This window comes from Microcoleus sp. A6-C6 (genome assembly GCF_036705955.1).
GTDB lineage: Bacteria > Cyanobacteriota > Cyanobacteriia > Cyanobacteriales > Microcoleaceae > Microcoleus.
The window spans coordinates 1-57,671 of record NZ_JAUBVR010000030.1 but is presented as its reverse complement, the minus strand read 5'-3'; the positions used below and the strand labels follow the sequence as shown (position 1 = coordinate 57,671).

Here is a 57,671-nt window from a genome sequence, read left to right as displayed (position 1 = left end):
GCCGCCGACTCCTTGGTTTGTGAGTTGGGCCAGCGGGCGCGATTTATTTCCAGTGCAAGAAACGCCGCCGTTGGAGTTGCGGTGGATACTGGTTAAACGCTTGTAGAGAGTAGTGCCTGTGTCAGATTGTAGCTGCTTGATGATTGATAAAATAACGCACTCGCTCCGCATCATACGACAAATTTTAGCTAGTAAGGTGCGTCAGATTGTAGCTTGTCGATTTTTGATAAAATCACGCACTCGCTCCGCACCCTACGGCAATTTTTCCTAATCTACCTAGTTTTATTTTTGGTTTTTCTTTAAATATGCTTTTGGCACTAAAGCATCTCTTTCAAACTTGATAAATCAAAATTTTTTGTGCCCTGATAGTCAAAATACTTGCCTTTTCTATCGACTAAAACTGTTTTAATTCCCAACTGCTCAGCTCCCTCAATATCATCTTCCATTGAGTCACCAACCATTAAAACTTGTGATGGTTCTATATTTAAATCATTCATAACAAATTCAAAAACTTTACAGCTAGGTTTGCAAAGGCCAATTTCTTCACTAATATAGATTTTCTTAATATATTGAGCTAGCTTTAAAGCCTTGATTTTATCCCTTTGCCCGTCCGAAGGTTCATTTGTAAGAATAGCAGTATTAATTTCTTTTTCTTCTAAAGTTTTTAGTAAGGGAATCACATCATCAAATAATGTTATTGCGTGATTAGCCTCTTTCATGTAAATAGAATTCAGTGCTGAAGAAAACGCTAAAGGATTTTGGTGAGCGCCTTGTATAACATCAGCATAGCGACGCAACCTATACTCGTCCCTTGAAATAACTCCATTAATAAATTGTCGGAACAACGTAGGTTCTATCAAGCTATAACTATTCCAGAATTGATTAACATCTATCCCAGATAATTCAATAACTCGATTAACAAGACTTATTGCGTTTTTTTTAGCTTTCTGATAATCACAAAGTGTATCATCTAGATCAAAAATGACGTATTTTATTATAGTCAATTATTTCTTCTACCCTAATTGTTCATCCCAAATTATACAAAGTCCAACACCAACTGTTCCCGATCGATATAGCTCGTAGTAGGGTGCGTCAGATCGTAGCTTGTCGATTTTTAATAAAATCACGCACTCTGACGCACCCTACGAGAATTTTTCGAGGTGAAAAATCTAATTCTCAATCTCAGAAGCCCGCAATTGTCCGCAGGCTGCATCGGCTTCTAAGCCGCGAGAATACCGCACACTAACTGCAATTTTCTTCTCCTTCAAAACCGTAACAAAATTGTTGATTCGATTGGGAGTTGGTCGCTGATATTCAGCTTCCTGAATCGGATTGTAAGGAATCAAATTGACGTGACACTGAAAACCTCGCAACTGACTTGCTAACTCGGCTGCGTGTTCTGGTAAGTCATTTACATTAGCTAACAGCACGTATTCAAAGCTTAATCTGCGTCCAGTCGATCGCACATACTCGCGGCATTCTGCCATTAACTCACCCAAAGGATAAGGGTGGGCGCTAGGAATCAACTCTTCGCGCAGTCTTTGATTGGAAGCGTGGAGGCTGACGGCGAGGGTAACTTGCAGTTGATGTTCGGCTAGTTGCGTGATGCGATTGCGGATTCCGACTGTGGAAATGGTGATGTTTCGCTGTCCAATTCCTACGTCTTGATTCAAACACTTGACAGCAGCTACGACGTTATCGAAATTCAGCAGCGGTTCGCCCATACCCATAAATACGATGTGGCTGACTCGGCGGCCGAAATCTTGCTGTACTGTCAAGACTTGATCGACAATTTCGTTTACTTCTAAATTGCGCTTGAAACCGCCTTTACCCGTAGCGCAAAAATCGCAGCCCATCGCGCAGCCAACTTGCGCCGAAACGCATACTGTCAGCCGTTTGTCGGTGGGAATGCCGACGGTTTCAATGATTTGACCGTCTGCTAATTTTAGGAGATACTTTACTGTGGCATCCGGTGCGACCGATCGCAAATGAATAGTCGATCGCCCGATCGGGATTTTAGCAACAGTCTCGCGCCACTGTTTCGAGAATACAGAAATATCGGAGAGCGATCGCGCCCCTTTCTCATAAATCCATTGGTACAACTGCTTTCCGCGATAAGCCGGTTGTCCCTGCTGCTGTACCCACTCCGTTAACTCAGCCAAACTCGCGCCCAGCAAAGGCGGAATTTTACCAGACTCAACAGCCAAAGCAGCAGTCTTGCGAGACTGATTCGCATCCCTGGAATTACCAGAAGAGTACACCTGAGAAACGGAAGTAGAAGGCATAGGTCATCAGAAAATTTACTGTCACTCTATATACTAAAACTTCTCGACCAAAACTGCCGAGAATCCTCCTCAAGGTACTTATGCAGAAGACCGGGCGGTTGAAACCGCGTCTATACAGACAAAACCCGATCTCAGAGGGGTTGAAGACCGGGCGGTTAAAATTGCGTTACTTTCTTCAGTCCCTCTGAGCTCGGACTTCGTTCGTGTAGACGCGGTTTCAACCGTACGTCCTCATTTGTGTAGACGCGGTTTCAACCGTACGTCCGATCTGTCCGCAACCAAGTTAAATTTTGGCAAAATTCCCGAAATATTGCATCTAAATGACCGCAGCCACCTAAAATAAACTCTGTAGTTTGTTAAAGGGTGTGCAAATTTGACAGCTTTCCAACACAATTAATGCAATTTCTATGGCGCTAAATATTCTCGCCCTACCCCTAGGGTTTCAATTTACATCCCCAGGCCCGATTATCTTTCAACTCGGCCCCGTAGCTATCCGTTGGTACGGGCTGTTGATAGCTTCTGCCGTCTTGATTGGAGTCAGTCTGTCTCAATATTTGGCCGAAAAGCGCCGCGTTAACCCAGAATTGTTGGGCGATTTAGCAATTTGGTTGGTTTTGGGTGCTATTCCCTGCGCTCGAATTTACTATGTGGCTTTTGAGTGGCAGCAATACGCCCAGAGGCCTGAAGATATTCTGGCGATTTGGAAAGGCGGAATTGCCATTCACGGGGCGATTTTGGGCGGCACGATTGCAGCTTTAATTTTTGCGAAAATCCAGCGAGTTTCTTTTTGGCAATTAGCAGATTTAGTAGCGCCTTCGGCAATTCTTGGTCAGGCGATTGGACGCTGGGGAAATTTCTTTAACTCCGAAGCTTTTGGCAGTCCTACGGATTTGCCTTGGAAACTCTATATTCCGCCAAACAGCCGCCCGATCGGCTACGCTAATTTTGAATACTTCCACCCCACATTTCTCTACGAATCTTTGTGGAATTTGACAGTATTTGGGTTGCTTCTAACTTTATTTTTCCGCGATTTGCAGGGCAAAATTCGCTTAAAAACTGGTGCTTTGTTTTTGGTTTACATCGCAGCTTACAGTTCCGGTCGAGTCTGGATTGAAGGGTTGCGAACTGATAGTTTGATGTTTGGGCCGCTGCGGACGGCGCAAATGGTAAGCTTGACTGGGATTGTTTTAGGATTGGGTGGGTTGGCTTGGCTTTATTTGCTCGATCGACCTTTGCCAGATGTGATATCAGCCACGGGCGATCGGGCAAATTCCACTCACAAATCCCCAGAGGATCAATAAAAAACCCCAGAGAGGTTAGTCTCTAGGGTTCAAACCAGGGTGCATCTACCATCCCTTACTTCCAGCCAAAATAGGTGCATCCGGAAGCGCCGGTAAATTTAGCAAACTTTTTTAGCAGCCATGAGTTTGACAGAGATTCCATCCCTAATTCCAGGGGTATACATTGTAGGTGCAGGCCCCGGAGACCCGGATTTGTTGACTGTTAAGGCTCAAAAACTACTGGCTGCGGCCGATGTCATATTATTTGCCGATTCTCTAGTCCCTGAGCAAATTTTGGAGGGAGTGCGCGCGGATGCTGAAGTGATCCAAACAGCGGATAAGACTCTCGAAGAGATTGTACCTTTGATGGTGGAGCGAGTGCGCGCCGGCAAAAGCGTCGTTCGTCTCCATTCCGGCGATCCCTGTCTCTACGGCGCAGTCGGTGAACAAATGCACGCTTTGGCTGAAGCGGGAATTGCTTTTGAGGTAATTCCGGGAATTAGTGCTTTCCAACTTGCGGCAGCTAAACTTAAAATTGAGTTGACAGTTCCGGGAGTTGTGCAGACAATTATTTTGACCAGAATTAGCGGCCGCACTGAAGTACCAACACGCGAAGAATTAGCGAGTTTAGCGGCTCATCAAGCGAGTTTGTGTCTGTATTTGAGCGCGCGCCATGTCGATCGAGCTCAAGCTCAGTTGATGGAACATTACCCATCGGATTTACCAGTGGCGATTTGTTATCGTTTGGGCTGGCCGGATGAAAAAATTGTCCTAGTTCCTCTTGACAAAATGGCGATCGCTACTCGCGAACGTAATTTGATCAGAACGACGATGTATGTGATTAGTCCGGCTTTGGGTAAAGAGGCCCAAGGGCGATCGCGCTTGTACCATCCAGAGCACGATCGGCTTTTCCGATCGAAGGAAGAAGGAAGAAGGAAGAAGGAAGAAGGAAGAAGGAAGAAGGAAGATTAATTCCCGATTACCAATTACCAATTACTAATTACCAATTACCCATTACCCATGAAAGATTTAACTCGCAGAGAATTTATGACTATCACCGCATTAACCGCCGGATTTGCCTTAGCAGTTCATCCGATTGCGGCTGCCGTTATCAATACGGATGCTGCTGGTTTAGTTGCAGGTGAGGTAAAAATTCCGGTAAAAGATGGCTCAATTCCAGCCTACAGAGCAATGCCCGCTACTGGGAGCAATTTTCCAGTAATTTTAGTAATTCAAGAAATCTTCGGAGTTCACGCCCACCTTCAAGATATTTGCCGCCGTTTTGCTAAATTGGGCTATTTAGCGATCGCCCCAGAAATGTTTGCCCGTCAAGGTGATGTTTCTAAAATCACCGACATTCAAGAAATTATTAGTACAGTTGTCTCCAAAGTTCCCGACGCTCAAGTTATGTCCGATTTAGATGCTACCGTAGAGTGGGCGCAAAAGTCAGGAAAGGGCAATATTGATAAGTTGGGAATTACCGGATTTTGCTGGGGAGGGCGAATTGTTTGGATGTATGCCGCCCACAACCCAAAAGTCAAAGCTGGCGTGGCTTGGTACGGGCGTTTGGTTGGCTCTTCTACGGCTTTGACTCCCAAACATCCGATAGACATTGCAGCAACTTTGAAAGTGCCTGTATTGGGGCTTTACGGCGACAAAGACGAGTCAATTCCCAACGATACCGTCGAGAAAATGCGGCAAGTTCTCAAAACAGGCAGCAGCGGTTACGAAATTGTGCTTTATGCAGATACGCCGCACGGTTTTAACGCTGACTATCGCCCCAGTTACCGGGAAAAAGAAGCTGAGGATGCTTGGAAACGGATGCAAGATTGGTTTAAGAAGCACGGAGTTGTTTGAGAGTTTTAAATGTTGAGTTGTGAGTTAAAATTTACTAGCTTCTCGCTTAAAAATGTTTAGTTAACGAACCGCGAAGACGCGAAAAGCGCGAAGTTAGAGAAAGAAGAGAAAAAGGTAATATTGCCGATCGCTCTTAAGACAGTTGGGTTTGTGAGCCGGACATTGGTAAACTGGGCTGTGTAGAATTATCGATCGACAGGTAAGCCCGTGTTAGACGAACAAGCTAAAAAGACCATCCTCCGCAAAATCCCTCACGGATTGTACATCTGCGGTGTCAAAGACGGGGAGGAAGTCAACGGTTTCACCGCTAGCTGGGTGATGCAATCTTCCTTTACCCCTCCCTTAGTCGTCAATTGCGTCAAGCAAGACTCCAAATCCCACGCCATGATCAAAGCCAGCGGTGTCTTTGCTTTGAGTTTTCTGGAAGAGGGACAAAAAGAGTTAGCCCAGAAATTCTTTAAGCCGCAGCGCCGCGTTGGCAATAAATTTGAGGATGTAGAATTTTATGCTGGGGCGGAAACTGGCTGTCCGATTATTTCGGACTCTCTGGGTTACATCGAGTGCAATGTTGTCGGTGCTGTGGAACACGGGGATCACACGGTTTATGTGGGAGAAGTTATCGGTGCAGGGGTTCACCGCGAGGGATCTCCGTTGCAGTTAGAAACCACTGGTTGGAATTACGGCGGTTAAAGACTTGGCAGTTGGCAACTGGCAGTTGGCAGTTGTCAGTTGTCAGTTGTCAGTTGTCAGTTGTTAAGAAAGGCGAGTTAAAATTAATAAAAAATCGGCGATAATTTTGTCGGCATTTTCTTCTGTCAAAATTGGTACGTGTACGAAAATACATTTGGTGCTAAGTTGAGAATCTGCAAGGTGTTTTAAAACCGCATAATATAGGGCTTCGCATACAAATTTTCCGGCTTCGTGACTGATTTCTGTGGTTGCTAAATCAGCGATTAATGATTCGAGATTGACTGCTGTTTTCAGCATATCTGTATCGCAGCAAGCGCAGGATTCTATGGTTAATTTTTGTCTGCTTTCTGCCATGCCGCAGCAGATAATGGTGTCGGGTTGGATTTGGTTGATTTGGGCGATCGCCAAATTGGGCGCTGACTGAAAATCTACGGGCAGTTTCCTCAAAAAAGTTAGGGAATCAGGCAAAGATTGAATTTGAGAAATCTTGGCTAATAAGTCGTCAGAAGAGTTGGATTTTTGATGGGGAAGCCAAGTATTAAATGATGTTAATAAAAATTTGGTAGTCATAAATGATTGGGAATTGGGAATTGGGCATTGGGCATTGGGCATTGGGCATTGGAAGTAACAAATAACCATTCGACCCTTCGACTACGCGAGCGGGGACAGCACTAATGACTAATGACTAATGACTAATGACTAATGACTAATTACTAATTACTAATTACTGATGACGTTTTGTGCAATAATACCGCTATCGATCATATAAGGCAAGTAAGTCAATGTCTGTCATCGCAGTAGTAGACTATGACATGGGCAATCTGCACTCGGTCTGTAAAGGCTTGGAAAATGTGGGTGCAGTGCCAAAAATTACGGATTCTCCGGCTATAATCGAGCAGGCGGATGCGGTGGTTTTGCCGGGAGTGGGTTCGTTTGACCCGGCAATGCAGAATTTACGATCGCGCAATTTGATAGAACCGATAAAAAGTGCGATCGCGTCGGGGAAACCTTTTTTAGGCATTTGTTTGGGTTTGCAAATTCTGTTTGAAAGTTCCGAAGAAGGCGTAGAACCGGGATTGGGCGTGATTGCGGGAAAAGTACGCAGGTTTCGCTCGGAACCGGGGTTGACAATTCCACACATGGGATGGAATCAATTGGAATTTGCTCAGCCGAATCTGCCACTATGGGAAGGTTTACCCTCTGAACCTTGGGTTTATTTCGTGCATTCTTATTATGTTGATCCGGTTGATTTGGAAGTGCGATCGGCAATGGTGACTCACGGTAGTCAAAATGTGACGGCGGCTATCGCTAAAGGCAATCTGATGGCTGTGCAATTTCACCCGGAAAAGTCTTCGACTACGGGATTGCAAATGCTGTCAAATTTTGTCAGTCTGGTGAGGGCAAAGGTAGCTGCTTAGGCGATTTGTGCAAAACCCGGTTTGTGGTATGAACCGGGTTTTTAGAGTTTTCAAGGATACCATGATCGAAAAAAAATGCAACTGTAAATCTGCTCCAAACCCATATCCAGTAATTCATCCATAATTCTAAATTTTGAAATAGTAAATCTACCTAATTCAACGTAAAATACGGATCGCTAAAAAGCTTGATGTCTTCTTCCGTCTTCCGTCTTCCGTCTTCCTTCTTCCGTCTTCCTTCTTCCTTCTTCCTTCTTCCTTCTTCCTTCTTCCTTCTTCCTTCTACTTATGAGTCTGAGAATTTGCGGCAACCGCCAAATCAAAACTCTGCCGGGACTGGCAACTCGCCCGACACTGGCGCGAGTCAGAGAGGCTTTATTTAATATTTGGCAGGGGACGATCGCAGATTGTAGATGGCTTGACATTTGTACCGGCAGTGGTTCGATGGGTGCAGAGGCTTTGTGTCGCCAAGCCGCAAGTGTTACTGGTATCGAACAGTCGGCGAAAGCTTGTGCAATTATCCGCGAAAACTGGGAAAAAATAGCAGATTCTTCTCAAGAAGTCCAAATATTGCGGGGAGACGCGATCGCAAAATTGACGGCACTAGCGGGACAGCAGTTCGATCGCATTTACTTCGATCCGCCCTACGCCAGCGACTTGTACGAACCTGTGTTAAATGCGATCGCCAGCCAAGAAATGTTAGCACCACACGGCGAAATCGCGATCGAACACAGCCCGGAGCGATCGACACAACCGATACCCGGCCTAGAAATTTGCCGCCAGAAAGTGTACGGCAATACAGCATTAACCTTCTATAGCCCAATACGGTTCCGATAAGAAGACGGGGCGGTTGAAACCGTACGTCTTATCTTCAGTCCGCGGAGGCGGACTTCGTTTGTGTAGACGCGGTTTCAACCGCCGTCTTATTGTCAACTGAACTGAGCAATCCCCGAAATAAATCGAGTTTACGCTGAAAATAAAGACTTTCAGTTGTAACATAAGTTGCAAAGTGTGAGTGTGAATATTCCTAAAGGAGTGAATATGGTTCAGACACCTTCGCGCCATCGTGGTAGCGAATTTCCGGCTGCTAACTCAGTACAGCCAGCCAAACGCGATAGTATTCTGTTGGGAAATAGCCTCTCCCTACCAAATACTAAACTCTTTGGCACAGACGGCATTCGCGGGAAAGTTGGAGAATTGCTGAATGCACCCCTAGCCCTGCAAGTTGGCTTCTGGGCTGGACAAATTATGCGCCAAAATGCCCCCAACCAGGGCCCGGTTATTTTAGGGCAAGACAGCAGGAATTCCAGCGATATGCTGGCAATGGCACTGTCAGCGGGTTTGACAGCAGCCGGTTTGGAAGTGTGGAATTTGGGATTGTGTCCGACTCCCTGCGTTGCTTATCTGGCAAGCATTTCGGATTCTGTCGGCGGTGTGATGATTTCGGCTTCTCACAATCCCCCAGAAGATAACGGGATTAAGTTTTTTGGCTCAAACGGCTCTAAGCTGTCGCAGCAGTTGCAGGAACAAATCGAAGCGGGAATCCGGGGGGCTAAGGTTCCGGTTGCTAGTTTTGCTTTGGGACAACACTACCACCGCCAGGAGTTGGTGAAAGATTATGCTGCTTCTGTCTCTGATTCGCTGCAACAGATGAATTTGTCGGGAATGCGGGTGGTTTTGGATTTGGCCTGGGGGGCGGCGGCGGGTTTAGCGCCGGCGGTGTTCGAGCAAATGGGGGCGGATGTGATCTGTTTGCACAACTCTCCAGATGGATCTCGCATTAATGTTAACTGCGGTTCTACTCATCTCGAAAGTTTGCAAGCGGCGGTTTTGGAACACAATGCTGATTTGGGATTTGCTTTTGACGGTGATGCCGATCGAGTTTTGGGTGTTGACAACAAAGGTCGATCGATTGATGGCGATTACATTCTTTATCTGTGGGGCCGGCAGTTGCGCGACTCCGAACAGTTACCGGATAATTTAATTATTTCTACTGTAATGGCTAACCTCGGCTTCGAGCGAGCTTGGGAAGAATTGGGGGGAAAACTAACTAGAACGAACGTGGGAGATCAGCACGTTCATGCTGAAATGCAGCGCACGGGTGCGATGTTGGGCGGCGAACAGTCGGGGCACATTCTTTGTCCGCATTTCGGTATCAGTGGCGATGGTTTGCTGACAGCTTTGCATATAGCTTCGCTGGTGCGCCAATCCGGGGAATCTTTAGCGCAACTGGTCAGCGGCAGTTTCCAAACTTATCCGCAGTTGCTGGTAAATGTGCGGGTGGACGATCGCGAAAAACGGCTAAGATGGCACGAGTGCGAACCCATGCAAAAGGCGATCGATCGTGCTAACACTGCAATGGGAGAACAGGGACGGATTTTGGTTCGCGCTTCTGGCACTGAACCCCTGATCCGAGTTATGGTGGAAGCTGCCAACGCCGAATTGGCTAATTTCTGGACTGAAAATTTAGTCTTAGCTGTTCAGAAACACATAGCTATTTGATGGAAGAAGGAAGAAGGAAGAAGGAAGAGGGAAGAAGCCTTCATCGTGTCAACTTAAGTCGGAAATCCTTTGTATCTCTCGTTTATCGCCGAGGCCTGATCCCCCTAAATTCCCCGGATAGTCGGGGAACTTTGAGAATATTCTTGTCCCCCCTTATTAAGGGGTTCCAGGGATATCTAGGCCTCGACAATAAACATTAGGCTAATATTAAGCTTGAGATTAAGTTGACACAAATGGCAAGAATCCTCTAGAGAAATATAGGGAATATTGAAACCAATTTTTCATTCTTATTCCCTCATCCTGATTCCCTCTAGACTAAACAACTAAATCCTTCTTTCTTGATTTCCTCATTTTTGATTTTATGAACAGCAAATCAATTCAAAATGGGCTGGTGCATCGAACTTCGTTAAAACTTTTAATTGTTATCATATTAATAACTGGGATATTTTTTAGATTTAAAAACCTCGATCACAAAGTCTACTCTTTCGACGAATCTATCACGTCGCTGCGAATTTCTGGCTATACCTGGACGGAAATGGTACAGCAAGATTTTCAAGGAAAAATAATTAGCGTCGCCGATTTGCAGCAAAAATATCAGCAAATAAATTCCGAAAAAAGTTGGTTGGATACTGTTAAAGGTTTAGCTACAGAAGAACCTCAATTACCGCCGCTGTATTTTATATTAGCCAGATTCTGGGTGCAGTTGTTCGGCCCACAAGTGGCGACTGTCAGAAGTCTTTCCGCTTGGATTAGTTTGCTAGTTTTTCCCAGCATTTATTGGCTATGCTGGGAATTATTTCGATCTACTTCTGTGGGATGGGTTGCTGTGACAATCACCGCTGTGTCGCCGTTTCACGTCTTGTACGCGCAAGAAGCAAGACCGTACATGATGTTTGCAGTCCTTGTCTTGCTGTCGAATGCGATGCTGCTGCGGGCGATCGCCCTACAAAAAACTCCCGCCACATTTAAATCAAAATCTAAATTGAGCAAGGCTGTTTGGTCTATTTATGCGATCGCCCTGACGCTAGGACTGTATTGTAGTTTATTATTTTTTATAGTAATATTAGCCCACGGTATCTACGTAATTATCAATGAAAATTGGCGTGTTAGCCAAACATTAATAGCTTATTTACTAGCTTCAGCGGCAGCAACACTCATTTTCTTACCTTGGATTTTTGTATTAGTTTATAACTCGCCCAAAATCGCTGCCACAGTAGGCTTGCCCCGTCTTTCTCTCTCGGTCATGTCTTCACTTAAATCTTTGATTCTTATCACCTGCCGTAATTTTGTTGACACGCATTGGGCAGGCGGAATAATTAAATTAGGTGCGAATAATATTAATGATTTACCGAGACTAATTGGAGCAGTTATATTAATGTTGTCGATCGTATATTCAATCTACTTCATTTGCTACTCAACTCCCAAGCGAGTTTGGCTGTTTGTCCTGACAGCCATCGCAATTACAGCGATAGTATTGATAGCAGTAGGAGGCGTCGCAGATCGCTATCTAGTTCCCTATATTTTAGGAATTCAGCTAGCTGTGGCTTACCTGTTTACCGCTAAAATTGTAGCCGCCACCAATCCCCGACAACAAAAGCTGTGGCAGCTCGGCTTAATAGCCCTAATATCAAGTGAAATAGTTTCTTGTGCCGTTAGCTCACAATCACAACTTTGGTGGAACAAGTATCCTTCTAGCACTAAATACAATCCCCAAGTAGCAGCGATTGTCAATCAAGCCCAAAAACCTTTATTAATTAGTCACGGAGGCAACAACCTTACCGGAAAAATAATGTCTATCAGCTATTTACTGAAGCCACAAACACAGCTTTTACTAGCAGTTAAACCAGAGCAAGTCAAAATCCCGGATGGTTTTAGCGATGTATTTATCTACCGAAGCACCGAACTATTGCAATTTGAACTAGAAAAAGTGCAAAAATATAAAATCATACCAATTTACAAACCGGGCGATGTGTGGCTTTGGCGTTTAGAGAAATAACAAAAGTGGCAACTGCGAATGATGATTTCTGTTGTGATACCTACCTACAATCGCGAGCAACCCCTGCGAGAGACATTGGCTGATACGATTCGGCAAAATTACCCGAATTTTGAAGTGTTGGTAATCGATCAAACTCGTACCCACGAATCGGAAACTCAAGTTTATTTAGAGGAATTGGCAAATGCGGGAAAAATTCGGTGGTTTCGGGTAAATTGGGCGAGTTTGCCGGCGGCGAGAAATTATGCCGTGCGACGCGCAGTTGGAGAGATTATTTTATTTCTTGATGATGATGTACAATTGCCGGATGGTTTTTTAGCTGCTCACGCTGCCAACTATTTAGAAAAACCGGATGTGGGTTGTGTGGCGGGTAGGGTATTTGACAGAATGAAATTGGATTTTTCTGGAGGTGATTTGGCGATCGACTTTTTGCCCCCAGAAGCGATGGATGCGGGCATTGCTTGGTATTTTATCGATTTGGTGCATACAGTCAAAGCGCAGCAGGTGCTCTCGGCTAGAGGCTGTAATATGTCGTTTCGCAGGCAGGTTTTTGCCGAGTGGGGTTTGACGTTTGATGAGCGGTTTGTAGGGAGTGCGGTGCGGGAGGAGTCGGATTTTTGTTTGAGATTGCGATCGACTGGCATGAAAATTTGGTACGATCCCAATGCCTGTTTAGTTCATTTGGGGGAGGAGAGCGGCGGATGTCACGATGTCAGCACGCGATCGATCGCATATCAAGTCACATTTTATCACAACCACTTTCTGATGGGATTGAAAAATTTAACGACCTTTGAATGCCTGCGATTTTTCGCCAAACTCTTTGACTGCCACGTTTTGGGGAAGCCACCTTGTCATAAAAGCCGATCGCCCATTAAAATTATTGTTCGACTTACTTTTTATATCCTCGGCTTGATTAGCGCCATCAATACATTAATTCAGTCCCTCTGGAACGACGGACAAATTTACACTCATCAAGATCACATTAACCTTAAATAATTACAATTATCAACTACCAATTACCAATGACTGAACAATGAGAATCTTGGTTGCCAGCCACACCTATATAGTTGACATAAATAGGGAAAAATATAAAATATTAGCCAACCTAGAACCAGGCATTGAAGTAACAATTGTAGTGCCGCGACGCTGGAAACCCGGAGGCGTACAAAATCAAACTATTGAAACCGAATTTTATCAAAAAGGCTCATTTAAAATAGTTCCCATATCCAATTTTAGTCAAAACAATCAAGGATTGCTAACATTTGGCACAGATATAATTAAACTATTGCAGGAATTCCAGCCGCAGATTATCCAAGTCGAACAGGGTTCAAAATCCCTAGCCTACACCCAATTAATTATACTCAATAAATTACTCAAACTCCAAGCCAAAAATATATTATTTACCTGGTGGAACCTGCCTTATAAATTGAAGTGGCCCGTTTCAGTCTTAGAAAATTACAATCTCAATCACACTGACGGAATTATTGTCGGCAACCTAGACGGATCTAAAATTTTGAGGCAGCGGGGCTACACAGGTGCGATGGCAGTAATGCCGCAACTCGGAGTAGATGAAACTTTGTTTCGCCGCACTGGTAAAGACGCTGATTTATCGCTAAAATTAGGCATTGAACCGACCGATTTTGTGGTAGGATTTGTCGGGCGATTTGTCGAAGAAAAAGGACTATTAACTTTAGCTGAATCATTGGCGGGATTGAAAAAACTCCCTTGGAAGTGGCTGTTAGTAGGACAAGGGAAATTGCGATCGCAAATTGTCGAAAAATCGATTAAATGGGGCATCAGCGACCGAATAATCTGGGTAGAAAGCGTTTCCCACGAAGAGGTTCCCGCATATATCAACCTAATGAACTGCTTGGTATTACCCTCGCAAACCAGCTATAAATTCAAAACTTTGACTACTGTGGGTTGGAAAGAACAATTTGGTCACGTTTTAATTGAGGCGATGGCGTGTAAAATCCCGGTTATCGGTTCCGACTGCGGGGAAATTCCCCACGTCATCGGTGATGCGGGCTTAGTCTTCCCGGAGGGAAATGCAGCGGTTTTGCGCGAGTGTTTGCAGAAATTGATGGAGTTGCCGGAGTTGGCGGCTGATTTGGGCGATCGGGGTTATCATAGAGCCATGACCAATTATACAAATCAAGCCTTAGCTGAGCAGTTGTTAGACTTTTACAAAGAATTGTTGTAACTTTTAGCAGTATAATCCAAGTATCAAATCACAACTGTTGCAAATGTCTATTCCTTCCGAAATACGACCTTTGGTTGAGCAGCTCTACGAGGTACTAAACGATACCGAGAGCCTTGCAACGCAGGGACTTTTTGCACTTAGAACAGCAATGTCTCTTTTTCCAGAAAATGAAATACTGATGCAATACTTTTCTTCGATAACTAATTTTCAATTCTGTGTAATAGGTACTCGCTTACAAGCAGAGAACATTGTGAGCAATATATTGATGGCTGGTGTTCCCGATGCAGATGTTCAAAAAGCAGGAGATTATTTAGCAGCCTTGCTACGTATAGCTCCTGAATCTAAAATGATGCTCGAAAAAGTAATTGAAAAATTAGAGGTATTGTCATGAAACAATTACCAGATGAAAGCGTACTGCTGGAAATTCTTGAAATTGTGAAAGCTGCTGAAGCCAAAGCCAGTGAAATGTATGAATTTTCCAAGAAAATATCTCACAATACCCAAATTACAGCAACCAAGAGAGAGGAAGCTGAACAGCTAAACGGGCAGCCTTTTCCAGATAATTAAATTTGTAATGGGAGATGTTGGTATGTTGATGTAAAAAACGATCCTCCATGCGAATTATCCAAATTATTCCCTCAATTTCCCTAAACCCGGGTTCCTACGAGTTTTGCGACGAGTCACGATAAATCACGCAAGAAACCGGGTTTGTGAGGTCTTTTGGTAATCAGATGTATCTAGTGCTAAAATCATTCATCAATCAGGAATAAAACTGTTAAGTTCTTCCACTAGCAGATGCACTGTTGTCAAAGGATTATCACTTTCAGGATTGGGGCGATCGTATTCCAATAAAAGCCGTTTTGCGTGTTTAATCGCATCCTGCTGTTTGCTTTTGAGTTCCTCGTAAATCGTCTCACTGTTTTTCTGATACTCGTGTTCCAATAACTTGGTTAGCATATTTTGATAATGCTTGCGAGAAATTCTAGTATTATAAAAATGGAAGTGTAGTAAATACCAAAGTTCAAAAGCATCATTAGAGTAAGCTACTTTAATGCCGTTATTTTTGGCAAGAGTCATAGCTGTATTAAAATTTTGCGCGTCGTGAGAATTTTTACCGTTAATATCGCGATCGAACACACACCAAAATCTGTCTGTTTCGTCGTATTCTGAGTCATTTTTCAACTCAATAGCTTTTTCTACTAAACTCCTCGTGTTTCTCCCTTCTCCCTTGATATCCAGCTTAATTACCTTTGTGTCTACCGGAAAACTTCTAAAATAGTTTGGTTCTGTTTTCTCACCTTCGCACACAATTAAAAACCATTTTCTACTTTTAACTTTTCGGTTATAGTAATCAATCTTTCTTCCAGACGAACTTTTTTTACCCATGAAGTTCACCTATAAGTTCTTTAAAATTACCAATAAAAGGGATAGCGCCATACTTACCAATAATGTAATCGCGCTCAAATGAGGCATTTTTTCCTACTTTATACTCCACCAAAGAGTACAAATCAGTAGCCCCCTTATTGTCCTTCTCGGTAAACCATATTTGATCCTTGCGAAAAGTCTTGCTGCTGAGCAAGTTTGTGTCGTGTGTCGTGAATATAAGCTGTGCGTTGTGCGGATTAGTCTCATTAGAATTGAATAAGCAGATTAATTCGCGAGTAATCAGCGGATGAAGTCTGGCATCAAGTTCATCTATGAATAAAATTTTTCCTGTCCTCAAAGTATCGAGAAGCAGCCCTGCTAATGCAAACAATTTGTTTGTTCCCTCAGACTCATGTTTTTCGATATCGAATATTTCTATAGCAGTCTGCTTACCGTCAGCATCATATTTTCGATGAACTGTTTTTACGGTTGGTTTGCTTTCAGGATTAAGAGATAAACTACCGCCGTAGTAACTAGCATATAATACCTTATTATTGGAAAGAATAAATCCAGGTTGATTTGTGATTTGGATATCAGCAATACCCAAGTCTAATTTTTTGATGAATTCAATAATATCATGCCTGTGGCGATCGTTCTCAAAAGAGTCTAAAGTTTCCTTGCGGTATTGTGTATCTTGCAAGCCTGATATCAATTGCAAAGTTTTACTGAACCACAGCAGAATTTTGCCAGAAACTTTACCATTAAATTGTGCAACAACAGAAAGAAATAAAGCATTACTTCTGGTTTTATCGCTAATGCCTTGCCCCTCCGGGAAATCATCTAATATAAAATTGTCAAAATCCCGTTCAAAAAGAAGTTTTTCTGCATTGTTATCAGTTTGAAACAACCACTCAGAAACCACCTGCTCAGTGTTTACCTCAAAGCCATATCTAAAGGTAGTGCCTTTGAGCAGGAAAACGATTTCAAAGAAGGATGGCTCTTTTTCTGTCTCTGTACTTAGCCTGAATGCTTCAATATCGATCGCCTCTGAAACTTGCGTTTCTTTGGATGAGTTGAGGACAAACCACTTCATAAAGCGCAGGGCAGCAACAAGATTGCTTTTGCCACTGGCATTGGCTCCATAAATAGCAGCACTTTTAAGCAATTTTAATTTACTACGCTCAATTTCAAAGAGATTGTTTTCGTCAAGCTCTCGATCGTCCTCAGTAATTGACGAAGCTACCATGCTGAGGGTGACAGTTTCTTTAAAAGATTTGTAGTTACCTACGCTGAATCCAATCAGCATAAAGTGCCTCCGCTCGCCTAAATTAGTATAAGGTGCAAAACTTGCACTTATTTCTATAATAACACAACAAGCTACCCCAACTAATAACAAGTGGTAATCATGCGAATTATCCAAATTATTCCCTCAATTTCCCTCGTCTACGGCGGCCCGAGTCAAATGGTATTGGAACTTTCGGCCGCCCTAGCTTCCCAAGGCGTTGATGTCACAATTATCACCACAGATTCTAATGGAGATATCGGTCAACCTCCCTTAGATGTGCCATTAAATCAACCAATCAAACAAAACGGTTATCAGATTATTTATTTCCGCTGTTTTCCGTTTCGTAGATATAAGTTTTCCCTGAGTTTATTACAGTGGTTGAATGAAAATATCGAACAATTTGACCTCGCTCACATTCACGCTTTGTTTTCGCCAGTAACTACTTTCGCTGCTACAATTGCCCGATATCATAAGTTGCCGTATATTATCCGTCCCTGCGGTATGCTTGATCCCGCAGATTTGCAGAAAAAAAAGTGCTTGAAACAGATTTATGCTGCACTTTTAGAACGCCCTAATTTGGCAGGTGCGGCAGCAATTCATTTCACTAGCAAACAAGAAGCTAAAATTTCAGAAAGATTTGGTTTGGAGAGCACAGGCAAGATGCCTGTGCCACAGGATTTTGTGCCACAAGATAGCACAGGCAAGATGTCTGTGCCACAGGATTTTGTGCCACAGGATAGCACAGGCAAGATGCCTGTGCCACAAGATTTTTTGTCACTAGATTTGGTGATTCCATTGGGAGTGACGGCAGATTTTTCTCCTGAACTATTGCGGAATTCTGAAATACCAATCATATTATTTATGTCGCGGATCGAACCAAAAAAAGGATTAGATTTGCTTATCCCGGCACTGGAAAGTGTTTTAGAAGATGGCATAATATTTCATTTTATTTTGGCAGGCTCCAATCCGCAAGATGCTGATTATGAAACAAAAATTAAACAAAAAATACAAAGTTTAAGTTTAGGAAAATCTACCATAATCACTGGCTTTGTTAGCGGTGATTTAAAAGCGGAAGTGTTGAGAAAGGCAGACTTATTTGTGTTGCCTTCCTATTATGAAAACTTTGGTATTGCTGTAGCAGAAGCGATGGCGGCTGGTGTACCTGTTGCTATTTCCGATCGCGTACACATCTCCGACGACATCCAGCAAGCAGAGGCTGGGTGGGTTGCGCCTCTGGAGGTAGGGGCGATCGCCTCCACGATCAAATCAGCACTCCTGGCACCACAGGAACGCCAGCGCCGGGGCTTGAACGCGCAAGCTTATGCCAAAAAGCACTACAATTGGGAGGCGATCGCCCAACAAACCATCGAAGCTTACCAGCACATTTTGGCATCGATTAACTAACGTAACTGAAATTTACCTTTTACTTCTTTTCCTGCGGCGAGTTTTTGTGCTGCTGCTATCAGAATCTGTCGGCGATATTTGGGCATCGCTGCTTTGAAGCAGTGTTATTGCTATTTCAGCTACAATACTTGTCAACAAAACTCTGCAATCCAGCTTGATATCCTTCTCCTACCGCCTGAAATCTCCACTCTCCATTCTTTCTATACAAACGACCAAATTCTATAGCAGTTTCTCGCGTAAAATTCTCTTTTAATTCATACCGAACAAGTTCGATTCCCGTATCCAAATTGACAATCTTGACAAAAGAATTTATGATATTGCTAAAATTTGCATTAACTTTCTGTGCTTCGTGAATAGTGACAACAAAAGTTATTTCCACAATTTCAGGATTAACTTTTTCTAAGATAACGCCGTAAATAGTCTTATTTTCTTTACCTGGGTTGTTGTTTTCAGGAATCGATTGCAGTACCGAACCGTCACTGGATTGCAGATTATTGTAAAATATCAAATATTTATCGTTAGGTACTTTGCCGTCAGCACCTAGCATAAACGCAGAGACATCAATCTCGTAGCTTTTTCCTGCCTCTGTCAACTGCCAACCGAGGGCGATCGCCATTTTTTTTAAATCCGGCGCTTCTTTAGAGATATTAAATCTCTCACCCTTACTTAATTGCATTGCCATCTGCTTATTTGTCAAACATAAACTTTTATAGTACCAATGTTAATATTAAGTGGCACAAGAACTTTTCATCTTTAATAAAACTTAATATTTTGCGTCTCAGAGCGGGCTTGATTAAAAATATGTGCTGCCTGTATCCGAATTTATTGAGATTGACTTACATAAAATTACGTAAGTAAAAACCGGGCTTTATCCAAAACCCGGTTTCTACAATTGAACTTAATTTGACTCTACTTTTGAGCATTTTCAGAACTAGGTGGCAGGGTAACAAAATTCCCAAAAGCTCCAACTGTTTGATAGCTTTTTTTGCCCAGTTGAGTTGTGTAAATGCTGACAATGCCTAAGTTCTGACGTTCCGTTGTATTGTCGAGCAAGTGTTCGATCGATCCGCGCTGCGAAGTCAGCAAAGTCTCTGCAACGCCACTCAAAGCTTTGGGTACGCGAGAATCATTGCGCACAGTGTTTTTAAACTCGGTTTCGAGCACGCCGGAAGCATAAGTTAGGTATTTGTCTCTCGGAGGATTTGTAAATACCATGCCAGCAGCCAGAACAGTTAGGGCGATCGCAACTTTGCCCACATTACCGAAAAAATTAGAAGTTGGTTTGTTAGTATTCATGGCTTTATCAATAATCATTTTTTCTTAGCCCGGTTGAGTTATAAGCTGATCTTAATTTAAACTACACCTCCTCAGAAACAGATTTCAGAAAGGAGAGGACAGTTTTTAGATTGGAGGCCAGTTGCGAGTAAGTCTCTCACTAGCCTGTCTTCCTTATACTTTCCTCCCTCACCCAAATCCGGTAAATTTTCCCAGACTTACGCAAACAGTGGTTGAAGGCGCTAATTATAGCCGCTAGGTGCTTGCGGCACACACTAAAGTTATTTTTGGTTAGATTTTTGTCGATCGATCTCCCGCTGCAATTCTTCAATCTGACGGCGCAAAGCCTCCGTCTCACTGTTAGATGTTTGGGACTTCACATCAACCGCACCCTCAGCCACAGCCCGCTTGTAGTTTCCCAGCTTAATTTGGCGATATTCTTCCGAACTCGCCCAATCTCGCAAATACCGCAAACGTTCCACCGGGAAAGGGTGACTCAGCATCACACCTTGGCCGCCGTTGTAAAGTAAAAATTTATACACTTGATTGAGATTGTCGCGATCGAGTTCTTGATAATTGTCAGACTGGCGGATAAACTCTTGCAAACTGCATTGGTCAGCATATTTACTGCTAACTCCCGCAAGTTTCATCATCGTCTTCATCACCCCGTTCAAATCATCCGTCACCAACAAAGCCGCCCGATCCGCCGACAATTCCGCCTTGCGCCGCCACTCATAAAAAGCAAAAATTAAACCGCTACCGACAATATTTCCCAGCCCAAAAGTCATCTCACCAATTGTCGATGCAATGCTCATCGCCCACATCGCCATTTGATTTAAAGTTGGATGCCCGCATTTAATGTGTCCCAACTCGTGAGCCAGCACTACCTTGATTTCTGCCTCGTCCAACAAGTCTAAAAGACCTGTGTTTAACACTATGTAGGGCTGATTTTTTCCGAGAGCATAGCTGTTAACGGCGGGATTTTGAGAAACAAACAAACCGGGTTCTGGAAAAATATCTAAGTCCTGCACGCACTCCCGAAAAATGTGATAAATGCTGGCATATTGGCGCGGGCCGACTTGGATGCTATTTCCCATTAGGTAAACGAATTGCGGTCGTTCGTAGACAAATTCTACAAATTTGCTGGCAATTAAGTCAAATCCAGGTACGCTGCGTAATGCTGTCTCGGCTTGGCGATCGAGCGGATGCTGAAATGCTTCGCTAGAAATTCCAGTATAAGTAGGCATAGTTGTTGCAAAAATTACATGAAAAAGGTCAGTATGGCGATCGCCCGGTGCAGACAGACACCTAACTTATCAATCTTATCGCGACAAAATTGAACTCTTGTCGAACAGGCCGTTGGTGTCTGTGCAAATCAGAGTTAAAATGGTTTTTCAGCGGCAGGCGCGATCGACAAAGGTATTTCGCCGTGTCTGTTTATCAGAAAATTGGGTCTAAAACCCCGTCCTTTTAGGACGGCTTTGCGTTAAGATATTGATGGTCACTGACCCGCCCGGATTTAAGATACTTCAAAACAAATAACAAGGTTGAAAGTCCTGTCAAAGTTGCGATCAGAAACAGGGGAAGCAGAAAGGGCAACGGTGGAATCCGACCTTGGATGCAATCAAGTATTTTACTTGAGCTACAAAAACGATAGTCGCCATAGGGCATTGGGAGACTTAAAACGAACGTAGAGGCTGGATAAGACTTGCTTGCAAGCGTCGGTCTGTGAAGCGTTAAGAATCACTGCGCCTTTAGGACAGTGAGTATGTCAACGCCAAAAATTGGAACGTGCAAAAATGGCTATCCTGCGACACGAAAACGGTACAACCTACACTCAACTCAGCGACATTACCCGCGAACTCGCTCCCTTAAACATTCAACTCAACCGCTGGCCAGTGGGTGAGAGTCCAGAAATTCACAATTTGTTAGCGAAAGATGCGCTTAGCGACACCGAAAAAGAGCAAATCCTGCAAGCCCTCGACGGCTACTTCCAACAACTCCAGGAAACCGCAGGCTATCAAGAGCGCGACTTAATCGTACTGCACCCAGATATTCCCAACATCGACACCATGCTGTCCAAATTCAACAAGTGCCACATCCACGCTGACGATGAAGTGCGTTATATCGTAGCAGGCGAGGGCATTTTCGGCTTCGTGCGGCCAGATGGCAGCCAAGTCGAGCTCACTGTGCAGCCGGAAGAATTTATCAACGTACCGGCGAATACGGAACACTGGTTTTATTTGACAGCGGCCCGGAAAGTTAAAGCTGTGCGATATTTTACCACTACGACTGGCTGGACGCCGGAATACACGGATACGGAAATTCGATCGCGCTTAGCTACTGTTTGAAAAGGTTCGCAGTATTCGTAGGGTGTGTCGCCATGATTAATCCCTAAATTCTCTCGACAATCTCATGGCGACGAACCTTACAGATGGCAAATTAAACTTGAATTGTATAAGTAGTCGTAGAGTGTGTCGCCTGCGATCAATCGTCGCATTAAATCGACAATTGCACGGGCGACGCACCTTATTCGGGCGATTGCAGATATCAGGTGCGTCGCTATCAGATTGTGGAATTTTATTCAGAGATTTATCGCAAGCGACGCACCCTACAACTCTGATTTTATGCGGACTGAAGTCCTCACTACGAACCACTTTTATTGAGGTTTTTTAAATTTAAACTTACATCTAAATTTTGTGATTTGAAGATTGCAAAATACTCAAAGCCACAGCCTCCGCTACCTTAATTCCATCAATCCCCGCCGACAGGATTCCACCCGCATATCCCGCACCTTCCCCAGCCGGATAAAGACCTTCTGTATTCAAACTCTGATAATCCTCCTTGCGCTTAATCCGAATTGGTGAAGAAGTGCGCGTTTCCACCCCAGTCAAAACCGCATCATCCATCGCAAATCCTTTAATCTGTTTGTCAAAAGCCGGAAGTGCTTCGCGGATGGCGGCGATCGCATAATCCGGCAAACTTTCGCTCAAATCAGTCATCACAACTCCCGGCGTATAAGACGGCTGCACGCTTCCTAGCGCGATCGAAGGGCGATTCGCTAAAAAATCTCCCACAAGCTGCCCCGGCGCGTTGTAAGTGCCACCTCCTAACTCAAATGCCCGTTCTTCTAGGCGACGTTGAAGCTCAATTCCCGCCAAGGGATGACCGGGATAATCTTCCGGCGTGATACCCACGACAATCCCACTGTTAGCATTGCGTTCATTGCGAGAATATTGACTCATCCCGTTAGTGACAAGTCGCCCCGGTTCCGATGCAGCCGCCACTACCAAACCACCGGGACACATACAGAAACTGTAAACAGAACGGCCATTTTGGCAATGGTGCACCAGTTTGTAATCGGCGGCACCTAAAAGTTTGTGGGCCGCGCGATCGCCAAAACGACAGCGATCGATCAACTGCTGCGGATGTTCCACCCGAAAACCAATAGAAAAAGGTTTAGCCTCGATGTAAACACCGCGCGAAAATAACATTTCAAAAGTATCGCGGGCGCTGTGTCCCACCGCTAAAACAATATGATTACTCGCAATATATTCTCCGCTGGCTGTGGTAATTCCCTGCACTTTGCCATTTTCGATGTGGATATCTTCGACACGAGTTTGAAAACGAAATTCTCCGCCTAACGATTCAATTTTTGCCCGCATACTTTGGACAAGTCCCACCAGCTTAAATGTACCAATATGCGGCTTATTAATATATAAAATTTCCGGTGAAGCTCCCGCATTCACGAGTTCCGTTAGCACCTTGCGCCCGTAATGCTGGGTATCTTTAACTTGGCTGTAGAGTTTTCCATCGGAAAAAGTACCCGCACCACCTTCGCCAAACTGAGCGTTAGATTCTGGGTTGAATTCGGTTTTTTTCTTCCAAAATCCAAAGGTGTCAACTGTGCGATCGCGCACTGCTTTGCCGCGTTCCAAAAGGATGGGGCGAAATCCCATTTGTGCCAGCATCAGCCCTGCAAAGATACCGCAGGGCCCCGTACCGATCACAATGGGGCGGGGAATCGTCAAATTGCTGGGGGCTTGCGCTACATAGCGATAACTCGTGTCTGGTGTTACCATCACATGAGGATCTTTTTTGAAGCGTTGGAGAAGTTGTTTTTCCTGTGTTGCCTCTACATCCACAATATAGACAAGGAGGATTTCTGCTTTTTTGCGAGCATCGTAGCTGCGCTTAAAAATGCTATAGCTGAGCAATTCTTCGGGGAGAATTTGCAGCTTTTTGACTATGGCGCTGGCGATCGCACTTTCAGGATGATCTAAGGGAAGTTTGATTTCGGTTATTCGTAACATAAGTATTATAACTATTTCACTAGACTTGAATTGCATAAATCATTCATCGATCCTTCAACCGCAGATTTCAGGCAGATAAACACTGATAAACGCAGATAATTTCCAGATAATTGGAGGATGAATGTAATTGGGGTCTACCAGACATCCTATAGGCGATCGTCCTGGGTCGATCGATTTTTGACTTTGATTGGATAATTGCAGAAGCGTTATAATAAACAAAAAATTAAGTTTTGTAAAGACCCTTGACTGCAACATTTACACCCAAAAACAGCCAAACCTGGCACGCTCTCAACCCCCTGTGGAAAGGAGCAGAAGACGCAGTACAGAAGGGTTTGCCCCACACTAAGCTAGCGCCGGCATGGCAAATACTGCTCCTGGGCGACGGTTCCCCCACCCGTCACCTGCAACTGCTGACAGGGGAACGGACAGAAGTAGACGTAATCGATATGTCCTTGGTGGGTGACGATGCAGACGGCGCGCCCCAGCAAATTGTCGCGGTTCCGGGGCCCCGCCTGCGCCGCCAAGTGTGGCTGCGGACAGCTTCGGGACAGCGCCTCGCCTACGCGACTTCTTGGTGGGAAGCGAGTCACGTAGATGAATATTTAGAAAATAAATCTTTGCCAATATGGGCTAGTTTAGGGCGGCTGCGGACAGAGTTGTATCGCGACGTACAAGGCATTTATTTCGGCGATTCGGCGGTTTTGGAGTCTGCTTTTGAACAATCGGGGCCTTTTTGGGGGCGACATTATTTGTTTTGGCATCACGGAAAGCCATTGACTCTGATTTATGAGGTGTTTTCGCCTTATTTAACTAAGTATTTGGGGCCGATGCAATTGGATGTTGATTGAGACTGAGATCTTGCACCATTACCAATAAGGCTTTCAGGGCGGGCTAGGAGCAACGCCCCACAAGAAAATTTACCCGATTGTGGAACAGGCATCTTGCCTGTTCTTAAGAATAGTTCCGCCGAAACTTCACTCGCAAACCGTCGCGAGGATGAGGCATCGGTATTGTGATCAAATTCAAATCTTGATCCGGTAACAGATCCCACTCGTACTCCCGAACCATCTTTGCTGCAAACAACTTCATCTCTAATCGGGCAAATTCTTTGCCCAAACATTCTCGCAAACCGCCGCCAAAGGGCACGTAACTGAAAGGTTTAGCCGATCGCTCCGAGCTAAATCGATCGGGGTCGAATCGCTCGGGTTCAGGATAAAGTTGACTATCCTGATGGGTTTGAGTAATCCCAGAAACCACGCTCCAACCCTTGGGAATTTCATAGCCGCCGAACTCACAAGCATTAATTACTGTCCGAAAAACACCTCCAGCCGGTGGAACTAAACGCAGCACTTCTCGCATAACCTGTTCTAAATAAGTCATTTGTTTGAGCTGTTCCAATGTTAGGGGTTCAGTTGCGGGGAACTGCTGCTGTTCGGCCCGCACTTTTGCCATTACATCGGGGTTTTGAGCCACGAGAAGACAAAAAGAGGCGATCGCCGAAGTTAAAGTTTCGTGTCCCGCAAACAACAGCAACAGCACTTGATCTTTTAACTCATCCAAACTCAAACTATTTCCCTCGTCATCGCGAGCCGAAATCAGCAAACTCAAAGCATCATTGCCGCTAGGGGTTCCTTGTTGGCGATCGCGAATAATCTTTTCCAGTTCTGCTAACAGTAACTTTCTGCTATTTTTCGCTTTGCCAAACAGAGTCCAAGGCAGATCTAAAGGAATCGAAAATAAACCCTTAGACCAAGTTTCAAAATAATGTCCTAGCGCCGTTTCCGAACCCTTTTCTATCCCTACTAACAACTTACCCGCCACATCAAAAGTATAATTTTTCAGTTCAGGATACCAAGTCATGGTTTCCATTTTGACCCATTTTTCCAAATAGCGCTGAGTGATATCTTCCATCGCGCCGATGTAGCCGGCTAAAGCTCGTGGCTGAAACGCTTGGTACAGCAACTTGCGCCGATTTTGGTGGTTAGCACCCGTTTGCAGCGACAAGGAAAGCGGCCCTAAAAGCGCTTTCGTGCTCGGAGGAAAACTCACAACAAAATATTGGTTGTCATTGCTTAAAACAAACAAATTCGCCTCTTGGCCACGCACAAACACGGTAGGCTCTCCGAAAATGCTAGTTTTGAAAATGGGCCCGTACTGCTGGTGGCGTTTTTTGGCAAATTGGGAATCTTGCAAAAAGTTGAGGGTATCGCCAATTAGGGGTAAACCTAAACTGCCGGGAGGTAATGCCATATCTGATTTGTGATTTTTGATTTGTGATTTTTAATATCATATCAATTTTAGTTGGAGAGTGGGTAATACGCACCAGACAAATTTATGGTAAAATAACTTTTATCTGTTGGGAGCCTGTAGGGTGCGTCAGTTTTAAGGTTAGTACCAAAAAATCGGGTTTTCCAACTGACGCACCTTAGTAATTTTGCCGACAAACCAATTTAATTCTCTGTCCTTTTAATCGGAATCTCGATCGCAAATTCAGTACCTTTCCCGATCGCCGAAAAACAGTTGATTTTACCTTTGTGTTTTTCGACAATAATTGAATGGGAAATTGCTAAACCCATTCCCGTTCCCGAACCGATCGGTTTTGTAGTATAGAAAGGGTCGAATATCCGCTGCTTGATTTGATCGGCGATACCTGAACCGTTGTCAGCAATTCTAATCGCAACGCAATTACCTTCTACCTCTGTACGAATGCGGATACTTCCCGGATTTTTGGGCGGATGTTGTAAAGCATCGATCGCGTTAGCGATAATATTCATAAATACCTGATTCAACAGTCCGGCGTAGCACTCCACCAGCGGCAATTCTCCGTATTCTTTAACGAGTTGAATGGCTGGGCGATCGGGCTGAGCTTTCAGACGGTGTTCTAAAATCATTAATGTACTGTCGATGCCTTCGTGAATGTTAACATTTTTCATGTCAGATTCATCGAGACGAGAGAAATTTCGCAAACTCAGCACGATATCCCGAATACGAGTTGCTCCTACCTGCATCGAAGATAGCATTTTTGGCAAGTCGTCTAGCAAGAAATCCAGATCTAAAGCCTCTATTTCCTGCTGAATAACTTGACCAGGTTGCGGGTATTCATCTCGATACATTTGCAACAGTTTCATCAGGCTTCCGGTGTATTCTTCGGTGTAGGTAAGATTGCCGAAAATAAAGCTGACCGGGTTATTGATTTCGTGGGCAATTCCTGCTACCATCTGACCGAGACTCGACATTTTTTCTGCTTGCACGAGTTGGGTTTGAGCTTGCTGGAGTTCGCACAGAGTTGCTTCTAGTTGGGTAGTTTGTTCTTGCGCTATCCGGGCTGAATCGACGCTTTGTGTGTAAAGTTCCGCTTGATTAATGGCGATCGCCAATTGATTGCCCACCGCCACTAATAGTTCCACTTCCTCATCGCTCCAACACCGCACAGCGCTACAAGCGCTACAGCAAATTGCCCCTATTTTACCTGAAGATGTCTGAAGGGGAATCTCCAGCAGAGACTGTAATCCTATACACCTGAAAAAATCCCGCTCTACTGGATCGGGAACAGTCTCAAAATCATCGATACGAATTATTTCTAAATTGGCAATTCGCTCGGCTTGAGAACCAGTTGCACTAATAGGAAATGCACCTAACAGCGAAGATAAATAGGCATTTTTTGCTTCGTATTGCACGTCCCAAACAGGCGGCGAGGTGTCTGGGATATACCAAATAAACACGCAGCGATCGAGCATCAGCAAGTCGCGAATTTGCTGCACGGTTGTTGCCAAAATAGTATCTAAATCCAAAGATTGGCGGATGTTGCTAGCTAGTTGGTTAAGCAATGTTTCCTGCTCCGCTAATTTGCGAAATCTCGCTTCCGACTCTTGCAACTGTCTTTGAGATTCTTTTTGTTTTGTAACGTCCAAACCCAAACCTATCAAGCCGATCGCCCTGCCACAATCATCTTTTACCTGAGTTTTAATTGTCTCCAAGTGGTGATACTCGCCGTCAGCCAACTGGAGCAATTCTTCTGAATAACAGGGAGTATCTTGGCTCCACGCTTGGATGTCAGATTCCATGCAGTTAGCAGATGCTTCTAATCCTAAAACTTCGGAATAGTGAGAGGCTGCCAAAAATTTATCTTCGGATACAGCCACATCTTCGCAGAAAGTTTTGTTGACTAATAACATCCGCCCGCTAGGATTTGCCATCCACACCCAGATCGGAGCGTTGTCAATAATTGTCCTCATAGTTTGCTTTTGGGCGGCGAGAGCCATTTCTGTTTGTTTGCGCTTGATTCCCAGGGCGATCGAATCAACACTTGATGCTAAAGCAATTAGTATTGATTCCTGCAACTCATGGCGAGCAAACATCACGATTACTCCAAGCAACTGATTGTCAACAATTAGCGGATATCCAGCAAAAGCTACCATTCCTTCTCGTTTCGCCCATTCTTTGTCACTGACTCTGGGATCTGTTTCCACAGAATTAGTGATGTGAGGTTTTCGCTCTCGGGCGATTAAACCAATCTTGAACTGGCCGACAGCAATGCGGCTGTGAGCGCCGTCAATGTGAGTATACATCCCCCCGCTTGCTTGCAATTCCAAGACATTTCCCTGTTCGTTCAGCGTCCAAATCCGAGCAAACGCAGCATCCAAATGGCGCACAACTGCATCGGTGCATTTTTGCAAAGTTGCAGGTAAACTCTGGTTTTGAGTGAGAGCAATTCCAATATCTGCTGTGAATAAAGAAATTTTCAATTGTTCTGCTAAACTTTGTTCTGCTTTTTTGCGATCTGTAACATCCGTAGCAGCACCGAGACGCTGCTGGATTTTTCCCTCTGCTGTTCTGCTAAATATAATTTCGCGGCTGACGAACCAGTGCCAATTATTTTGTTTGTCGCGCACCCGATATTCGTATTCAACAACCTCGTCGTCGGGAGTATTTTTTAATTGCTGCAAATATTCGGGAAATTGAGCTAAATCTTCAGGGTGGATAATGGTCGGCAACAGATTGCTGCCCATTGTGGCAACTTCTTCGAGGCTATAGCCTAGAGTGCCAGCAAGTTCGCGGTTGCTGTAGACATTTCGCTGCTCGATATCATCGTAAACATAGAGAATATTTGGAGTGGCATTAGCAATGCGCTCCACAAAATGCTGGCTCTCTTGCAGGGCTGTTTCTGCTTGTTTGCGATCCGTAATGTCGATCGAATTACCAATTATGCGGTAGATGCTGCCAGAGGCATCCCGCAGCGGTGTCAGAGTGACGATATACCAGCGTTCTGCGCCTTCTAACTCGGCGCTGGTTTCGTAAGCAATCGAGCTGCCGGCTGTCAAACAATCTACGTAACTTTGTCGAAAAATTGCTGCTATTTGCGGGGGAAAAATTTCTTCTGGGGTTTTGCCTTTGAAATCGGCACTCACAATACCTGTAGACGCTTCTGCAGCAGCATTCCAGCCAGCGTAGCGAAACTCTCCTTCTGCGCCGACATCTACTACGAAAATAGGTTGATTAGAGCCGTTATAGATGCTGTTTAAAAATTCTTCTTGTTCGCACAATTGTGCTTCGACTTTTTTGCGTTCTGTAATGTCGGTGGAACTGCCGACAACGCGATAAATTTTGCCGGAGGCATCCCGCAGGGGAGTCAAAGTTGTCATAAACCAGAATTCTGCACCGTCAAAACTAACGGGATATTCGCGGGAAATCGAGCTACCTTTTTCCAAACAGTCGATCAAATTCTGCCGGAACCTTGCTGCTGTAAATGGATCGAAAAATTCTTCGGGAGTTTTGCCACGTCCGAATTCGCTGCTGATGCCGCTGAGTAAGTCGGCTGCTGGGTTCCAACCGGCGTAGCGAAATTCTCCGTCTTCGCCGATATCTATTACGAAAATACTGTACTCTACGCCGTCGTAAATGCTGCCCAAAAATTCTTTTTGCTGCAGCATTTCTTGTTCTGTGATTTTGCTCTCTGTAATATCCGAGTGTATTCCCACCCACTGGCGAACGCTGCCGTCTGCGTTCAATAGGGGCACAGCGCGCACCCTCATGTACCTGTACTCGCCGTCGTGCCGCAGCAAGCGGTGTTCTATTGCGAATAAAATGCAGTTGGCAACTGCATCAGACCACATCCTGGCAGTATATTCTCTGTCGTCTGGATGGACGTGATTGAGCCACCCCCAGCCTTTAAGTTCGTGGTAAGTCGCTCCTGTGAATGCACTCAATCCTGTTTGTTCGCCGATAACTTCGCCGGCGGCTGTAGTATCCCAAACAATTTGGGATGTGGCTTCAATTAAGCAGCGGTAGCGTTCCTCGCTTTCTTGCAGGGCTTGTTCTGCTTGTTTGCGATCGCTAATATTGCGAGTAACTCCGACTACACCGATGATGTTTGCGGCTCGATCGCGCAAAGGACTTTTGGTAGAAAGAAATGTCAGGATGTTACCATCGCTATCTTTTCCTGCTTCCTCGATCGTTTCGTCAATCCCCGATTGCCGCACCCGGCGGTCATTTTCCACCAGCATATCTGTAATCTCCGGCGGAAATAATTCTGCATCTTTTTTGCCAATAATTTCCGATTTTGGCAAGCCAATAATGGCTGCTGCCTGAGAATTTACCAATAGGTGGCGGCCCTGAATATCTTTGACAAAAATGCTGTCGCCTGTACTTTCGATGACGCTTTCAAATAGGATGTTTTTCTCTAGTAGCACTGCTTCTATTTCTTTGCGATCGCTGATGTCGCGAGATATGGCAACTAGGCCGATAATATTTTCCTGAGAGTCGCGCCAAGGGTATTTCGCTGTTAGAAACGTTCGCACAGCCCCGTTTTGTGGTATATCTTCTTCATAAGTCAAACATTGTCCGGTAGCAGTCACTCTGCGGTCTTCTTCGATAATTTTAGTGGCTATTTCAGCGGGAAATAATGCTGCATCGTCTTTGCCTATAATTGCCTCGATCGGTTTTCCTAAAAATTGAGTTCCCGCAGAATTTGCGATCGCGTACCGGCCTTGAATATCCTTGACAAAAATGAGATCCGGCGTACTTTCTATCACGGAACGCAAAATAGAATTGCTCTGCTGGAGCGACTCTTGGACTTGTTGGCGATCGGTAACGTCGCGACCGATCGCATACATCAATTCTTCCTCGCAGAAAGGGCTAGCATTCCAGGCTATCCACTTGTAAGACCCATTTTGACACCGCCAGCGGTTTTCAAACCCAACGGTATTGTTTCCCGTAGCAATGCTTTCAGCTTGTTTTAAAGTAGTTTCGCGATCGTCTGGATGCACGAATTCAATGAAGAGTTGGCCAACCATTTCGGCTGGGGAATAGCCGAGGATTTTTTCGGCTGCTGGGTTGATGCGTTTGAAATAACCGTCAAAACCAATGACGCACAGCATATCTGGCGAGAGACTAAAAAAGCGATCGCCACCGTCGGATTTGCCCGATCGGCGATCGTTTTTCTTAGCAGCAGAGGCTTTCCATCCCGCCGCCGCTGCCGCCAGCAGGACAATATTTGTGATTGCCAAAAATGCAATTTCCCGTTCGATTCCGTACAAATCATAGCCGTTACTTGCTACCCACAACCAGTTGAATAAAAACAGCACAATTGTCAAAAATAAAAATAAACTGATCGGTATGCTTTCAGCTATGTTGAACTTTTTATGACACGAATTTTTTGCTGATTGTTGCTGTTTTTTAGGCACTGATAACATAATTTTTTTCAATAACTGTTCTTGCAAAATAAACCAACTTATTATTTTCGCTTTTGCTTGTATTTGAACTAAATTTTTCATTTAATAAATTTATATTTTTGGTACTATTAAAACCCGATGAAGATGTTTAAATACTACTGTATAGTTTGACTTATTTGCGAAATTTATGGGTTTTAAAGTCTGGGTATATTTCAGCACGAAATCGAGATAGTTAAGTGTATTTACGGAGTTAGCGAGCCATCTATTTTTAGCTGGGTGCGTATTTTCTCACCAGACAGACCTAGAGGGATTTATTTCTAATATTGCACTAGCTGTTGCTGTTTGTCATTAGACATTTGGCCTAATATAGCAGTATTCCTAAAATCCTGCCGGCTAAGTAAATTTAATATTACCCAAATATCATGAATTTCAAATGAAGAATACCTTCTGATATCGATTCCGGTTTGCTACCCCCTTCATGATTCGGCGATTGAAAGAGACTGTTGACTCTGTATGAGGGGTAAAACCCCTCATACAGACCCATAATCAATAGCGAGAATGATTGTGTAATCACGCACTACATTAGACATAGGAGTGAAAAGCCAGTCTTGAACAGGCGAGGAGGGCCTGTGAAGCGAGAATTATTCCAGAGGTTCATCTATTATGACTCTTCACCCGCGCGACTAATCATCGATTCCAGAAATGACAACATACAGCATATTCCATGTATATGTATGTAGTACACACAATGCAAGCGATCGCCCGTGTAAGGTGCGTCGCCACCCGTCTGGCAAAGCCCGAGTTTTATCCAATATCTCGCAGATCCGCACCCGGAGGATTAACTTACACAATTGTCACAGAACCATTGAGTTGTAGGGTGCGTCAGACCTTAGATTATAGCTAGAAACAAGGGTTTTGCTACTGACGCACCCTACTATACGATACCCCTTGCGTAAGTCCTGACAATATTTAATAGTCGCTTGCTTAGAATGACAGAAGAGCGGTAATTAATCCTTTTGCTTGTATTGACTAATAAAAGACTTTAGCTGTTTTTCTTGAAACTTTTGAGCAAATTCACACAACTGCTCAGCAAAAGGAATAAAATTGGCATCCAAATTTTTTAAATGTTCGGCTTGTTTGATAATCGCTTTCAAATTGCCTTTCATAATTAAATCATAGAAAATATCAATTTCTTCTGGGGGTGGAGGAACTATAGCCGCAGCCGACGATAAGGCGCTATCTCGTTTAATATTTTTGGCAGGGGGAGGAAAGACTTCAACTAACTGTTCGTAGAGCCAAGATAGCCCTAAATGCCTCTGCAACAATCCAAACAAATCAGAAGCTTCTACAGGTTTGGGCAGAAAAGCGTCAGCCCCTGCATCCAAACTCTTGTACTGGTCAGTTTCAAACACTGAAGCTGAGGAGACAATTATTACCATATCTTTCAATTCTGGCAATTGATGCAGATGGCGCATCAACTCAAAACCATCCATTTTTGGCATCGCTAAATCTGTGATAATCGCGTCCGGCATTAACTCGCGCGCTTGTTCTAAACCTTCAATTCCATTGACAGCTTCAACAACTATAAAGCCAATTGGTGTGAGAAAATTGACAATCACAGAGCGGTTTTCCCACCTATCATCTACGACGAGAATTTTGCGCTTGTTTCCTGTAAAGCCGACTATAGTTCCTGTTGGCTGCACTGTTGGTAAAACCTTTCCATCGGTGGCAGAAGGTAAACTCAAATCAAACCAGAACTTGCTGCCTACCTGCGGCTTGCTACTTACTAGGATGCTACTTCCGATTATTTCAATAATTTTTAAGCTAATTGCCAATCCTAAACCTGTTCCTTCTGCCATGCGGCGAGCCTCACCTACCTGTTCAAATGGCTGAAATATTTTCTGCATTTGTTCGCTCGTCATTCCCACGCCAGTATCTTCGATTTGAAAGCGGATTTTGTGGATAGCTTTCGGTGCGATCGCAGTTGATTCAACAGCTACCGATTCTACTACAGCCACTTTAAAAATAACGCCGCCTGCGTCAGTAAATTTAACAGCATTACCCAAAAGATTGACTAACACTTGCCGTAAGCGTTTTTCGTCAGTCTCAACGATACTTGGTAGTGCAGCATCAAATTGGCATTCTAAAGAAATCCCTTTCTGTTCAGCTTTAATGCGGCAGATTTCGCTGACTACCTGAAGAAATGCTAGGAAATAGAAATTTGTGGGATGGAGTTCCATTTTTCTAGCTTCAATTTTAGAAAGGTCTAAAATATCATTAATCAGAGTAAGCAAGTGCGAACCGCACTGGTAAATGATGTTAATATCAGCAATTTGTTTGGGAGTTAAACTGCTATCTCGCTGGAGGATTTGAGCATAACCTAAAATGCCGTTGAGAGGTGTTCGTAATTCGTGGCTCATGTTAGCAAGAAATTCACTTTTAGCTTGATTGGCAGCATCAGCGGCAACTTTAGCTTCTTGGAGTGCGACTTCTACAATTTTGCGGTCTGTAATGTCTTGAAAAGTTCCTTTTAATTTGACAGGTACATCATTTTTGTAGTGAGGTTGACCGAGAATATGAACCCATCGCTGATTTTTTTTACCCGTAACGAACTGCAACTCTATATCAAAAGGTTCTTTATTTGCGATCGCACTTTCGAGTGCTGGTTCCAAAATCTGTAAGGACTCAGATGGATAGAAAGCCTTGGCTGCTGCCATAGTTAACTGAAAACCTGAATCAACTTCATAAATGCGGTAAACTTCTTCTGTCCAAGCCAATTCTTCAGTTTCTAGATTTATTTCCCAGCCGCCAACTTTTGCTAGCTGTTGGGTTTGGTTGAGAAGTGCTTTGCTTTCTCGTAGTGCGGCAGTCCGTTCATCAACGCGCTGTTCTAACTCTCCGTTGGTTTTTTCTAAGGCAGTAAAAGACTCTTGTAATTGCTGTGCCATTTGATTGAACGACTCAGCTAAAATATCCAGTTCTCCAATCGATTCAACCTCTACTTTTTGGTTTAATTTTCCATTTGCTATTGCTCTACTTGCATCCCTCAAACGCAGAATTGGGTCGGCTATCCAGCTAGAGGTAAAAATTCCGATAGTTGTAGCCAGAAATAATGCTAAAAAGCACAGTAAAATAGTAGTCTCGGTATTAGCATTGATTTGCTCCATGAAGTCCGATTCGGGGACGGCGACTACAATTAGCCAGTCGATACCGCGACCGTCTTTAAATGGTGTTACCTGTAGAAATTGCTGCTTGCCGCCCAAGTTAAACGTGAGTTGCTGGTTAGTATTAATTTTGCTTAAATTACCAAACCGATCGCTCAAATATTGGGATGAAATGCGAATCAAAGGCACGCTACTTTCAGTCGCTTTCATCCGCCGATCGACTTTGCCATCCTTACTAACTAAAAATGGTTTTTCTGAGGTTGAAGAAGCTACCATCAGTCCAGAGCGTTCCATGATGAATGTCTTTCCAGACTTACCAATTTTTAAACTATTTAAAAAGTCACGGGTTTCACTGTCAAGTAGCTCCGTACCTAAAACACCTATCAAATTACCAGTTGAGTTGTAGACTGGCTGGCTAGCCGTAATTCCCAAATTCTGACTTCCGAATACAATAAAAGGAGCGCTCCATGTGGGTTTTCCTGCTGCAAGCGCTGCTTTATACCAGGGTCGAGTTCGCGCGTCAAAAACAGGGATGATTTTTTCCAGTTTTTTACGATTGCCAAAACTATCTGTAGAGTACAATAAGAACTTACCGCTAACAAATCCTTCTGTTCTGTGAATATATAATTTGCCATCTTCTCCACGCTGAACTACAGCAATTCCTCCGAGAGGATTACTAAAATAAATAGCATTCACTGATTCAAACACTTGAAGCTGATGCCAAAAGTGACGCTCCAAGCTAGTCTGATTCTGAACGTCCAACAAGTTAACATTAATAGTAGCCGCGAGGCTTTGATTGACTTGATGAGCCCTAGCAAGGTAAGTTCGCAGGTTCTGCTCAATGCGATCGCTAATTTCACCCCGTAACTGAGTAGCAACATCGTTAACGGCTTTCTGTCCGTTGCGTAATGATAGCCATCCTGTTAACCCTACAGCGGCAAAAATTTGCAGCAGGAATGGCCCTACTAGAACGAGGCGTAGCGGTAGTTTTCGGGAGCTAGAGGCAGTTGGGTGCATAATATAATACTACTATAGATTCGGACTTTGTAACGGTTGATGTATGGGAATTTCCACGGTGAACTTCGTACCATCACCGAGTGCTGAAGTACAAGTTAGTTGACCGCCATGTTTCTCAACCACAATTTGATAACTGATACTCAATCCCAAGCCTGTACCTTTACCTGCGGATTTGGTTGTAAAAAAAGCTTCAAATAGTTGAGAAGCTACTGTCTCTTCGATACCAGTACCGTTATCAGCAATGTGAATTTTTACTGAATTTTCATTAACTAATTCTGTGATAATTGTAATCTTAAAATTATCGGTTTTTGCGGATTGGGAACTTACTATTTTATCTTCCAAGGCATCAATTGCGTTGGCAATCAAATTCATAAAAACTTGATTTAGCTGTCCGGGATAGCATTCCACTAGCGGTAAGTTGCCGTATTCTTTAATTACGTGAATTTCTGGGCGATCGCCACAAGCTTTGAGCCTGTGCCGCAAAATTAACAAGGTACTATCTAGCCCTTCGTGAATATTTACTGCTACCTTAGTAGACGTATCCGTTCGGGAAAAATTTCGCAAAGATACACTAATATTGCTAATTCTATCAGCTCCTACCTTCATAGAAGTAATCATATTTGGCAGGTCTTCTAGCAGGTAATCTAGCTCGATTTCTTCAGCATGAGCGGTAATCTGAGGTACTGGATTAGGATAATGTTGCTGATAGGCTTCTAAGTGGCTGAGTAGGTCTCTGATATAGTCAGAAGCGTGGTTGAGATTGCCGAAAATAAAACTGACGGGATTGTTAATTTCGTGAGCCACCCCAGCCACTAACTGCCCCAAACTAGACATTTTTTCAGTTTGCACTAATTGGACTTGAGCTTGTTTTAAATCGTGCAAAGCGCTGGACAATTCAGTCGTTCGCTCTTGTACGCGCTGCTCTAATTCCTGATTTTGCTTTTCAATTTTCTTAGTCAAGTAAGACAATTTCAGGTGAAGTTGAACGCGAGCTAACACTTCTTCTTGTTGAAACGGCTTAGTAATGTAATCTACGGCTCCTAACGACAGACCTTTAACCTTATCAACGGTTTCAGACAAAGCACTCATAAAAATCACGGGAATGTCAGTAGTTAAAGGATTTGCTTTCAGGCGCTCGCAAGTTTCAAACCCGTCTATTCCCGGCATCATTATATCCAACAAAATTAAATCTGGGAGTGCATAGCCCACCTTTTCAAGAGCGCTTTCTCCATCTTGCGCTACCCAAACTTCAAAGGACGCATTATCTAACAAATTATAAAGTATTCCTAAGTTATTTGAGTTGTCATCGACGATTAAAACAATATCTTTTTTTTCAGGGTTGGCGCTCATTTATTTTGACTCCTATCTTCACTAATAATTGACTTTGACTGTTAACGATAGTTGTAGTTGTAGGGTGCTTCAGCTCCAGGGATCGAGCGATAGAATCAGGGTGTTACTACTGACGAACCCTACTAATTGTAACAGGGTCTTTAGTTCTGGTTAAGCAGTTAATGATGGCAACAACCTTGCAGGCAACATTCTAGCATTGTTTAACAATAGTTGCGTTGCTGTTTGGCTGTCTACAGGCTTAGAGAATAGATAGCCCTGACCCTGTTCGCACCCAAGAAAATGCAATTTTTCCAACTGTTCTAACGTTTCTATCCCCTCTGCGACTACATCCATACCAAAGCTGTGAGCAAGGGTGACAATTGTTTCCACGATTTGATCGCTTTTCTCGGCACTGATGCGGCTAACAAAAGAGCGATCGATCTTTAAAGTATCAATAGGAAACTCGTGCAGACGGCTTAAAGAGGAATAGCCCGTCCCAAAGTCGTCGATGCACAACTTAATACCCAAATTTTTTATTTGCTTCAGTATTGTGGCTTCATAGGTAGATGCTTCTAAAAAGCAGCTTTCAGTAATTTCTAGTTTCAAGCAACCACTTGAAACACCAATATCTTCGATAATTTCTTGCATCCTCTCAACTAGATTAACTTGCTTTAACTGAATTGGCGAAACATTTACATTTACTGTCAAATCAACAGCGTGGGGAAACTGATGCTGCCACAACTGGAGTTGACGGCAAGCCTCCTGAAAAACCCACCAGCCAAGAGAGTTGATAGCTCCAATTTCTTCAGCAAGGGGGATAAATTTCGTAGGGGAAACTAATTCGCCAGAAGTACGAGGCCAGCGCACCAATGCTTCAAAGCCTAAAAGATGACCTGTAGAGAGCGATAAAATCGGCTGGTAGTAAAGGCGAAACTCTTCTAATTCTATTGCTTTCCGCAGGTCGTTTTCAAGCTGCAAGCGCATTGCAGCCTGAGTTTGGAGTGATTTTGTCAAAACTTCATAACGTCCTTTGCCTTGGCTTTTAGCGTGATACATTGCGACATCGGCATCTTTGAGTACATCAGTGGCGCGATCGTAACCCATTGTACTGAAGGTGATGCCAATACTAGCGCCTGTAAATATTTCATATTTGTCAATAGCGAACGGTTTTCTTAAATTTTCCAGGATGCGATCGGCTGCACTTATTGCTTCGCTGGTATCTGTAATATCTTCGAGCAATATGATAAATTCATCGCCTCCTAAACGCGCAATTGTATCAGTTTCTGATAGGCAAATTTGCAGCCTTTTGGCGACATTTTTCAGCAATTCATCTCCTACTAAGTGTCCTAAGCTGTCATTAACAACTTTAAAACGGTCTAGGTCGATAAACAACACTGCATACAAGTAGTCAGAACTCAAATTAGCAATCTCAATTACGCGATTTAGGCGCTGGATAAAATAACCTCGGTTAGGGAGATCGGTCAGAGGGTCGTGAAAAGCATCGTAGCGCAATTTGTCTTCTTTTGCTAACAGCTCTAAATAAGCTATTTGTAATTCACTTAACGCACTTTTTAGCTCAACACTCCGTTTTTCTACACGTTCTTCTAACTGAGAAGTCAGATCGCTCAACAGCGAGTTTTTTTCTTCCATTGTCTTAGTCAAACAGCTCATTTTTAAGTGTAGCTTCAGCCTGACTAATATTTCTTCCTGCTGACATGGTTTAATGATGTAATCGACAGCACCTAAAGACAGACCTTTGACTTTATCAACTGTTTCGGAAAGAGCGCTCATAAAAATTACGGGTATGTCCTTTCTTGCAGGATTGGCTTTCAGCAGTCTGCAAGTTTCAAATCCATCCAGCAACGGCATCATTATATCTAATAAAATGATATCTGGGACTTTATATTCGACTTTTTGTAAAGCGCTTTCCCCATCTGCTGCTACCCAGACTTCAAATCCAACCTCCTCTAAATAATCGGAGAGTACCGCTAAATTAGTGGGGTTGTCATCTACAACCAAAACTATATTTTTTGGCTCGAATTCAAGGATCATGACTTTGCTCTCCTATATTGGTTAATAAATTTTTTCAGTGCTTTTTCTTGAAATCCTTTAGATAATTCCCGTAGCTTGTTAGCAAAAGGTGCGAATTTTTCATCCATTTGTTCTATGCTTGCCGATCGCTTGATAATTCCTTGGAGGTGTCCTTTCATTGCTAGGTCGTATAAAGCTTCAATTTCTGGTGGCGGGGGAGCCACCAGGGAAAGTGAAGGTGAAGGCGAAGGCGAATAATTAACTGCTGCTTTTTCTTGTTCATAAGTCCATTCTATTTGCAAATGTTTCTCTAACTTCTCTAGTAAAATTTCTGCTTGTACTGACTTGGGCAGAAAATCGTCGCATCCAGCTTGTAAAATTTGGTATTTGTCGGCTTCAAAGACACTAGCAGATGTGACTATTATTACTATTTTTTTCAAATCTGCGATCGCGCGCATGCGCCGGATCATTTCAAAACAGTCTAGCACTGGCATCACTAAGTCAGTGATAATTAAATCCGGTTGGCACTAAGCTTTTTCCAAACCGTCTTTACCATTTGTTGCTTCTATAATTTTAAAACCAATTGGCGAGAGCAGGTTAGTAAGAACCGAGCGATTTTCCAACTTGTCGTCTACTATTAAAATTGTCGGCTGCCTCCCGTGTCCAAGTAGCTTGCTTCGCTGCCATGCCAACCTGATAATAAGCTTCTTTTTGAATCTGGTAGTTGGGATTTACTGACAATAGAGCGGTGCGATAACTGAAGTTACCGAAAATAATGGGTTTAAAGCCCCGTCCTTTTAGGACGGCTTTAATTGTGAGTGTAAAGTGTGAAGATGCTTTGAGTGATTTATTCTATAGCCACAATTGACTATAAACCAATACGCTTGGGATAAGACACTCATGGAGACAAAACCCTGTGAAAAACAGATACTGCGATTGCTTCGCTATTCGCTCGCAATGACAAAAAAACATTAACTGAACGGTATTGTGATATAATGGGGATATTTAAGCCGGATTTGGTCTGATTTGTGAAGGTAAAATTAAAAAAATATTTCGTATAAGTTGTAACAAATAGTGCAACAGCAGGCAAGTTATAAATGCTTGCCAAAAAAGGCAGAATGATACAAATCAAGCGTGTTGCGACTCATCGGCAGGAGATAGGGGCTGCTGTGCCAATTGAGATACAGCAGCCGATCGCCCTAATTGCTGTTGCCGAATTCGTTCCAAATTCCCGGCGGGAATAGCAGCTATAAGTTGCTTGGTGTAAGCTTGTTGCGGTTGGCGGTAAATGCGCTCGGCTGTGCCAATTTCCTCGATTTTACCTTTGTTCATGACGATCGCGCGATCGCTCATAAACTTAACCACGCTCAAATCGTGAGAAATAAAAATATAAGTCAGTCCAAACTCTGTTTGCAACTCCTTGAGCAAATTTAAAACTTGCGCCTGCACCGACACATCTAATGCGGAAACCGACTCATCGCAAATAATAAACTTAGGATTCAAAGCCAAAGCTCTAGCAATACAAATGCGCTGCCGCTGTCCGCCAGAAAACTCGTGAGGGTAGCGCCGCATAATATCGGGATTCAAACCCACTCTATCCAACAAATAAGCCGCGCGATCGCGCTGTTCTTTCTGGTTCTTGCCAAAGCGGTGAATTACCATCGGTTCCATCACCGCATCCCCAACACTCAGGCGCGGATCGAGAGAACTAAAAGGGTCTTGAAAGATAATTTGCAAGTCGCGTCGTAGCCACCGCAATTTGCGATCGTACTCTTTTTTGATTCGATAATTAGCCATCCACTGCAATCCCGAACTACTTTTCGCAGGAGGAGTAATTTCTTGACCTTCAAAAAATACTTGACCGCTGGCGATCGGAATTAATTGCAACAAAGCTCTCGCTAAAGTTGATTTACCGCAGCCGGATTCGCCCACCAAACCCAAAGTTTCGCCAGGGTAAACCTCAAAAGAAATATCGTTTACCGCCATAAACAAACCTTTAGTTTCGCCAAACATTCCCTGCATGGGAAAACCTACTCGCAAGTTATTAACAGCTAGCAAAGGCTGGGAAATATTCGGCAGCCGGGGCGGTTTTCCGGCGACAAAAGCGGAAAGTCCGCCGCTGCTGTCGCCGTCTAAATCGATATTTTTCTCGACAATTACCAATTCGCCGCTGGCATTTGTGGTGACATCCATAAAATCGGAAACCGTCGGCAAGCGGCGCATTTGCCGATCGAGAGTTGGGCGGCAAGCTAGCAGACCTTTTGTGTAAGGATGTTGGGGATTGCTGAAAATTTGTTCGATCGCACCACACTCAACAATTTTGCCTCGGTACATCACCGCCACGGTATCGCCAATTTCCGCAATGACACCCAAATCGTGGGTAATAAAAATCATTGCCATGCCTCTAGAGTCCCGCAACTCCCGCAGCAAAGCTAAGATTGTTGCCTGCACGGTTACGTCTAAGGCGGTTGTTGGTTCGTCAGCAATTAATAAAATTGGATTGCAGGAAATGGCCATTGCAATCATCACGCGCTGGATTTGACCGCCGGAGAGTTCGTGGGGATAGCGATCGAGCATAGCTTGTTTTTGGCCGTTGATGAGCTGCATCAAATCGCGATCGTCCTCCCGAACAGCTTCTTGCCGCCGGGCCAAACAGGTTTGCCGGAGTTCTTCGTCGCCCGGTAGCAGCTTCACCTCTTGCAGCAGCGAAGCAGCTTTGCGCCGCGCTGCTGTCTGAGACACCTTTTGGTGCAGACAAATGGCTTCTGTGAGTTGAAATCCGATCGTATAAACAGGATTCAGCGAACTCATCGGTTCTTGAAAAATCGTCGCAATCTGGCTGCCCCGGTAGGTTTGTTTTTCCCGATCGGGCATTTCCAGCAGATTAACCGGCCCATTGCTAGCGCCGTCTGTTGTCGGAGAAAACCAAATTTCGCCCTGAATTTTTGTTGACGAACTCGACAGCAAACCCATTACAGCCAGGGATGTTACCGATTTTCCTGACCCCGATTCTCCCACAATTCCCAGAGTTCGCCCTCGCTTCACCTCAAAGGAAATGCCGTCAACAGCTTTGACTGTTGCGGACGCATTGCCTGCGTCCGCAGATTGAAATTCAACCCGCAGGTTGCGAACTTCTAGGACGGTTTCACTCATGAGGTCTACTGCAAAAATTAAAGGGAGATTAAATGGATTGTAGCAGGGTCGATCGAACGAAGAAGGAAGTTCGGCAACGAAGCAGTGTACGGGATGTAACGGAGGTCAGGAAGAAGGAAGAGGAACTTTTTTGTTGGAACTCCAAACAAAGAAAATTCTTGAATTCTGCCTTCTGCCTTCTGCCTTTTTCCTTCACAAGCCTGTTGCCGAATGCCTTCAATAACCGATGAGTTGAGTGTCGGCGGGCAGTGCAGTGGCCTCGGAGACCTTTTTAAACACCGTTGCCTGTTCGTTTAACGAATTAGGCCGCGCCTGTCCGGGATTCGTGCCTTGCAACTGAAGGCGCATTTGACCTTCAGGAGTTAACTCAAAAACAGTTTCAACGGTTTCTGTGCTGCTGAGGCCGACATCCAAGTGCATCGGTTTTTCACCGAGATTAACTTTGTACCTCATTTCTTTGGCGCGGGCAGCTCCGTCGGGGCCTTTAGCCATGAGGAACAATTTGCCTTCTGGGGCAAAGACGAAGGTGAAAGACTGACCGGATGGGACTGTGCCTTGCCATTGACCTAGGAGTTGCTTGTCGAGGTTGCTAGCTGCCGGAGCTGCTGCTTCAGCAATTGTTGGTGCTGCTGCGGATGCGGGGCCTGGCGTGGCGTTTAAGCTGGCTAGGATGCCGAAGCAAATGCCACCTGCGATCGCTTTACCAATCATTTTTGAATTAGACATGAGACCGATATCAAAATTGGTTGTTTGTTTTGTACACTGTAGCCGTAAAACCGTACTTTGTTTAATTTGAATCCCTTTTGGGAAATAAAATTTATTTAGGTAACATTGCATACAAACCGCTGCAATTTGGGGGATTTGCCGAAAAAGTCGCCTCCAATCTGCTCGTTCGCGATGATTGTGATGGTTCGCCGATGCGTTAGCAATTGCTTGTCTTTAGAGCAAAGCAATCGCGCTGTTTTCGCAGCGGCGGATGTCTAAGATTCTGGTTGAGATTCTGGTTGAGATTCGGGCGTAGATTTCTGTTCTTTTTCAGCGCGTTTCGTTCGCTCCAAAGCCTCTGCGTAAGACCAAGCCACGCTCACAATCAAAGCTTTCCCTATACCGTCCAATTTTTTTTTCAAATCCTCGTTATCCGGCGTTTGGGCTTTTGGGTTGCCATCGTTGGTCATATTTTTGTTTTCTCCCGGGCTGGTTTTTCTGGCGATTTTTTGCAGTGTGCGATCGATACCCACAAATTATGATTTTCATTGCACCCTACTTATCTTTGAAGGTATGACCTTGATTACTACGAATAATATCATAAATACGCTGATTGGATGAGCGAATCAGAAAGAAACCTTAACTTCGCTGGTCGTCCGCAGCACTGACTCCTGCTGAAATCTGCGCTTATAATTTTCGATAATTTCCTGAATAGCTCGATTATTTTTCTGGCTGTTTTCATGAATCAAAATAACTATTTTAGACTTTTCTCGAATCAGAATTCCCGAACTGTTAAGAAACTGCCCGGAGCCGTCTAATACCGTTAGTCCTTCCCGAAAACTAGGGGTAATAACTTCCTTGACAAAATCCTGCCACTCTGATTCAGCAATTGTCTCGCCTCCGGGTTTATTTAAGCCAAAATACAGTTCATCTTTGAGGAAGGTTTTTGGGCTGGCGTTAGTATCGGAAGTTTCGGGAATTTGAGCGCGGGCAATTGTCCCCGGACAAACAGGCACGATCAACAGCAGGCTGGCCAAGCAAAGACTGTTAAGATGTTTGTTCTTCATGTCATTATTTTCACAAATAAGTAGTAGGGTGGGTGAGTGCGATAAATCTTCAAATCTCTACTCTGAGAGTATTGACACTCACGCACCGTCCCAACGATCGCACAATACGGATGCTATCGTTCGCGATATAATTTAACATAAAATTATGCCAACTCAAAAACCCAGTTTCTCATGAGAAACTGGGTTTTTGAGCGTCAGTCGTAGTTTATTTGCGATCGTCTACTTGCTGGCGTCTGGGGTATTATCCTTCAATTCGCGGATACTTCTATCAGCAGTGTCTTGGTACATCTCCCCGAATTCTTTCACGGCTGCTCCCGCCTCTTGCCCAATCTTCTGAAATCTTTCGCCCGGAGAGTCAGAGGTTTCGCGAGCTTCTTTCCTCCATTCCCGAGTTGTTTGGGGTCTTTCGGGATTGTTTAGCTCCGCGTTTGAACCCAGTTGCGTCCCATAAGCTTTGTTACTTCCAGAATCAACATTTGCCGTCAGCAGCATAAAACCGACTAGAACAACACTCAAAAAACTCTTGATTTGAAAGCCCTTAAGCAGGGAACTGATGCGAGCGATAGCTGTAGAAATCAAATTCATCTCGGTAATACTCCCTAAGTTAATTGGTGATAATTTTCAACATTTTTTCATCTAATTGACTCGCTCTAGAATCAGCTAGCGCCAGGGCAAGCCAAACTTAACTGCCACTTGCCATTAGCCACATCAATAGAGTCATAGGTAAGCGATGAATCTGGTAAACACTCAACCAATGTGTCAGTCAATTAGTTTTTTCAAACACAAGTATCACGTTAACAGCAGCAAAACACTTCTACCTCTTACTAAAGTCATAACTTAATTAGAAGCAGAAAATCTATTTTTCAGCACAGGGTTAGACTATTTTCAATCAATCATGTTATATATGGCAAATTATTATTGCAAGCGATCGCCAGTTTTGATATCAAACCAGTGCAGCAAGTGAGGCGGAAACACCAATTCGACAATTTCTGAACTCCACTGGCGGTCATTTGGCAGCAAAACCCGCACAGTTACTGGCTCCAAACCCTTAACTCGGACACTAACTAAATTTTGCATTCCCAAGTTTTCCACTAAATAAACCTCACCTTTAATTGCTTCTGGATTGGGCATCTTGCCAGTCTCTGCATCTGCAAAGCTGAGGTGTTCGGGGCGAATTCCCAAGACGATTTCTGGTGGGACAGTCGGCAGATTTGGCAAAGGAACCCCAGAATCGCCCAACATTGCAAAATTGCCCTGGCATTTAAGCACTAGCAAATTCATTTGCGGGCTGCCCACAAAACCCGCTACAAACTGATTGGCAGGACGGTTATAAATTAAGTGTGGCGGATCTAGTTGTTGCACGCTGCCATTATTAAGAACTGCGACTTTTGTTGAAAGTGTCATTGCTTCGGTTTGGTCGTGAGTAACGTAGACTACAGGGGCTTTTTGGGAGGAAAATAATTGTTTGAGTTCGGCCCTAACTTTTTCTCGCAATAATGCGTCTAGATTGCTCAAAGGTTCGTCGAGCAAAAATACTTCCGGTTGGCGGACTAAGGCGCGTCCTAGGGCTACTCTTTGCCGCTGTCCGCCTGATAATTTCCCTGGTTTGCGATCGGCTAATTCGGTCAATCCGAGGGATGCTGCAACTTCTGTCACTAACCGATTGATTTCGCCGGAGGAGATTTTGCGAAGTTTGAGGCTCGATGCCATATTCTCGTATACTGTCATGTGCGGATATAGCGCGTAACTTTGAAAAACCATTGCAATATCCCGATCGCCCGGTCTGAGATATGTCACATCGCGATCGCCAATTCTAATCTCGCCGCGAGTCGGCTGTTCCAACCCTGCAATCAACCTGAGCGTGGTAGATTTGCCACACCCAGACGGCCCCAGCAATGTCAGAAATTCGCCTTCGCTGACTTCTAAGCTAATGTCTTTTACGGGTACAACTTTGGGGCTGTAGGTTTTATTGAGGTTTTTTAGTTGCAGTTTTGCCATGATTTTTATAAGAAGGAAGAAGGAAGAAGGAAGAAGGAAGAAGGAAGAAGGAAGAAGGAAGAAGGAAGAAGGAAGAAGGAAGAAGGAAAGAAGGGAAGAGGAAGTGTTTAGGATGCTAGGATTATTTAGAGTTACAAATCATCCTTTGACTGCCCCGGCTGTTAAACCTTGAACTATGCGCCGCTGGAACACCAAAACTAGCAAAACTAAGGGTAAGGTTCCTAAAACTGTGGCTGCTGCGATCGGGCCATAGGGAATCTCAAAGACTGACACACCGCTGAGTTGAGCCGTAGCAACGGGAATTGTTTTCATGGATTCGCGAGTTATAAATGTCAGGGCAAATATAAACTCGTTCCAAGCTGAAATAAATGTCAAAATCCCGGTTGTGACTAAGGCGGGAAATGTCATTGGTAGCACGATTTGCCACAGCATTTGAAAAGTGTTGTATCCGTCAACTTTAGCCGCATCTTCTAAATCTTTTGGTAATTGTTGAAAGAAACTCCGCATTACCAAAATTGTCAAGGGCAAATTGATAGCTGTGTAAGGAATAATCAAGGCTAAATAATTATTTCCTAAACTCAAAGCTTTGACTATTTCCAACAAACCCAAAAATAGCAGCACCGCCGGAAATAGCGTCACAATCGTCACAATTGCCAAAATGATTCTCTCGCCCCAAAGCCGCAACCGAGCCAAAGCGTAAGCTGCGGGCGCGCCTACAGCTAAACACAGAAATGTGGAAGTAATGGAAACAAAAGCGCTATTTAAAATGTAAAGTGCAAACGGGCGGCGCTGGAACAAGGAGATGTAATGCTCGAAAGTAATTCGTTTGGGTATGTAGACGTTGGGAATTGCTGAAATATCTGCATTTACTTTGAAAGATGTCAGTACCTGCCAGATGATGGGTGCGAGGAAATATGCGACAATTAATATCGCTGAGATGGGCAAGATTAATTGCCGGATGTTAAATGTTTTTTTTCTGGGGTGTTCGCGGGCGATCGACATAATTTTTTGTACCAATGAAAGGAAAGCGATCGGCTATTCGGCATTTAGATTGATTTTTTTGGGGTGTGCGGGCGACAAATCTACAATTGACTGGCGCGGGCTCTGGATAATAGATAAGCGGCGATCGCAACTGCGGCCACTAACAGCAAAAAAGTACACACCACCAAAGCCGCCCCGTACCCAAAGTCTAAATACCTCATTACCGTGCTGTAAATGTAGATAGAAACCGTCTCCGTCGCCCCCGCCGGCCCCCCTCCCGTCATCACCTGAATCAAGTCAAAAATGCCGAAAGCTTGGGCAAATCGAAACAGCAAAGCAATCACAATTTGGGGCATCAACAGCGGCAATGTAACTTGACGGAAACTCTGCCAGCTACTCGCGCCGTCAATCGCGTGGGCTTCGTACAAATCACCGGGAATCGATTGCAATCCTGCTAGCAAAAGCAAGCTGACAAAGGGTGTAGTTTTCCACACATCCGCTGTAATCACTGCCATCATTGCCAAAGTCGGATCTCCCAGCCAGCTAATACTATTTTTAATCAATCCCAAGCGGAGCAAAATATCATTAATTACGCCGTATTGGTCGTTAAAAATCCACGCCCAAGCTACTCCCATCAGTGCAGTTGGTAGCGCCCAAGGCAGCAGGGAAATTGTGCGGACAATGCCACGCCCTGTGAAAGATTGATTCAAAACTAAAGCAATACCCATGCCGAGAATTAATTCCAGCACAACGGAAGCGCTAGTAAATACTGCGGTATTCCCTAAAGTTTGCCAGAAACGCCCGTCACCTACAATTCGACTGTAGTTAGCAAAACCAGAAAAAACCAGTTTTAATTCAGTACCGAGATTTTGGGTAAATAAACTCAGCCAAAAAGCACGCAATATTGGGTAAGCAAATACTAGCAGCAGAATTATCAATGCTGGTGCTACTAATATCCATCCGGTTTGTTGTTCGCGCTGTCGCATCTTGTCTAATTGCATATTTCTCACCTTTAATTTATTTTTGGGCGGGCTAGGAGCAACGCCCCACAATTGAATTAACTTTTTGTGGAACAGGCATCTTGCCTGTTCGGGCGGGCAAGATGCCCACCCCACAATAAAAAAATTCACTCTTTGTGGAACAGGCATCTTCCCTGTTTCTGACAGAGGCAAGATGTCAAACTTACGAAGCTTTGGCTGGTTTCAAACTGCCTAATAAATTGCGAGTTTCGCTAGCTGCTGCTTTCATTGCTTGTTCTGCACTCATTCTCCCGGTAAAAGCAGAACTCAAATAGCGCTGCAAAATATCAGAAGCTTGAGCGTATTGTGCGATGGGCGGGCGCAAAACTGGCTGTTCCACTACTTTTAGCAGTTGCGGGTAGTGGGGATATTTTGCGACTATTTCTTTGTCTGTAAATAGAGATTTGTAACTGGGAACTAAACCTGTTTCTAAAATAAATTTACGCTGGGTTTCTTCGCTAGTAAGGTATTTAATTGCTTTCCATGCTTGTTCTGGATGTTTTGAAGTTTTGGCGATTCCCCAGCCCCAGCCGCCCAAGCAGGAACCGCCTGTTTTACCGATACTGCTGAGCATTGGCTCGATCGCAATTTTGCCTCTCACCTTAGATCCCTCAGCATTTGCTAGCTTCCAAACATAGGGCCAATTTCGCAAAAACAGCGCTTTCCCATTTTGAAACAACAGCCTAGTTTCTTCTTCGCCGTAGGTAGTAACACCCGGTGGAGAGATGCCAGAGGCGATCGTATTTTTGAGAAATTCCACTGCTTTAATTGCCTCCGGTTGATCTAACCCAACTTCAAAAGTTTGAGGGTTAGCCCAAAAGCCACCGAAACCGGAGAGCACTTCGACAAACATCGCAGATACTCCCTCGTATTGTTTGCCTTGCCACAAATAACCCCAAGTTATTTTTCCCTGTTTCTGCAAATTTTGAGAGATTTTTACCATTTCTTCAAAGGTTTTCGGCGCTGGAATTCCCGCTTGTTTTAAAATGTCTTTGCGGTAATAAAGCATTCCGGCATCGGAAGCGTGGGGAATTCGGTAAAGTTTGCCTCGATACCGCCCGCCTTCGACGTTACCTGGGATGAACTTTGAAAGTTGTGCGGGGGAAATTCTGTCTGTTAAATCCATTACCCAACCTGCGGCGGCAAATTTGGGAACCCAAACAATATCCATGTTGATAATGTCGTAGGGCGAGTCGCCTAAAAGAAAGGCAGATGTATAAAGATTTTCTACCAGGTTTGTGTCAAATGGCCCTTCTACGAGATTGATGCGAATATCGGGGTTTTTCTGTTCAAATTCTTTGACAAATGGTTTCCAGTTAACAATGTCTTGGCCTTGCATTAACATGGTGAGCACGACGGGCTGTTTAGTCAGTGCGGGCAGAATGAATACAAACAAGACGGCGGCTAATGTGACGGCGAATAAAGCTAAAAGACGGGGGTGTTTTTGCCTTCGCTGGGGCGGAGAATTTATTTTTGGCATTGGCTTTTGAGAAGTGGCTGTGCGATCGCCTTATTGATTTCATAACTTGCTTTCTTTTGTTTCACGAGATTTAGCGAGTTTGTGCAATAAAAATTTAAGTAAACTTTAGCTTACTTAATAATCGTTGAGTGAAGAGTGCAAATTTTGATTTAACGAGATAGCTCGCGAGTTGAATCAACATCTATCTACAGACAGATATTGAGAGCATTATCAAATATCGTTTCCGCTGGCATTTGGCATGGGCATGATTCAATCGTTGGGGCGGTGCGTGAGTGATAGTATCGGGGTCTGGATTTAAAGATTTCTCGCCCTCACGCACCCTACAAATCAATAATTCTTCTTCCTTCTTCCTTCTTCCTTCTTCCCTCTTCCTTCGGATACAAAAAACACCGCTCCTCAAAACAGGAGAACGGTGCATAGGGGGTGTTATGGGTTGTTGTCTGGGATTAACCTTAACAAATCATGATCTGCTCAGGCTATGCCTTGTGATGGTTAAAAAATTGGCACAAACCTGCACAGCTACCCGGATCGCGATCGACCATTACTGTTAGCCCAACCACTCCACAACAGCATCTTCCTTGGTATTGGTGTGGCGTTCTGGGGTTTCGCGCTCGAATTTCATGTGGACAGCGCGGTTTTGTTCGCCGTCTGCTGCTACTGCAAAAATCGGATAGTCGATTAAGCCGTCTTGGAAAGACATCTGGAAGCGGAAAGTACCGTCAGCATTGAGTTTAATCGGCTGTCCGCCTACATAGACGGTGGCGTCTGGTTCGGTAGCGCCGTAAACTATCAGTTCAGCGTCAGCAACTAACCAGAACTGGCGGGGGCGCATCGGGGTGGCAAAGCCAACTCCCGACATACCGACACCGGACATACCGAAACCCGACATGGTGAGGCCGGACATCCCGACACCGGACATGGTGAGGCCGGACATTCCGACACCGGACATACCGACACCCGACGCGGTGAGGCCGGACATTCCGACACCGGACATTCCGACACCGGACATGGTGAGGCCGGACATCCCCGCCCCAGCCCACATTCCAACGCCGGAGGGGAATACGTAGGAACTCAAAGCTTGTTCGTGAATGCCGACTTGCTGGATGGAACCGGCGACTTGCTGGATGGAACCCGCGACGTGCTGCATGGAACCGAAGATGGAACCATCTACACGCATGGATTCTGCCGATTCTGCCATGCCGAAGATTTGTTCGTAGATGGCGTTGCCGGTGCTGTAACCAACACTCGCGCCGTTGGTTTGTGCGATTTTCTTGGCAGGGGGAACCAGTTCGGCGAAGGTTTTGCCCGCTAAGTCTTCTTCCCATTCGAGGGTGATGAATTGGTCTTCAATCCAGTCGCTGGGATAGATGGGCGGGACTCGGACTTCGGCCGATCGCGCTAATACCAACCAGCGGCCGTCTGCACAGCGGTAGCCGATGTCGATCGCATAATCCCGATCGCTGACTGGGATTGGCACGTACCATTCCCGCGCCAGTTCGTCGCAGGGATATTCTTGAATGCTGTGGGGGCTTTGGATGTCGAGGTTAACATCTGTCACGTCGTAGATCCGCAGGGCGAGTTGCTGTCCGCCTTGGCGGCGCAATTCTTGTTTGTGATCGTTCGAGATGTCCCAATAAGTGTAGGCCCATTCTGGATCGCGGGGCATCAAAACAACTCGACTTTCGCCGTAGCCGTTGGGCAAATCTGCTAAACCTTCATCTACAGACGACAAGGAACCGCCTGTTCTATCTTCTTGACCGAGTTCAAACTTTGCTGCTTCCACTGCTTCTTGTGCCTCTAGTTTGCGAGATGGACTGTATGAAAATTTGTTGCGCTGAATTTCTTGAATTGATGCCAGAAGTTGCGATTTCCGCATCCGGCTGTAGCGAGACACTCCACATTCGCTAGCAACTCTGCGGAGTTGTCGCAAAGTCATCTCTTCTAATGGTGGGCGTTCTTTTGCCATGAGTTTGTTCTCCTCTAATTTGGGATGGCGGGTTAGATTTTTCGTTTCAACACAAATGTGTTGACTTTTCGAGCTAGAAACTCTTTTAAATGCAAATATTATCGAGCTTCTGGATCTCTCCAACCTTTGAAGCCTTGCTGGTTTTTAGCTTGTCTTGTCCCCAATTGCGATCGGGGTTTGTGACTTTTTGGGCTTCTGCGCGCACCGTCGGATCTAAATAAAGCTTTATCTGTCGATTCTTGATTGACAAGATCGATTTTGCGAGTGCGATCGGTGCTGCTAGCAACGCTGTGCCGGCAGCACACGCGTTATTTGACTCCCAGAGTTGCTCAATCAAAGCATTTCTTTGGGATCGCTTTGTCATGACTCAATGTTGCAGACAACTTGCGATCGGGTCAAGGGGTCTTTTGCCTCAATCATGGGTACTTATACGCATTTTGGGGCATCTGGGGATCAATATGTCAAAATTTGATGACAATAGAATGCTTATGGGGCTCTATCACGAACAAAATGTCAAGGTTTCATGACAAAATGCTCCCAGGGGGCGATTTCCTTTGGGATAGTTCCGTTTCAAGGGTTTGTTGATGAGTCTGGGAGTAGCTGTAGGGTGCGTCGCCATTCACAATCCCTTGCATAAAAATCGACTTTTCGAGTAGCGACGCACCAGTGCCATAGCCGCCGAGTATAAACAAACCCAAAAATTATGTTGTAGCAAGACTTCAGAGAAATGGCATAGCTTGATATTTCTGATTCATTGCGGATTGTCTAGCTGATCAAACAGTTGATTAAAAAAATCTTCTACTTTTTGCCCTTGGCCTCGATCCATTTGTTCCAAACCCAGTTTAATTCCCTTTAAAGTCTCCAATAACTCAACCGCATCTAAAAGTTTCTGATAGGATTCAGCATCTTGAACAACTAACTCTGCTTTCCCATTGACAGTTAGAACTAAAGGATGTTTTGTTTGCTTGAGGCGCTGCACAAACTCAGTCGTATTACGTTTGAAATCGGTGAGAGAATGTATGTCTCTTGAAAGGTTTATCATAATAACATTAAATTAGCATCTAATTCAATGTTATATGGTATTTGCGGAGTTTGTCAATCAAATTTTGATAGTAAAAAAAAACTGTGACATAATAGAATAGGTAATAGCCGATCGCGAGGCCGCACAGTATGCTCAAAACTACCATTACCATTCCCCAGACCTTCAAAGTAACTCACGAACAGTTCCAGCAAATTGCGGCCGTCAACCGTGACTTAAGGCTAGAGAGAACTGCTACAGGAGAATTAATCATTATGGCACCCACTGGAAGTGAGACAGGCAATCGAAACCTAGATATTGAAGGACAACTCTGGCTGTGGAATCGCCAAACCAAGCTGGGAGTAGCATTTAACTCTTCTAGCGGTTTTAAACTGCCCAATGGTGCCGATCGCTCCCCAGATGCTTCCTGGGTTAAATTAGAAAGGTGGCAAACTCTCACACCCAAAGAACAAGAAGGCTTTGCTCCCCTTTGTCCAGACTTTGTTGTAGAATTGCGATCTAAGTCTGACAACATGGAACCATTGCGAGAAAAAATGCGAGAATACATCACAAATGGAGCTCGTTTGGGTTGGTTAATCGATCGCAAAAACCAGAAAGTCGAGATATACAGACAAAATCAGGATGTGGAAATATTAGATCGTCCCAGGACTTTATCCGGGGAAGATGTGTTACCGGGATTTGTCTTAGATTTAACAGATGTTTGGTAGCGACACCGAAAGATTCACCAACCGCAATATAATAAATTAGAGCAGTACATTAATCCCAAATCCAAAATCCCATGCCCCTAACGCTTTACAACAGCTTGACCCGCCGCGAATCACCTTTCGAGCCCCTCGAACCCTCAAAGGTGCGGATATACTGTTGCGGCGTTACGGTGTACGATTACTGCCACGTCGGCCACGCCCGCGCCTACATTGTTTGGGATATGGTGCGCCGATATTTGATGTGGCGCGGATACGATGTGCGCTACGTTCAGAATTTTACAGATATTGACGACAAAATTCTCAACCGCGCCCGCGAAACAAATTCCACAATGGAAGCCGTAGCCGAACGCTTCATCAAGGCATATTTGGCCGACATGGATAAGCTAAATATTCTCAGGGCTGATGAATATCCCCGCGCCACACACTCAATGGACGGCATCAAACGGCTGATTCACGAATTAGAAAACAAAGGCTTTGCTTATGCTTCCAGCGGCGACGTTTACTACAGCGTTAAAAAGTTTTCCGATTACGGAAAATTTTCCGGCCGCAAGTTAGAAGAAATGGCAGCAGGGGCTAGTGGTAGATTAGAAAATGCCGAAATAGAAGCTCAAAAAAAGCAAGATTCCTCTGATTTTGCCCTGTGGAAAAGCGCTAAACCCGGTGAACCTTTTTGGGAATCATCTTGGGGAAAAGGTCGCCCCGGATGGCACATTGAATGTTCAGCGATGGTGCGCGATTGCTTGGGCGAAACTATTGATATTCACTGCGGCGGTTCCGATTTGATTTTTCCGCACCACGAAAACGAAATTGCTCAATCTGAAGCCGCGACTGGCAAGTCTCTGGCTAATTATTGGATGCACAATGCTTTTGTGACTGTCAATGGCAGAAAGATGTCGAAGTCTTTGCACAATTTTATTACAATTCGCGATTTGTTGGAGGGGAATTGGTCGGGCGATTCTGAATCTGACCCCCCCCAGCCCCCCCTTGCTAAGGGGGGGAGTAAGAGTAATAAGTCAAAAGCGGTGGAACCGATGGCGGTGAGGCTTTTTGTGTTTATGGCGCAGTATCGCAGTCAGATTGATTTTACAGAAGAGGCGATCGCATCTGCTAGAAATGGCTGGAATACGATCAACGAAGGCTTGCTTTTTGGGCTCCGATATGCCGATAAACTGAATTGGGATGTTGAGAAAACCGGACAAGATACCAAAGCTGTGCAGGAATTCCAAGCAGCGATGGATAATGATTTTAATACTCCGGCTGCTTTGGCTGTTTTGTTTGAATTGGCTAAGGAGTTGGGTAAGGAAAGCAATATTTTGGTGCATCAAGGCAAAACTGACACTTCGCCGGAATTGTTGCAGCTTCATTGGCTGACTTTGGTGAGTTTGGCGGGGGTTTTGGGCTTGGAAGTTCAGCCGGAAGCTGACAGCAATGATGCTGTTGATGGTTTGAGTGATGCTGAGATTGAAGTGATGATTCAGCGGCGGAAGGATGCGCGGATAGCTAGGGATTTTGCTGAGGGCGATCGCCTTCGCAATCAACTTAAGGATAATGGGATTACTCTAATCGATCAAAAGGATGGTACTACCATCTGGCACCGTGGTTGAAACTCAATTCATAGTCTGCGGAGGAGGACTTCGTTTCTGTAAACGGGATTTCAATCGCCGATTGACTTACATTAATACAGTTCAAGACAATCTAATGCGGTATCCTCCATGAATTCTTGAATTGTTTCAACTCCAGACCGAAAGATTGTTTCCACCTTACTTGTCGGTGCATTACCGCATCGCAGCCAAATCACTTTTGGAGGTGATCCGTAAAGACGGCTTCGTTCAGCAAAGTCCGCATCCTGCGTTACAATACAAAAGCCTTGAGCCTTTGCAAACTCCCAAATCTCGCTATCATCTATTTCGGTTAGATTGTGGAACTGAACATGACTAGAGTCAGGAAAAATATCTGCAAGTCGAGTTACCAGTTTCCGGCTTAAGTTTTGGTCAAACAGCAGTTTCAAACGCCACCTACCACGGCAATCAGACAGCGTTCTCGGTCAGCAGCGAATTCTAAACACGCTCTAATGTCTTCCTCCGTCAACTCTGGAAAATCGTCGATAATTTCTGCATGAGACATTCCCGCAGCCAGCCAACCCAACACATCATAAACGGTAATTCGCATTCGCCTGATGCAAGGCTTTCCACCGCGTTTACCTGGTTCGATCGTAATGATGTTGCGATAGCTCATGACAAGACCGAGTTGAGTACACTTTTCTTTAAGTTTAGCGTAATTTTGGAATAAGCGATACAATTTAGTAAGCTTCGCCATTTGTTCAAGCATCAGAGGTAATAGCCTAGCTTTATGAATACCCTCAACCAAGTGCTAGAAACTGCTTTGCAACTGTCCTATGAACAGCAGGAAATGTTGATAAAAACCCTGCAAAACCGTCACCGCGAGAGAATCCGCGCCGAAATAGCTGCGGATGCTCAACAAACCTTAGCGGATTTCCGTACAGGCAAATTTCGACACGAGTCAGCCGAGGATGTTATTGCAACATTACGTCATTCTTTGGACGATTAACTGTGTCAGTTATTATTAGATAAAAACTCCACAGATAGATTTAATTTTTATTTAACTTATCCACAAACTCGGCAACAGCCGCGACAAATTCTGTGGTGGATTCATAGGGCAAAACATTGCGCCCCGGCATTAATAAACCCTCTGCCTTGGAAAAGTTAGCCAAATATTGCGCTAATCTTTCCTCTGGTTTTTCTTCTTTACCCGATTGACTGATGCTTGAGGCTTTTTCCCCCATGACAATCAGTGTAGGTTGATCGCACTTTTGAATCGTACTGCTGTAATCCTTGCGCCAAAACCCGGCTAAAAACGAGTAAACTGCGTGGCGGCTGTCAGGATTTGCCGCCCCAGCCTGCAAAGCCTCCAACCATTCGCTGTCAACTTTTGCCGCATCGCCAAACAGTTGTTTAACAGAAAAAGATCGCAAAAATTCAGCGCGTCTGGCGTAGCGATAAAAAGCGTTTCCCAAGGGAGAATCTAACAAATTCCAGACGATTCTTTGCTGTCTGTCTGTCGAATGTTTGTTCATCACCGCCCAAGCTGGAGGCCCGGCGAGGACTAATCCGTGTATTAAATTAGAGTTGCTTTCCTGCTGGATTTTTGCTAATTCCAAGGCTACACACAGTAAAGCACCTTGCACGAGGACGATCGCAGGTTTTTTTACTACAGTCTCCAAGAAAAACTGCAACTGTGCCGCCCAATCGTCAGGATAGCAAGCCACAGCAGGCATTTCGCAATCACCGCATCCCAAAAGATCGGGGTTGTAAATCGGATTTGTGTTGCCCGATTTGTACCAATCTTCGCAAAATCTCTGCCAAAATACTCTTGACAATCCAACTCCTACGGGATGGATTAATAACAAAGGGATACTATTTTCGCTTGCAGTATTTGGGTTGTAAACATCGTAAGCACAGCGATAATTTTGCCATTCATAAAACAGCGTTGGTGATTTTATAGACGAACTGGGGGATAATTGTGAGGTTGAATATTGCGGTTGCATATAAGTTTTTTAATTTTTTATGTACTATGCTAGGACAATGCGAGTTTGACCTTGGACATTTGGTTGGGAGTGGGCAATACGAATCTCTACATTGCTGCCGAGTGCGTTGATAAAACGAAATAGGCTTTCTATAGAGAAGTCTGATAATTTACCGCGCATCAATGCTGATATCTGGGGTTGAGTGATTCCTAAAATCTTTGCTGCTTCAATCTGGGTTACTTTGCGTTCCGAGATTAACTCACTGATTTGATGAGCTAGTTCTGCCTTAATCAATAGTTCATCAGGATTCGGGAACCCTAAGTCCGCAAAAATATTCCCACTGCTTGAAAGCACTTTCATTGTCTTATTTATAATTTATATCGTATAGTTTATTATAACATCAAGGGTAACAGATTCGGCAACAATATAATTACTCAATCATGTCAGAACAGCGGATTACCATTTCTATACCAAACTTGCTGCTCATTGTAGCATCGTCCTTGCTGCTAGTGCTGCTGTGGCAATTACGCAGCCTGCTAGTAATTCTGATGATATCAGTCGTGCTCGCCGCTTCGATCGTGCCGATCGTCAATTGGGCCGAAACCATGCGCCTCCCCCGCTGGCTGGCGGTGATTCTGGTTTATCTAACTCTGATCGGCGGATTCAGCGGGACTGTAGTGTTAATCGGCCCGACAATCATCGAACAAATCCAGTTACTCGTGCGACTGTTACCAGTTTACGCTGAAAGCCTGAAAACCTTAGCAACTAATCTATTGAGTGGCCTAACCGACGATGCCCCAACCTTGGTTGGTCAGTTGGTGGACACTCAATCGCTGACGAATTGGCTGATTAGATCTAGCGGTAGTAATAAATATGTAGTGAAATTTAATTACAGTAATTGAATACATAGGATAATTTTATAACTCACACAATCAAG

54 protein-coding genes (1 of these 54 running past the window's edge) are annotated in these 57,671 nt (G+C 44.4%); 21 read left to right on the top strand and 33 right to left on the bottom strand.

The window, feature by feature from the left end:
• Positions 1-106, top strand: partial view of a class I SAM-dependent methyltransferase gene (locus QUB52_RS14320; RefSeq protein ID WP_265233289.1) — the 3' portion only. Its footprint begins 1,004 nt before the window's first position; only the last 106 of its 1,110 coding nucleotides appear in the window; its start codon lies off the left edge, out of view; its stop codon occupies positions 104-106.
• Positions 107-317: 211 nt separating this feature from the next.
• Here QUB52_RS14320 and QUB52_RS14315 read toward each other — a convergent pair whose 3' ends face one another.
• Together QUB52_RS14315 and rlmN are read right to left on the bottom strand one after the other, a co-directional pair.
• A complete protein-coding gene (locus QUB52_RS14315; protein ID WP_332973463.1) occupies positions 318-1,004 on the bottom strand; it encodes an HAD family hydrolase in 687 nt (228 codons plus the stop codon).
• A 165-nt stretch (positions 1,005-1,169) separates the two neighbouring features.
• Positions 1,170-2,285 carry a 23S rRNA (adenine(2503)-C(2))-methyltransferase RlmN gene (rlmN, locus tag QUB52_RS14310; RefSeq protein ID WP_265233291.1) on the bottom strand — a complete coding sequence of 372 codons (1,116 nt, stop codon included), beginning with the start codon at positions 2,283-2,285 and terminating at the stop codon, positions 1,170-1,172.
• A gap of 407 nt (positions 2,286-2,692) precedes the next feature.
• On the opposite strand from rlmN, the gene lgt reads away from it, so the two are divergent.
• The 4 genes from lgt to QUB52_RS14290 all read left to right on the top strand — a co-directional run bounded on the left by lgt (position 2,693) and on the right by QUB52_RS14290 (position 6,112).
• Positions 2,693-3,586 (top strand): prolipoprotein diacylglyceryl transferase, encoded by an 894-nt coding sequence (gene lgt, locus QUB52_RS14305; RefSeq protein ID WP_332973461.1) that lies wholly within the window; start codon positions 2,693-2,695, stop codon positions 3,584-3,586.
• A 120-nt stretch (positions 3,587-3,706) separates the two neighbouring features.
• Complete coding sequence (gene cobM, locus QUB52_RS14300; protein ID WP_332973460.1) at positions 3,707-4,537, top strand: precorrin-4 C(11)-methyltransferase; 831 nt, start codon at positions 3,707-3,709, stop codon at positions 4,535-4,537.
• 75 nt (positions 4,538-4,612) lie between these two features.
• Positions 4,613-5,422: a dienelactone hydrolase family protein gene (locus QUB52_RS14295; protein ID WP_332966655.1), complete on the top strand. Its 810-nt coding sequence runs from the start codon at positions 4,613-4,615 to the stop codon at positions 5,420-5,422.
• Positions 5,423-5,629: 207 nt separating this feature from the next.
• Positions 5,630-6,112, top strand: a complete 483-nt coding sequence (locus tag QUB52_RS14290) for a flavin reductase family protein (protein ID WP_265233295.1) — start codon at positions 5,630-5,632, stop codon at positions 6,110-6,112.
• Positions 6,113-6,175: 63 nt separating this feature from the next.
• Here QUB52_RS14290 and QUB52_RS14285 read toward each other — a convergent pair whose 3' ends face one another.
• The gene (locus tag QUB52_RS14285; RefSeq protein WP_332973459.1) at positions 6,176-6,682 is read right to left on the bottom strand and encodes a pyroglutamyl-peptidase I family protein; all 507 of its coding nucleotides are present in this window, start codon (positions 6,680-6,682) and stop codon (positions 6,176-6,178) included.
• A gap of 212 nt (positions 6,683-6,894) precedes the next feature.
• On the opposite strand from QUB52_RS14285, the gene hisH reads away from it, so the two are divergent.
• Positions 6,895-7,530 (top strand): imidazole glycerol phosphate synthase subunit HisH, encoded by a 636-nt coding sequence (gene hisH, locus QUB52_RS14280; protein ID WP_265233297.1) that lies wholly within the window; start codon positions 6,895-6,897, stop codon positions 7,528-7,530.
• A gap of 176 nt (positions 7,531-7,706) precedes the next feature.
• Here the strand turns inward: hisH and QUB52_RS14275 are convergent, their stop codons facing one another.
• Entirely contained in the window at positions 7,707-7,952 is a 246-nt protein-coding gene (locus tag QUB52_RS14275) for a hypothetical protein (protein WP_332973474.1), read from the bottom strand.
• Here QUB52_RS14275 and rsmD point away from each other — a divergent pair.
• From rsmD to QUB52_RS14240, 7 genes are all read left to right on the top strand, one after another.
• The gene (gene rsmD / locus QUB52_RS14270) at positions 7,846-8,364 is read left to right on the top strand and encodes a 16S rRNA (guanine(966)-N(2))-methyltransferase RsmD (RefSeq protein WP_332973471.1); all 519 of its coding nucleotides are present in this window, start codon (positions 7,846-7,848) and stop codon (positions 8,362-8,364) included. The genes QUB52_RS14275 and rsmD overlap by 107 nt on opposite strands.
• A gap of 204 nt (positions 8,365-8,568) precedes the next feature.
• On the top strand, positions 8,569-10,029 hold the full coding sequence (gene glmM, locus QUB52_RS14265; protein ID WP_265233421.1) for a phosphoglucosamine mutase: 1,461 nt from the start codon (positions 8,569-8,571) through the stop codon (positions 10,027-10,029).
• Between the two features lie 361 nt (positions 10,030-10,390).
• Complete coding sequence (locus QUB52_RS14260; RefSeq protein ID WP_332973458.1) at positions 10,391-12,025, top strand: glycosyltransferase family 39 protein; 1,635 nt, start codon at positions 10,391-10,393, stop codon at positions 12,023-12,025.
• A gap of 18 nt (positions 12,026-12,043) precedes the next feature.
• Complete coding sequence (gene hpsN / locus QUB52_RS14255; protein WP_265233299.1) at positions 12,044-13,018, top strand: hormogonium polysaccharide biosynthesis glycosyltransferase HpsN; 975 nt, start codon at positions 12,044-12,046, stop codon at positions 13,016-13,018.
• 37 nt (positions 13,019-13,055) lie between these two features.
• Entirely contained in the window at positions 13,056-14,225 is a 1,170-nt protein-coding gene (gene hpsO, locus QUB52_RS14250) for a hormogonium polysaccharide biosynthesis glycosyltransferase HpsO (RefSeq protein ID WP_265233300.1), read from the top strand.
• 43 nt (positions 14,226-14,268) lie between these two features.
• A complete protein-coding gene (locus tag QUB52_RS14245) occupies positions 14,269-14,616 on the top strand; it encodes a hypothetical protein (protein ID WP_265233301.1) in 348 nt (115 codons plus the stop codon).
• Positions 14,613-14,792 (top strand): hypothetical protein, encoded by a 180-nt coding sequence (locus QUB52_RS14240; RefSeq protein ID WP_265233302.1) that lies wholly within the window; start codon positions 14,613-14,615, stop codon positions 14,790-14,792. Before QUB52_RS14245 ends, QUB52_RS14240 begins: the two co-directional genes overlap by 4 nt.
• Before the next feature lie 189 nt (positions 14,793-14,981).
• Here QUB52_RS14240 and QUB52_RS14235 read toward each other — a convergent pair whose 3' ends face one another.
• Entirely contained in the window at positions 14,982-15,611 is a 630-nt protein-coding gene (locus QUB52_RS14235) for an RloB family protein (RefSeq protein WP_265233303.1), read from the bottom strand.
• Complete coding sequence (locus QUB52_RS14230; RefSeq protein WP_265233304.1) at positions 15,604-16,896, bottom strand: AAA family ATPase; 1,293 nt, start codon at positions 16,894-16,896, stop codon at positions 15,604-15,606. The genes QUB52_RS14235 and QUB52_RS14230 overlap by 8 nt, the downstream gene beginning before the upstream one ends.
• A 99-nt stretch (positions 16,897-16,995) precedes the next feature.
• Here QUB52_RS14230 and hpsP point away from each other — a divergent pair, with 99 nt between their 5' ends.
• Entirely contained in the window at positions 16,996-18,279 is a 1,284-nt protein-coding gene (gene hpsP, locus QUB52_RS14225) for a hormogonium polysaccharide biosynthesis glycosyltransferase HpsP (RefSeq protein WP_265233305.1), read from the top strand.
• Positions 18,280-18,394: 115 nt separating this feature from the next.
• Here the strand turns inward: hpsP and QUB52_RS14220 are convergent, their stop codons facing one another.
• The 3 genes from QUB52_RS14220 to QUB52_RS14210 form a co-directional block, all read right to left on the bottom strand.
• Positions 18,395-18,955: a TerD family protein gene (locus tag QUB52_RS14220; protein ID WP_265233306.1), complete on the bottom strand. Its 561-nt coding sequence runs from the start codon at positions 18,953-18,955 to the stop codon at positions 18,395-18,397.
• 233 nt (positions 18,956-19,188) lie between these two features.
• Positions 19,189-19,593, bottom strand: coding sequence for a DUF4359 domain-containing protein (locus QUB52_RS14215; RefSeq protein WP_265233307.1), 405 nt, complete (start codon positions 19,591-19,593; stop codon positions 19,189-19,191).
• A 242-nt stretch (positions 19,594-19,835) separates the two neighbouring features.
• Positions 19,836-20,801 carry a M48 family metallopeptidase gene (locus QUB52_RS14210; RefSeq protein WP_265233308.1) on the bottom strand — a complete coding sequence of 322 codons (966 nt, stop codon included), beginning with the start codon at positions 20,799-20,801 and terminating at the stop codon, positions 19,836-19,838.
• 552 nt (positions 20,802-21,353) lie between these two features.
• Between QUB52_RS14210 and QUB52_RS14205 the strand changes: the two genes are divergently transcribed.
• A complete protein-coding gene (locus QUB52_RS14205) occupies positions 21,354-21,905 on the top strand; it encodes a 1,2-dihydroxy-3-keto-5-methylthiopentene dioxygenase (protein ID WP_265233309.1) in 552 nt (183 codons plus the stop codon).
• 339 nt (positions 21,906-22,244) lie between these two features.
• Here QUB52_RS14205 and QUB52_RS14200 read toward each other — a convergent pair whose 3' ends face one another.
• Complete coding sequence (locus tag QUB52_RS14200) at positions 22,245-23,867, bottom strand: NAD(P)/FAD-dependent oxidoreductase (RefSeq protein ID WP_332973455.1); 1,623 nt, start codon at positions 23,865-23,867, stop codon at positions 22,245-22,247.
• Between the two features lie 242 nt (positions 23,868-24,109).
• Here QUB52_RS14200 and QUB52_RS14195 point away from each other — a divergent pair, with 242 nt between their 5' ends.
• Positions 24,110-24,715 carry a chorismate lyase gene (locus QUB52_RS14195; protein WP_265233311.1) on the top strand — a complete coding sequence of 202 codons (606 nt, stop codon included), beginning with the start codon at positions 24,110-24,112 and terminating at the stop codon, positions 24,713-24,715.
• 103 nt (positions 24,716-24,818) lie between these two features.
• Here QUB52_RS14195 and QUB52_RS14190 read toward each other — a convergent pair whose 3' ends face one another.
• From QUB52_RS14190 to QUB52_RS14135, 12 genes are all read right to left on the bottom strand, one after another.
• The gene (locus QUB52_RS14190) at positions 24,819-26,117 is read right to left on the bottom strand and encodes a cytochrome P450 (protein WP_265233312.1); all 1,299 of its coding nucleotides are present in this window, start codon (positions 26,115-26,117) and stop codon (positions 24,819-24,821) included.
• Between the two features lie 200 nt (positions 26,118-26,317).
• Positions 26,318-31,558 carry a PAS domain S-box protein gene (locus tag QUB52_RS14185; RefSeq protein WP_332973453.1) on the bottom strand — a complete coding sequence of 1,747 codons (5,241 nt, stop codon included), beginning with the start codon at positions 31,556-31,558 and terminating at the stop codon, positions 26,318-26,320.
• Between the two features lie 986 nt (positions 31,559-32,544).
• Positions 32,545-35,718 carry an ATP-binding protein gene (locus QUB52_RS14180; RefSeq protein ID WP_332973452.1) on the bottom strand — a complete coding sequence of 1,058 codons (3,174 nt, stop codon included), beginning with the start codon at positions 35,716-35,718 and terminating at the stop codon, positions 32,545-32,547.
• Positions 35,719-35,730: 12 nt separating this feature from the next.
• Positions 35,731-37,068: a hybrid sensor histidine kinase/response regulator gene (locus QUB52_RS14175; protein WP_332973451.1), complete on the bottom strand. Its 1,338-nt coding sequence runs from the start codon at positions 37,066-37,068 to the stop codon at positions 35,731-35,733.
• Positions 37,069-37,218: 150 nt separating this feature from the next.
• The gene (locus tag QUB52_RS14170) at positions 37,219-39,099 is read right to left on the bottom strand and encodes a two-component system response regulator (protein WP_332973450.1); all 1,881 of its coding nucleotides are present in this window, start codon (positions 39,097-39,099) and stop codon (positions 37,219-37,221) included.
• Positions 39,096-39,590 carry a response regulator gene (locus QUB52_RS14165; protein ID WP_332973470.1) on the bottom strand — a complete coding sequence of 165 codons (495 nt, stop codon included), beginning with the start codon at positions 39,588-39,590 and terminating at the stop codon, positions 39,096-39,098. The genes QUB52_RS14170 and QUB52_RS14165 overlap by 4 nt, the downstream gene beginning before the upstream one ends.
• A gap of 616 nt (positions 39,591-40,206) precedes the next feature.
• Positions 40,207-42,231 carry an ABC transporter ATP-binding protein gene (locus QUB52_RS14160; RefSeq protein WP_332973448.1) on the bottom strand — a complete coding sequence of 675 codons (2,025 nt, stop codon included), beginning with the start codon at positions 42,229-42,231 and terminating at the stop codon, positions 40,207-40,209.
• 216 nt (positions 42,232-42,447) lie between these two features.
• Complete coding sequence (locus QUB52_RS14155) at positions 42,448-42,957, bottom strand: hypothetical protein (RefSeq protein ID WP_265233315.1); 510 nt, start codon at positions 42,955-42,957, stop codon at positions 42,448-42,450.
• Positions 42,958-43,211: 254 nt separating this feature from the next.
• Entirely contained in the window at positions 43,212-43,469 is a 258-nt protein-coding gene (locus tag QUB52_RS14150) for a hypothetical protein (RefSeq protein ID WP_265233316.1), read from the bottom strand.
• A 93-nt stretch (positions 43,470-43,562) separates the two neighbouring features.
• Positions 43,563-44,003: a DUF3574 domain-containing protein gene (locus tag QUB52_RS14145; RefSeq protein ID WP_265233317.1), complete on the bottom strand. Its 441-nt coding sequence runs from the start codon at positions 44,001-44,003 to the stop codon at positions 43,563-43,565.
• 219 nt (positions 44,004-44,222) lie between these two features.
• Positions 44,223-44,588, bottom strand: a complete 366-nt coding sequence (locus QUB52_RS14140; protein WP_265233318.1) for a hypothetical protein — start codon at positions 44,586-44,588, stop codon at positions 44,223-44,225.
• A 330-nt stretch (positions 44,589-44,918) separates the two neighbouring features.
• On the bottom strand, positions 44,919-46,001 hold the full coding sequence (locus tag QUB52_RS14135; RefSeq protein ID WP_332973446.1) for an ABC transporter ATP-binding protein: 1,083 nt from the start codon (positions 45,999-46,001) through the stop codon (positions 44,919-44,921).
• Here QUB52_RS14135 and QUB52_RS14130 point away from each other — a divergent pair.
• Positions 46,000-46,173, top strand: a complete 174-nt coding sequence (locus QUB52_RS14130) for a hypothetical protein (RefSeq protein ID WP_332973445.1) — start codon at positions 46,000-46,002, stop codon at positions 46,171-46,173. The two genes, QUB52_RS14135 and QUB52_RS14130, sit on opposite strands and share 2 nt — an antisense overlap.
• Here the strand turns inward: QUB52_RS14130 and QUB52_RS14125 are convergent.
• From QUB52_RS14125 to QUB52_RS14095, 7 genes are all read right to left on the bottom strand, one after another.
• Positions 46,140-47,003, bottom strand: a complete 864-nt coding sequence (locus QUB52_RS14125; RefSeq protein ID WP_332973469.1) for a carbohydrate ABC transporter permease — start codon at positions 47,001-47,003, stop codon at positions 46,140-46,142. The two genes, QUB52_RS14130 and QUB52_RS14125, sit on opposite strands and share 34 nt — an antisense overlap.
• A gap of 80 nt (positions 47,004-47,083) precedes the next feature.
• Positions 47,084-47,983, bottom strand: coding sequence for a carbohydrate ABC transporter permease (locus QUB52_RS14120; protein WP_265233423.1), 900 nt, complete (start codon positions 47,981-47,983; stop codon positions 47,084-47,086).
• A 181-nt stretch (positions 47,984-48,164) separates the two neighbouring features.
• Positions 48,165-49,481 carry an ABC transporter substrate-binding protein gene (locus QUB52_RS14115; RefSeq protein ID WP_265233321.1) on the bottom strand — a complete coding sequence of 439 codons (1,317 nt, stop codon included), beginning with the start codon at positions 49,479-49,481 and terminating at the stop codon, positions 48,165-48,167.
• A gap of 181 nt (positions 49,482-49,662) precedes the next feature.
• Entirely contained in the window at positions 49,663-49,899 is a 237-nt protein-coding gene (locus QUB52_RS14110; RefSeq protein WP_265233322.1) for a hypothetical protein, read from the bottom strand.
• 129 nt (positions 49,900-50,028) lie between these two features.
• A complete protein-coding gene (locus QUB52_RS14105; RefSeq protein WP_332973444.1) occupies positions 50,029-51,447 on the bottom strand; it encodes a DUF4912 domain-containing protein in 1,419 nt (472 codons plus the stop codon).
• A gap of 85 nt (positions 51,448-51,532) precedes the next feature.
• Positions 51,533-51,811 (bottom strand): hypothetical protein, encoded by a 279-nt coding sequence (locus tag QUB52_RS14100; protein ID WP_332973443.1) that lies wholly within the window; start codon positions 51,809-51,811, stop codon positions 51,533-51,535.
• 387 nt (positions 51,812-52,198) lie between these two features.
• The gene (locus QUB52_RS14095) at positions 52,199-52,489 is read right to left on the bottom strand and encodes a type II toxin-antitoxin system Phd/YefM family antitoxin (protein WP_265233325.1); all 291 of its coding nucleotides are present in this window, start codon (positions 52,487-52,489) and stop codon (positions 52,199-52,201) included.
• A gap of 128 nt (positions 52,490-52,617) precedes the next feature.
• Here QUB52_RS14095 and QUB52_RS14090 point away from each other — a divergent pair, with 128 nt between their 5' ends.
• Both QUB52_RS14090 and cysS read left to right on the top strand, forming a co-directional pair.
• On the top strand, positions 52,618-53,193 hold the full coding sequence (locus QUB52_RS14090; RefSeq protein WP_332973442.1) for a Uma2 family endonuclease: 576 nt from the start codon (positions 52,618-52,620) through the stop codon (positions 53,191-53,193).
• Between the two features lie 71 nt (positions 53,194-53,264).
• Entirely contained in the window at positions 53,265-54,794 is a 1,530-nt protein-coding gene (cysS, locus tag QUB52_RS14085) for a cysteine--tRNA ligase (RefSeq protein WP_332973441.1), read from the top strand.
• Positions 54,795-54,865: 71 nt separating this feature from the next.
• Here cysS and QUB52_RS14080 read toward each other — a convergent pair whose 3' ends face one another.
• Together QUB52_RS14080 and QUB52_RS14075 are read right to left on the bottom strand one after the other, a co-directional pair.
• Positions 54,866-55,198, bottom strand: coding sequence for a DUF5615 family PIN-like protein (locus QUB52_RS14080; RefSeq protein WP_332973440.1), 333 nt, complete (start codon positions 55,196-55,198; stop codon positions 54,866-54,868).
• Complete coding sequence (locus QUB52_RS14075; protein WP_332966627.1) at positions 55,195-55,425, bottom strand: DUF433 domain-containing protein; 231 nt, start codon at positions 55,423-55,425, stop codon at positions 55,195-55,197. The genes QUB52_RS14080 and QUB52_RS14075 overlap by 4 nt, the downstream gene beginning before the upstream one ends.
• 114 nt (positions 55,426-55,539) lie before the next feature.
• On the opposite strand from QUB52_RS14075, the gene QUB52_RS14070 reads away from it, so the two are divergent.
• Complete coding sequence (locus QUB52_RS14070; protein ID WP_332973439.1) at positions 55,540-55,758, top strand: hypothetical protein; 219 nt, start codon at positions 55,540-55,542, stop codon at positions 55,756-55,758.
• Positions 55,759-55,798: 40 nt separating this feature from the next.
• On the opposite strand, the gene QUB52_RS14065 is transcribed toward QUB52_RS14070, so the two are convergent.
• Together QUB52_RS14065 and QUB52_RS14060 are read right to left on the bottom strand one after the other, a co-directional pair.
• The gene (locus tag QUB52_RS14065) at positions 55,799-56,755 is read right to left on the bottom strand and encodes an alpha/beta fold hydrolase (RefSeq protein WP_332973437.1); all 957 of its coding nucleotides are present in this window, start codon (positions 56,753-56,755) and stop codon (positions 55,799-55,801) included.
• 24 nt (positions 56,756-56,779) lie between these two features.
• Positions 56,780-57,094 carry a helix-turn-helix domain-containing protein gene (locus QUB52_RS14060; protein ID WP_332973436.1) on the bottom strand — a complete coding sequence of 105 codons (315 nt, stop codon included), beginning with the start codon at positions 57,092-57,094 and terminating at the stop codon, positions 56,780-56,782.
• Between the two features lie 80 nt (positions 57,095-57,174).
• Between QUB52_RS14060 and QUB52_RS14055 the strand changes: the two genes are divergently transcribed.
• Positions 57,175-57,636 (top strand): AI-2E family transporter, encoded by a 462-nt coding sequence (locus tag QUB52_RS14055; RefSeq protein WP_332973435.1) that lies wholly within the window; start codon positions 57,175-57,177, stop codon positions 57,634-57,636.
• The last annotated feature ends 35 nt before the right edge of the window (positions 57,637-57,671 follow it).

Coding starts and splice junctions, on each gene's coding strand:
- QUB52_RS14220 (WP_265233306.1), bottom strand. CDS start 18,955: ATGCAATTAAGTAAGGGTGAGAGATTTAATATCTCTAAAGAAGCGCCG.
- QUB52_RS14175 (WP_332973451.1), bottom strand. CDS start 37,068: ATGAGCGCCAACCCTGAAAAAAAAGATATTGTTTTAATCGTCGATGAC.
- QUB52_RS14200 (WP_332973455.1), bottom strand. CDS start 23,867: ATGTTACGAATAACCGAAATCAAACTTCCCTTAGATCATCCTGAAAGT.
- QUB52_RS14155 (WP_265233315.1), bottom strand. CDS start 42,957: ATGTCTAATTCAAAAATGATTGGTAAAGCGATCGCAGGTGGCATTTGC.
- QUB52_RS14055 (WP_332973435.1), top strand. CDS start 57,175: ATGTCAGAACAGCGGATTACCATTTCTATACCAAACTTGCTGCTCATT.
- QUB52_RS14230 (WP_265233304.1), bottom strand. CDS start 16,896: ATGCTGATTGGATTCAGCGTAGGTAACTACAAATCTTTTAAAGAAACT.
- QUB52_RS14215 (WP_265233307.1), bottom strand. CDS start 19,593: ATGATTATTGATAAAGCCATGAATACTAACAAACCAACTTCTAATTTT.
- cysS (WP_332973441.1), top strand. CDS start 53,265: ATGCCCCTAACGCTTTACAACAGCTTGACCCGCCGCGAATCACCTTTC.
- hpsO (WP_265233300.1), top strand. CDS start 13,056: ATGAGAATCTTGGTTGCCAGCCACACCTATATAGTTGACATAAATAGG.
- hpsP (WP_265233305.1), top strand. CDS start 16,996: ATGCGAATTATCCAAATTATTCCCTCAATTTCCCTCGTCTACGGCGGC.
- QUB52_RS14135 (WP_332973446.1), bottom strand. CDS start 46,001: ATGGCAAAACTGCAACTAAAAAACCTCAATAAAACCTACAGCCCCAAA.
- QUB52_RS14125 (WP_332973469.1), bottom strand. CDS start 47,003: ATGTCGATCGCCCGCGAACACCCCAGAAAAAAAACATTTAACATCCGG.
- QUB52_RS14180 (WP_332973452.1), bottom strand. CDS start 35,718: ATGCACCCAACTGCCTCTAGCTCCCGAAAACTACCGCTACGCCTCGTT.
- QUB52_RS14115 (WP_265233321.1), bottom strand. CDS start 49,481: ATGCCAAAAATAAATTCTCCGCCCCAGCGAAGGCAAAAACACCCCCGT.
- hpsN (WP_265233299.1), top strand. CDS start 12,044: ATGATGATTTCTGTTGTGATACCTACCTACAATCGCGAGCAACCCCTG.
- QUB52_RS14285 (WP_332973459.1), bottom strand. CDS start 6,682: ATGACTACCAAATTTTTATTAACATCATTTAATACTTGGCTTCCCCAT.
- QUB52_RS14075 (WP_332966627.1), bottom strand. CDS start 55,425: ATGAGCTATCGCAACATCATTACGATCGAACCAGGTAAACGCGGTGGA.
- QUB52_RS14240 (WP_265233302.1), top strand. CDS start 14,613: ATGAAACAATTACCAGATGAAAGCGTACTGCTGGAAATTCTTGAAATT.
- QUB52_RS14295 (WP_332966655.1), top strand. CDS start 4,613: ATGACTATCACCGCATTAACCGCCGGATTTGCCTTAGCAGTTCATCCG.
- QUB52_RS14205 (WP_265233309.1), top strand. CDS start 21,354: ATGGCTATCCTGCGACACGAAAACGGTACAACCTACACTCAACTCAGC.
- QUB52_RS14105 (WP_332973444.1), bottom strand. CDS start 51,447: ATGGCAAAAGAACGCCCACCATTAGAAGAGATGACTTTGCGACAACTC.
- QUB52_RS14210 (WP_265233308.1), bottom strand. CDS start 20,801: ATGCCTACTTATACTGGAATTTCTAGCGAAGCATTTCAGCATCCGCTC.
- QUB52_RS14235 (WP_265233303.1), bottom strand. CDS start 15,611: ATGGGTAAAAAAAGTTCGTCTGGAAGAAAGATTGATTACTATAACCGA.
- QUB52_RS14110 (WP_265233322.1), bottom strand. CDS start 49,899: ATGCACCGTTCTCCTGTTTTGAGGAGCGGTGTTTTTTGTATCCGAAGG.
- hisH (WP_265233297.1), top strand. CDS start 6,895: ATGTCTGTCATCGCAGTAGTAGACTATGACATGGGCAATCTGCACTCG.
- cobM (WP_332973460.1), top strand. CDS start 3,707: ATGAGTTTGACAGAGATTCCATCCCTAATTCCAGGGGTATACATTGTA.
- QUB52_RS14060 (WP_332973436.1), bottom strand. CDS start 57,094: ATGAAAGTGCTTTCAAGCAGTGGGAATATTTTTGCGGACTTAGGGTTC.
- QUB52_RS14245 (WP_265233301.1), top strand. CDS start 14,269: ATGTCTATTCCTTCCGAAATACGACCTTTGGTTGAGCAGCTCTACGAG.
- QUB52_RS14130 (WP_332973445.1), top strand. CDS start 46,000: ATGATTTTTATAAGAAGGAAGAAGGAAGAAGGAAGAAGGAAGAAGGAA.
- QUB52_RS14070 (WP_332973439.1), top strand. CDS start 55,540: ATGAATACCCTCAACCAAGTGCTAGAAACTGCTTTGCAACTGTCCTAT.
- QUB52_RS14275 (WP_332973474.1), bottom strand. CDS start 7,952: ATGTCAAGCCATCTACAATCTGCGATCGTCCCCTGCCAAATATTAAAT.
- QUB52_RS14065 (WP_332973437.1), bottom strand. CDS start 56,755: ATGCAACCGCAATATTCAACCTCACAATTATCCCCCAGTTCGTCTATA.
- glmM (WP_265233421.1), top strand. CDS start 8,569: ATGGTTCAGACACCTTCGCGCCATCGTGGTAGCGAATTTCCGGCTGCT.
- QUB52_RS14190 (WP_265233312.1), bottom strand. CDS start 26,117: ATGGCATTACCTCCCGGCAGTTTAGGTTTACCCCTAATTGGCGATACC.
- QUB52_RS14140 (WP_265233318.1), bottom strand. CDS start 44,588: ATGAATTTGATTTCTACAGCTATCGCTCGCATCAGTTCCCTGCTTAAG.
- lgt (WP_332973461.1), top strand. CDS start 2,693: ATGGCGCTAAATATTCTCGCCCTACCCCTAGGGTTTCAATTTACATCC.
- QUB52_RS14185 (WP_332973453.1), bottom strand. CDS start 31,558: ATGTTATCAGTGCCTAAAAAACAGCAACAATCAGCAAAAAATTCGTGT.
- rlmN (WP_265233291.1), bottom strand. CDS start 2,285: ATGCCTTCTACTTCCGTTTCTCAGGTGTACTCTTCTGGTAATTCCAGG.
- QUB52_RS14095 (WP_265233325.1), bottom strand. CDS start 52,489: ATGATAAACCTTTCAAGAGACATACATTCTCTCACCGATTTCAAACGT.
- QUB52_RS14260 (WP_332973458.1), top strand. CDS start 10,391: ATGAACAGCAAATCAATTCAAAATGGGCTGGTGCATCGAACTTCGTTA.
- QUB52_RS14145 (WP_265233317.1), bottom strand. CDS start 44,003: ATGAAGAACAAACATCTTAACAGTCTTTGCTTGGCCAGCCTGCTGTTG.
- QUB52_RS14100 (WP_332973443.1), bottom strand. CDS start 51,811: ATGACAAAGCGATCCCAAAGAAATGCTTTGATTGAGCAACTCTGGGAG.
- QUB52_RS14160 (WP_332973448.1), bottom strand. CDS start 42,231: ATGAGTGAAACCGTCCTAGAAGTTCGCAACCTGCGGGTTGAATTTCAA.
- QUB52_RS14120 (WP_265233423.1), bottom strand. CDS start 47,983: ATGCAATTAGACAAGATGCGACAGCGCGAACAACAAACCGGATGGATA.
- QUB52_RS14170 (WP_332973450.1), bottom strand. CDS start 39,099: ATGATCCTTGAATTCGAGCCAAAAAATATAGTTTTGGTTGTAGATGAC.
- QUB52_RS14090 (WP_332973442.1), top strand. CDS start 52,618: ATGCTCAAAACTACCATTACCATTCCCCAGACCTTCAAAGTAACTCAC.